This window comes from Staphylococcus sp. HMSC056G08, from assembly GCF_001812305.1.
GTDB lineage: Bacteria > Bacillota > Bacilli > Staphylococcales > Staphylococcaceae > Staphylococcus > Staphylococcus simulans.
In genome coordinates, this window is sequence record NZ_KV808420.1 from 1 (window position 1) to 41097 (window position 41097).

General features: G+C 35.1%; 35 protein-coding genes and 2 pseudogenes. 21 read left to right on the forward strand and 16 right to left on the reverse strand.

The features are described 5' to 3' along the window. The first annotated feature begins 111 nt into the window (after nucleotides 1-111). The 10 genes from HMPREF2846_RS00545 (at nucleotide 112) to HMPREF2846_RS00580 (ending at nucleotide 11617) form a co-directional block, all read left to right on the forward strand. Nucleotides 112-1185 (forward strand): hypothetical protein, encoded by a 1074-nt coding sequence (locus HMPREF2846_RS00545; RefSeq protein WP_002504431.1) that lies wholly within the window; start codon nucleotides 112-114, stop codon nucleotides 1183-1185. Nucleotides 1186-1219: 34 nt separating this feature from the next. Beyond that, a complete protein-coding gene (locus HMPREF2846_RS00550; RefSeq protein ID WP_002504430.1) occupies nucleotides 1220-1969 on the forward strand; it encodes a hypothetical protein in 750 nt (249 codons plus the stop codon). Nucleotides 1970-2010: 41 nt separating this feature from the next. Continuing rightward, a complete protein-coding gene (locus HMPREF2846_RS00555) occupies nucleotides 2011-2988 on the forward strand; it encodes a DUF1002 domain-containing protein (protein WP_002504429.1) in 978 nt (325 codons plus the stop codon). Nucleotides 2989-3573: 585 nt separating this feature from the next. Continuing rightward, entirely contained in the window at nucleotides 3574-3939 is a 366-nt protein-coding gene (locus HMPREF2846_RS13795; protein WP_083309945.1) for a hypothetical protein, read from the forward strand. Then, nucleotides 3940-4302 (forward strand): HNH endonuclease, encoded by a 363-nt coding sequence (locus HMPREF2846_RS13800; protein WP_083309946.1) that lies wholly within the window; start codon nucleotides 3940-3942, stop codon nucleotides 4300-4302. It abuts the gene before it with no gap. A gap of 287 nt (nucleotides 4303-4589) precedes the next feature. Continuing rightward, nucleotides 4590-5378 (forward strand): SHOCT domain-containing protein, encoded by a 789-nt coding sequence (locus tag HMPREF2846_RS00565; protein WP_070625200.1) that lies wholly within the window; start codon nucleotides 4590-4592, stop codon nucleotides 5376-5378. A 124-nt stretch (nucleotides 5379-5502) separates the two neighbouring features. Further along, entirely contained in the window at nucleotides 5503-5679 is a 177-nt protein-coding gene (locus HMPREF2846_RS14310) for a hypothetical protein (protein ID WP_176745454.1), read from the forward strand. Between the two features lie 235 nt (nucleotides 5680-5914). After that, the gene (locus HMPREF2846_RS00570; RefSeq protein WP_083309947.1) at nucleotides 5915-8116 is read left to right on the forward strand and encodes an MMPL family transporter; all 2202 of its coding nucleotides are present in this window, start codon (nucleotides 5915-5917) and stop codon (nucleotides 8114-8116) included. Between the two features lie 264 nt (nucleotides 8117-8380). Further along, on the forward strand, nucleotides 8381-10063 hold the full coding sequence (locus HMPREF2846_RS00575) for a trypsin-like serine peptidase (RefSeq protein ID WP_070625202.1): 1683 nt from the start codon (nucleotides 8381-8383) through the stop codon (nucleotides 10061-10063). A 360-nt stretch (nucleotides 10064-10423) separates the two neighbouring features. After that, nucleotides 10424-11617, forward strand: a complete 1194-nt coding sequence (locus HMPREF2846_RS00580) for an FAD/NAD(P)-binding oxidoreductase (RefSeq protein WP_070625204.1) — start codon at nucleotides 10424-10426, stop codon at nucleotides 11615-11617. A gap of 79 nt (nucleotides 11618-11696) precedes the next feature. Here the strand turns inward: HMPREF2846_RS00580 and HMPREF2846_RS00585 are convergent, their stop codons facing one another. The 4 genes from HMPREF2846_RS00585 to HMPREF2846_RS14320 form a co-directional block, all read right to left on the reverse strand. Continuing rightward, nucleotides 11697-13697 (reverse strand): CocE/NonD family hydrolase, encoded by a 2001-nt coding sequence (locus HMPREF2846_RS00585; protein ID WP_070625206.1) that lies wholly within the window; start codon nucleotides 13695-13697, stop codon nucleotides 11697-11699. Between the two features lie 16 nt (nucleotides 13698-13713). Beyond that, nucleotides 13714-15216, reverse strand: a complete 1503-nt coding sequence (locus HMPREF2846_RS00590) for a BCCT family transporter (RefSeq protein WP_070625207.1) — start codon at nucleotides 15214-15216, stop codon at nucleotides 13714-13716. A 268-nt stretch (nucleotides 15217-15484) separates the two neighbouring features. After that, nucleotides 15485-16042: a hypothetical protein gene (locus tag HMPREF2846_RS14595; protein WP_256273943.1), complete on the reverse strand. Its 558-nt coding sequence runs from the start codon at nucleotides 16040-16042 to the stop codon at nucleotides 15485-15487. Nucleotides 16043-16079: 37 nt separating this feature from the next. Then, entirely contained in the window at nucleotides 16080-16640 is a 561-nt protein-coding gene (locus HMPREF2846_RS14320) for a hypothetical protein (protein WP_070625209.1), read from the reverse strand. A 334-nt stretch (nucleotides 16641-16974) separates the two neighbouring features. Here HMPREF2846_RS14320 and HMPREF2846_RS14600 point away from each other — a divergent pair, with 334 nt between their 5' ends. After that, on the forward strand, nucleotides 16975-17472 hold the full coding sequence (locus tag HMPREF2846_RS14600; protein WP_256273944.1) for a PDDEXK-like family protein: 498 nt from the start codon (nucleotides 16975-16977) through the stop codon (nucleotides 17470-17472). Nucleotides 17473-17598: 126 nt separating this feature from the next. Then, nucleotides 17599-18120 (forward strand): hypothetical protein, encoded by a 522-nt coding sequence (locus HMPREF2846_RS14605; protein ID WP_256273945.1) that lies wholly within the window; start codon nucleotides 17599-17601, stop codon nucleotides 18118-18120. 366 nt (nucleotides 18121-18486) lie between these two features. Here HMPREF2846_RS14605 and HMPREF2846_RS14610 read toward each other — a convergent pair whose 3' ends face one another. From HMPREF2846_RS14610 to HMPREF2846_RS00620, 4 genes and pseudogenes are all read right to left on the reverse strand, one after another. Continuing rightward, nucleotides 18487-19359, reverse strand: a complete 873-nt coding sequence (locus HMPREF2846_RS14610; RefSeq protein ID WP_371099725.1) for a glycine betaine ABC transporter substrate-binding protein — start codon at nucleotides 19357-19359, stop codon at nucleotides 18487-18489. Between the two features lie 9 nt (nucleotides 19360-19368). Further along, nucleotides 19369-20207 (reverse strand): annotated as a pseudogene (locus HMPREF2846_RS14615) (ABC transporter permease); the annotation flags it as partial. After that, a complete protein-coding gene (locus HMPREF2846_RS00615) occupies nucleotides 20200-21441 on the reverse strand; it encodes a quaternary amine ABC transporter ATP-binding protein (RefSeq protein ID WP_070625211.1) in 1242 nt (413 codons plus the stop codon). The pseudogene HMPREF2846_RS14615 and the gene HMPREF2846_RS00615, both read right to left, overlap by 8 nt. Nucleotides 21442-21648: 207 nt before the next feature. Next, nucleotides 21649-22389, reverse strand: a complete 741-nt coding sequence (locus tag HMPREF2846_RS00620; protein ID WP_070625213.1) for an SDR family NAD(P)-dependent oxidoreductase — start codon at nucleotides 22387-22389, stop codon at nucleotides 21649-21651. A gap of 154 nt (nucleotides 22390-22543) precedes the next feature. Here HMPREF2846_RS00620 and HMPREF2846_RS00625 point away from each other — a divergent pair, with 154 nt between their 5' ends. The 4 genes from HMPREF2846_RS00625 to HMPREF2846_RS00640 all read left to right on the forward strand — a co-directional run bounded on the left by HMPREF2846_RS00625 (nucleotide 22544) and on the right by HMPREF2846_RS00640 (nucleotide 25814). Next, a complete protein-coding gene (locus HMPREF2846_RS00625) occupies nucleotides 22544-23212 on the forward strand; it encodes a response regulator transcription factor (RefSeq protein WP_070625215.1) in 669 nt (222 codons plus the stop codon). Beyond that, nucleotides 23209-24357: a sensor histidine kinase gene (locus tag HMPREF2846_RS00630; protein ID WP_070625217.1), complete on the forward strand. Its 1149-nt coding sequence runs from the start codon at nucleotides 23209-23211 to the stop codon at nucleotides 24355-24357. Before HMPREF2846_RS00625 ends, HMPREF2846_RS00630 begins: the two co-directional genes overlap by 4 nt. 80 nt (nucleotides 24358-24437) lie before the next feature. Further along, nucleotides 24438-24854, forward strand: a complete 417-nt coding sequence (locus tag HMPREF2846_RS00635; RefSeq protein WP_061055009.1) for a DUF2231 domain-containing protein — start codon at nucleotides 24438-24440, stop codon at nucleotides 24852-24854. Nucleotides 24855-24866: 12 nt separating this feature from the next. Further along, nucleotides 24867-25814, forward strand: coding sequence for a cation diffusion facilitator family transporter (locus HMPREF2846_RS00640; RefSeq protein WP_070625219.1), 948 nt, complete (start codon nucleotides 24867-24869; stop codon nucleotides 25812-25814). A 64-nt stretch (nucleotides 25815-25878) separates the two neighbouring features. Here HMPREF2846_RS00640 and HMPREF2846_RS00645 read toward each other — a convergent pair whose 3' ends face one another. The 4 genes and pseudogenes from HMPREF2846_RS00645 to HMPREF2846_RS00660 form a co-directional block, all read right to left on the reverse strand. Beyond that, nucleotides 25879-26403 (reverse strand): VOC family protein, encoded by a 525-nt coding sequence (locus tag HMPREF2846_RS00645; RefSeq protein ID WP_070625221.1) that lies wholly within the window; start codon nucleotides 26401-26403, stop codon nucleotides 25879-25881. A gap of 233 nt (nucleotides 26404-26636) precedes the next feature. Beyond that, entirely contained in the window at nucleotides 26637-27260 is a 624-nt protein-coding gene (locus tag HMPREF2846_RS00650) for a LysE family translocator (RefSeq protein WP_002480261.1), read from the reverse strand. Between the two features lie 186 nt (nucleotides 27261-27446). Then, complete coding sequence (locus tag HMPREF2846_RS00655; protein ID WP_002480260.1) at nucleotides 27447-27806, reverse strand: cupin domain-containing protein; 360 nt, start codon at nucleotides 27804-27806, stop codon at nucleotides 27447-27449. 12 nt (nucleotides 27807-27818) lie between these two features. Continuing rightward, nucleotides 27819-28774, reverse strand: a pseudogene (locus HMPREF2846_RS00660) (NAD(P)-dependent oxidoreductase). Nucleotides 28775-29069: 295 nt separating this feature from the next. Here HMPREF2846_RS00660 and HMPREF2846_RS00665 point away from each other — a divergent pair. After that, complete coding sequence (locus tag HMPREF2846_RS00665; RefSeq protein ID WP_070625223.1) at nucleotides 29070-29651, forward strand: histidine phosphatase family protein; 582 nt, start codon at nucleotides 29070-29072, stop codon at nucleotides 29649-29651. 85 nt (nucleotides 29652-29736) lie between these two features. Here the strand turns inward: HMPREF2846_RS00665 and HMPREF2846_RS00670 are convergent, their stop codons facing one another. Continuing rightward, nucleotides 29737-29976, reverse strand: coding sequence for a DUF896 domain-containing protein (locus tag HMPREF2846_RS00670; protein ID WP_002480257.1), 240 nt, complete (start codon nucleotides 29974-29976; stop codon nucleotides 29737-29739). Between the two features lie 4 nt (nucleotides 29977-29980). Next, on the reverse strand, nucleotides 29981-30934 hold the full coding sequence (locus HMPREF2846_RS00675) for an LLM class oxidoreductase (RefSeq protein WP_002480256.1): 954 nt from the start codon (nucleotides 30932-30934) through the stop codon (nucleotides 29981-29983). 344 nt (nucleotides 30935-31278) lie between these two features. Between HMPREF2846_RS00675 and HMPREF2846_RS00680 the strand changes: the two genes are divergently transcribed. After that, nucleotides 31279-31959, forward strand: coding sequence for a type 1 glutamine amidotransferase domain-containing protein (locus HMPREF2846_RS00680; protein ID WP_002480255.1), 681 nt, complete (start codon nucleotides 31279-31281; stop codon nucleotides 31957-31959). Between the two features lie 116 nt (nucleotides 31960-32075). Here the strand turns inward: HMPREF2846_RS00680 and HMPREF2846_RS00685 are convergent, their stop codons facing one another. Then, nucleotides 32076-32813 (reverse strand): NAD-dependent protein deacylase, encoded by a 738-nt coding sequence (locus tag HMPREF2846_RS00685; RefSeq protein ID WP_002480254.1) that lies wholly within the window; start codon nucleotides 32811-32813, stop codon nucleotides 32076-32078. A 224-nt stretch (nucleotides 32814-33037) separates the two neighbouring features. On the opposite strand from HMPREF2846_RS00685, the gene HMPREF2846_RS00690 reads away from it, so the two are divergent. Continuing rightward, nucleotides 33038-34993, forward strand: coding sequence for a hypothetical protein (locus HMPREF2846_RS00690; protein ID WP_070625225.1), 1956 nt, complete (start codon nucleotides 33038-33040; stop codon nucleotides 34991-34993). 79 nt (nucleotides 34994-35072) lie between these two features. Here HMPREF2846_RS00690 and HMPREF2846_RS00695 read toward each other — a convergent pair whose 3' ends face one another. Further along, the gene (locus HMPREF2846_RS00695) at nucleotides 35073-37274 is read right to left on the reverse strand and encodes an amidase domain-containing protein (protein ID WP_070625227.1); all 2202 of its coding nucleotides are present in this window, start codon (nucleotides 37272-37274) and stop codon (nucleotides 35073-35075) included. A 218-nt stretch (nucleotides 37275-37492) separates the two neighbouring features. On the opposite strand from HMPREF2846_RS00695, the gene HMPREF2846_RS00700 reads away from it, so the two are divergent. Beyond that, nucleotides 37493-40330: a YhgE/Pip domain-containing protein gene (locus tag HMPREF2846_RS00700; protein WP_070625229.1), complete on the forward strand. Its 2838-nt coding sequence runs from the start codon at nucleotides 37493-37495 to the stop codon at nucleotides 40328-40330. 192 nt (nucleotides 40331-40522) lie between these two features. Next, on the forward strand, nucleotides 40523-41044 hold the full coding sequence (locus HMPREF2846_RS00705) for a DUF805 domain-containing protein (RefSeq protein ID WP_070625231.1): 522 nt from the start codon (nucleotides 40523-40525) through the stop codon (nucleotides 41042-41044). Nucleotides 41045-41097 lie beyond the last annotated feature (53 nt).

The following is a 41097-nucleotide window of genomic DNA, read 5'->3' on the forward strand; positions in this document are numbered from 1 at the left end:
GGTTAGCTATATTTTTTACTTTGCAACAGAACCTTTTAATTTTATTGTATTTGATAACGCTTTATTTTTTGATAGCATGGAAAGTGAGTTTTATATCAGGGAGATGTATGAATGAAATTTAGAAAATTAGGGATGTTAGGTTTGTCTTCTTTTATTATTTTAAGTGCTTGTGGTCAAAATACAGACAATAATCATAAAAAAGACAGTGATCAAACACAGGAAAGGGATAAAAAATCAGATGAAACTGAAAAGCAATCAAATGATGAAGTAGCAGAAAACAATCAAAATACAAAGCATCAACCTCAAGGTGAGTCTAATGCTGCAGAAACAACAAATGAAGCAAATAATCAAATTAGTCAACCTATAACAATTGATGAAGCAAAATCTATTGCTTTTAACTCCGAAGATATACTCAATTTTACTCAAAATAAAGATGATCTAATTTACAATAAAGATAAAAGTAATGATGATAAAATTTTTATTGAAACGCCTTTTGGTGGGATAAACGAATCCGTTAAGCACCACGCCATTATAGATAGAAATACAGGAAAAATTATCAAAACGGGTGGCGCTATTACACATCCAGATGGTCCTATAAAAGCGGAAAACGGTTATATAGATAAAGATATTTATAATTCAACTGCTGATTTCTACAATACTTACGTATACAAAAAAGGAATGCCTAAGTTTGAAACTGCCAACTCTGATGTACCAGAACAAAAATATAAAGAACTTTCAAAAATCGTAGGTAATTATTGGCAAAAAGAACAAGGATATGACAATGAGTCAAATCAATCAACATCAAATAACAACCAGTCTCAAAATAAAAAAGAAAATAATCAAACAGATAATGATAGTAAACAATCAACGAATGAAAATACAAAAAATGAACAAAACCGAGACAACATTGAAGAAGATAATAATAAATCAAATCAAAAACAAAATAATGAAGAACAGCATGAAAATAGTAACGAGGAAGCTTCGCAAAATGAGGAACGTGAGGATCCAGATCAACAAATAGAACAACCATCTAGCGAAGATAAGCAAAATCCAGATGCAGCACAAGAAAATAATAACCAAAACAATGATGAAAATACTGATGGTAACAACTATGAAAATGAACAATCTCAAGATGTAGAATCAAAAAGTTCAGAAAATGACAAAGAAACTTCAAACGCTTCATAAATATAAAAATATTATTATCAAAAGGAGTCTTTAATTGGTTAGTGTTACACAAAGAATTTCACAAATTAAACAACCCCGTGGTGGGTATTTAAACAGAAAATCATTTGAAGTTAAGCAACTAGAACCAGAAACATTTATAGATACAAAATATGAAAATATAGCACCTCAAACAATTGGTTTAGTCGTAGACTACCTTACTCGTATGGTTATAAATCAAGACAAAGAAAAATCATTTGCCATATCGTTAACTGGCGCAAAATTAGCTGGGGAATTACAAACAGCCGAATCATTGTTAAAAGATATTAATGGTAATGATGATCTATCTATTATTAAAGCATGTCAATTGGTAAATTACGATATGGTATATAGAGCAGGAAGCATGCCTAAAGAATTTAAAATTCCAGATCAAGACACAATTAATAATATAAAATCACTTATAAACAGAAGTCTTTCATTTTTTAATCAAATTGGTGAAGTTAAAATGGATGGTTTCACATTTGAGGGGGGTTATACAAGCATTATTGATAGTGGAGATGGCGACTTTCTAACTGAAGATACTTTGTGGGATTTTAAAGTTTCAAAACAACTACCACAGAAAAACAGTACGCTTCAATTAGTGATATATTATTTAATGGGTAAGACATCTCAAAAGCCTACCTTTGAGAATATACGTTACATTGGTATTTATAATCCAAGATTCAACCAAATTTATAAATATGATATGACACAGGCTGATTCAGAAATGATTGAAACAATCCAAAAACGTGTTATTGGATACGATTAATATAAATATATGAAACATTTTAAGGGATGGTGTATTTGAAAATGAAAAAAGCAATAACTAGTTTAGCAGTAGCTACATTGTTGTTATCAGCTTCAGGTGTTGTTAAAGCAGCTGAAAATAAAGAAGATTGGGATGAACCTGTTTTTATTAAAGGCGCTGACTTAGAAGGGCAAGATTTACAAAAAACTGAGAATGATCTAGGCGTTGATGATAACTATGAAACTTATAATGTTAACGTCAATGATGTGAGTAATTATATCCCAAACAGCAGTAATCTAAGTTATATTTATTCAAGTGCAACAATTGAACATAAAAAATGGGGTAAGGGTGTTGATGTGAAAATTGATACACCAGATAACATTACAAAAGTGACATCTGAACAATATCAAAATGCTGCAATTACGGCAGGAATTAAAAACGCAGAAATACATATAGCTTCTGTCGACCAAGTAACTGGTGAAGGTGCTTTAGCTGGTATTTATAAAGTATATGAAGAAAAAGGTAACGACCTCAACGCTGAAGATATTCAAAATTCTAATCAAGAAATGAATGACTTAGGTAGAATTTCAGAAGAAAATAAAGGTAAAGATGGATATTCAGATGAAGCTTTGAATGCTTCAATAGCAGATATTAAAGAACAACTTGCAGATATTAAACAAAATCAAGATAAACAAATAACACAACAACAAGTTGAAGACACGGTCAATAAAGTACTCGATGAACGTGGCTTGTCAGAAATATTATCAGAAAATCAAATTCAAATAATTAATAATAATATGGTGAATGTGGCAAACTCTAATGCCTTAACTTCTGATCCAAAAGCATTTAAACAAAATGCAAAAGATGTATTAAAAAATATTGAAAAAAACTCAGATGATTTATTGAATAAAGCAAAAGATAAAGCCAAGGATTTGAATACAGAAGAAAATAGAAATCTCCTTCAACGCATATGGGACGGTATTGTGGAAATTATTCAATCTATCATTCAATTTTTCTCTAATCTGTTAAATAAATTATAGAGTTGTTTAAAAAGAGAGGACAAAATCTGCCCTCTCTTTTTTAGCAAAATCACTGATAGGGAGAAGCGTATCATAAGTGATGCGGTTTTATAAAATCAGTCAATAAGAGCAAAATCAATCGCTCCTATTGACTGATTTATTAGTTTTTAATACTTAATCTTTTGAAGCCACTTCCTAAAACAATTTCACCAAGTTATTTAATCGTTTTATAACCGTTATTCACTGTATAGAGCCTTATGCCTTTAATATTTACATTATCAATAGTATCTTCAAAAATAATTTCTACTTCATTTTTCAACTATACTAATTAAATAAATATCATTATACGCTTCTGCTATTTCTTTTTCTCAATCCGCAATGTGATTATTCAGTTGTTTTTCTGTATTAATTATAAATGCAAAATTCTATCAAAAGAAATCTTCTTTTAATTCATATCGTAGTATGTTTTGTGATTCATTCAACATTTAGTATATAATGAAAGAACATTTGTAAATATACTGTTTGCATAATTTTTTTGTGAAAAGTAATAAATTAATATTTTTATGCTTTGGGTAAATTTAAATAAAGTTGATGAGGTGAATGTAAATGGCTCAATATTGGATAATTTCTGCTAATCATAATAAATATAATCATGAAGCAGCATTTCAAAAATGGGGATTTATTGATTGGAAGCAAGGCAACTACTCTTATAAAGTGAATGATATTGTTTATATTTATGCTACTGCTCCGTTTCAAACTATTAGATATAAAACGCAAGTTATAGACATAGATAAAACAATGAACGATATTGTAGATGATTCTCAATTTTGGAAAGATAAAGATAAGTATGAAGAATCGTTAGAAGGAAAGTATTTTAGATTAAAACTAATAGAAAGATTTGCAACTGAAAAAATGCATCTGAAATATTTATTAGAAAATGGTTTGAAAGCTGCTCCTCAAGGTCCACAGTGATTGTCAGAAACACTTAAATCTTATCTTCTGGAATCAGAAATCCATAATGTGCTTTATCCTGAAATTATAAAAGATGATAAATTGTATGAAGGAATAAAAGAACAAGTGGTTGTAAACAAATATGAAAGAAATCCTAAAGCACGGCAGATTTGCGTGAATTATTATGGATATAATTGTAAAGTATGTGATTTAAATTTTGAAAAGGAATATGGCGATATTGGAAAGGATTTTATTCATGTACATCACATTGTCCCTCTATCAGAAATAGGAGAGGAATATAAAATAGACCCAATTAAAGATTTAAGACCAGTTTGTCCAAATTGTCATGCGATGATCCATAGAGGATTAGAAGTAGATTTTTAAATAATGTTATAATTAGTTAAAAAATAATTATAAATAAAAAATTAATGTATATTATATTATTTATGTATTTTGAAAATCATGCGCTGCGCGTTTGTTTCGGTATAGCTTTAGTGTTGTATTAATAAAGCTCTTCATCAAGATGTAAAGTTTTTAACTACTCTACTGATAATGTTCATATTACACTTTAAGTAACTATAATATCATCCATATAAGATGACTAACATCATATAATAGTATTAATAATAAAAAGTATTAATCTATAATGCATATCTCCAGGAGGGATTAACATGATAAAGGTATTTGTAGTATGGATAATTATAATTATAGTATTATATGTTTTAATAAAAGCTTTAGAGTATTGGACTGATAATGTACTAAGTCCAAAAGTACCGCATGATGAAAGGCTATTATACATCGAAAATGGATTTCAATCACAACTCTCTATATTAAGAAAAAACTTTTATATTGGTATTAATAATGAACAAAAAAAACTAAGAATATACTATAATGGTTCACCTTATGCTGATATGTATAAAGATTTTGCTTCATACACTAATACTTTTGATTATGAGCAAATTATCGGTGTTGAAATTATTGAAGATGAAGTATCAATAAGTAAGACAAACAGAAAGAATCAAATAGTGGGAGCTGGAATTGGAGCAGCTGTTGCTGGTGGAACAGGTGCTGTAATCGGAGGTCTATCTGGAAAGACTTCTACTAGTCAAGAGGTTCAAAATATCACTTTGAGAGTAATTATTGATGATTACAATAATCCGATTTACGACCTTCCTTTTTTAAATCAAAAAGACTCAATAAAGAAAACAAATAGTATTTATAAAAATGCTATTAAAATGACATACCAATGGCATAACATTCTGAGCAAAGTAATTAACGAAAAAAATATCGAAATAGTACCAGTAAATAGCCAATACGAAACAAACAATGAACCTTTGAAAGAAACAGTATCTACAAATATTAACTATGTGGCAGAAATAGAGAGAATAGCGAGTTTAAAAAATAAAGGATTAATTACAGAAGATGAATTTAATATATTGAAGAACAAAATAATCCATTAAAACTGAAAATTCGAGTTAGCCAATATTTATGTGTAGTAACAAGTGGTTATTATAATACTTAATATAAAAGTCGATAATCAAAAATGAAGATAAATATTAGAAATAACAATTGGAGACAGTTACAATGCCTACACTTAATTCAGAAACGAATAAAAAGATTGTAAGTAATCTTGCTTTAGAAGGAATGACTCTTACTAAAGAACAACAGCAATTACTCTTGGATACTATCAACAATAAAGAAGTAATTACTAATGAGTTAATTAGGAAAATAGCATATCATGAAGAAGTGGATCATAATTGATTTTTGTTTTTAATATCTCCTTTTAGCTATGAACAACATAGGTTGTTTGTAGCTTTTTTGTTATATGTAAATCTTTAGAAGTAAAAACAACATTTACTTCGAAATGTAGTTTATACATACATAGCTATTTGTTTGAGGATATGAATGCTGTTTAGTGCTTGGTAAACTTATAGCGTAGTTAAAACTACTATGTAGATTAAGCTACACTATATATTCTACTGGGAGGGAAAATGATATGGCAAAATTTTTATATAAAATTGGTACTTTTACAGCAAAACATAAATGGCTCTCTATCGTTTTATGGATTGCGGTTTTAGCCGCATTAGTAATTACAATGGCAGTTAAACCCCCGCAATTTGAAAATGATATTAAGATGACGGGTATGAAGTCTATAGAAACAAACCAAAAGATTGAAAAGGAATTTAAGGTAGATAATGAAAAGGCTGGTATTAGAGTCGTTCTGAAATCCGATGATAAAAAAGGAATTATGAAACCTGAAGTCATGAAAGATGTTCAGAAAACCTTAAATGATATTAAAAAAGAAGATAAACAAGTAGAAAGTGTTACAGATCCTTATAAGTATCAACAAATAAGTGAAGATCAAACAACAGCTTTCGCTGATGTTCAATATAAAGTCAGTGCTGCAGCGATGGATGTGAAAAGCATTGATAAAGTCAAAGATCAAGTGAGTGAACTTAAAGATAAACATCATATTCAAACAGAATTAACAGGAACAGGGATGGCAGCCGCAACTGAAATGGGTGGCGCATCTGAATTAATTGGTATTGCGGTCGCATTCATTGTATTGTTAATTACATTCGGTTCATTTATCGCAGCAGGATTACCGATTGTGACAGCAGTCTTAGGACTTTTAACAAGTGTAGGTATTATTGGATTGCTGACGCACTTCACAGCAATTCCTAATGTGACGTTGACATTGGCAGTGATGATAGGACTCGCAGTAGGTATAGATTATGCACTCTTTATTTTATTCCGCTATCGTCAAATTATTAAAAAAGAACCTGACGTAATTAAAGCGATTGGTCTCGCAATTGGTACAGCTGGCGGTGCAGTTGTCTTTGCAGGTGTTACAGTAATTATCGCAGTTTGTGGTTTAGGTTTAGTAGGTATTGGATTTTTAAGTATTATGGGATATATGTCTGCGATCAGTGTGTTATTTGCGGTGATTAGTGCGTTAACACTTGTTCCAGCATTAATCAGTGTCTTCCATAAACGTATTCAACCTAAAGCTAAGAAAAAAGTGAATCAATCAGCAGATACATTCTGGTCTAAATTAGTGGTAGGTAAACCTATTATTGCAGTGATTTTAGGTCTCGTACTTTTAGGTGCTGCATCTATTCCAGTGACGCATATGCGTTTAGGTATTCCAGATGATGGTGTGAAACCACCGCATGCAACAGAGAAAAAAGCATATGACATTATGAGTGATAAGTTCGGTGAAGGTTTCAACGGACAAATTCCGATGTTAATCAATGTCAAAAATAAAAAAGATCAACCTGAAGAATTACAAAAAGATTTACAGCAAGTGATGAAAGACGTCAATGGAATGAAAAATGTAAGTATTGTAGCTCCTCCAATGATGTCTAAGAGTAATGACTATGCATTAATGACTATTATTCCTAAACATGGTCCGCAATCAGAAAAAACAGATGTATTAGTAAAAGACTTAAGAGACTATCATGATAAAGCGAAAAGTAAATATGGCTTTGATACAGAAATTTCAGGACAAAACGTGATTAATATCGATATGTCTAAGAAATTAAATGATGCGATTCCTGTCTTTGCTAGTATCATTGTGGCACTCGCATTTATCTTACTCATGGTTGTATTCCGTTCATTACTCATTCCGTTAAAAGCAGTTTTAGGATTCATTTTATCACTAACTGCTACACTCGGTTTCACAACCTTTATTATGCAGGATGGCTTCTTAAATCAACTGTTTGGTGTACATGAAACAGCACCTGTGCTTGCTTTCTTGCCTGTTATTGTTATTGGTATCTTGTTCGGTTTAGCGATGGACTATGAAGTGTTCTTAATGTCTCGTGTACATGAAGAATATAGCCGTACAAAAGACAACAAGCATTCAATCAAAGTAGGTATTAAAGAAAGTGGCCCAGTTATCATAGCGGCTGCACTGATTATGTTCAGTGTATTCATGGCATTTGTAACGCAAGAAGATGTCATGATTAAGACAATGGGTATTGCCTTAGCGTTTGGTGTACTGTTTGATGCGTTTGTTGTTAGGTTAATGATTATTCCAGCACTTACAGTACTCTTTGGTAAAGCATCATGGTACTTACCAAAATGGTTGAAACGTATTCTTCCAAAAGTAGATATAGAAGGACATGCCTTAGAATCAATGATGCCACGACAAGACTATGTAGTAGATCAAAAAGGAGATGAGACAAAGCAGTGACGTTATAAATAAAATAATGACTCAATTACTATTTCATAATCATGAATAGAAACCTCATTAATTCGGTTGATGAGATAACTTAACGGTTATCTCTCAATCGAATTTTTTATTAATTATCACCCGATATCGCTGACTTATTTTAACTACCAAAAATAGTCAATTAAATCTTTAAAAATATATTGCTATACCTAGTTAAAAAGGATATGCTTATGAGGAAATAAGGGTGTGCCCATTTCATAGATAGAAATAAGGGGATGAGGTCTTATGAATCAAGGATTCTCAATGGGTAAATATGTATACAGTTTTTTATTAATTCTAATGTTGATAGGTTGCGTATTAGTGCTTCAAAATAATAGCACATATGCATCAGAAACGAACCAAGAGGTCGAGAGACAAGTTGATCAGAAATCAGCTGTTACAACTGATAAAGAAGCGGCTATAGGAAGCGAAGAACAGGTTACAAACCACTCACAGAATGATCCACAACTTTCTACACAAAATAGCGTTGAAGCTACACATTCTCCAGTAATGTCAAAGCAACAGACAGAGTTAAAACAACCTCAAGTTGTATCAACTGAAGCGGTACAAACACCTTCGGTTGTACCTAATAAACCACTTCAAAAAACATCTAATGTGATCACAAAACAGAATACTAAAGTATCGCCACCAGTTAAAAGTATTAAAAACGCATCTCCAATTAAAACGCAACCAGTTAAACCAATAAAAGCAGTACCTTCAAACGTTAAACAAACAAAGGCTAAAACAACTTTTACGAGTCCGAAAGGGATCAAACCACAACACTTATCAAGCTCAGTTAAAAAATCTAAACCTGCTGTTAAAAAAGTTGCTAAAAAAGCACCTGTAACTAAAAAATCAAAAGTAGTGTCAAAATCTAAAATAGTAAAAGCAAAGCCAAAAGCAAACACTAAATCAAAACCAAAAGCTAAAACAGTAAGTAAGAAAAAGGCACCAGTTGTTTCTAAAAAGAAAGCATCAGCAGTGCCAAAGAAAAAAGTTCAATTGTTATCTACAACAGTAAAGAAAGCACCTGTTAAAAAGAAAACAGTAGTAGTCACAACGAAACCTAAAGCAGCTCCAAAGCCAGTACCTAAGGTTGCGCCTAAGCCGAAAGCTCCAGTAAGCAATTACTATAATCAAGCACCAAAACTTTGGCCAAAAGGGATACCTGGTAGTGAGAATGTTCGAGACTTCGGGCAGACTACCTATGCCTCAGGTATTAATGATGCATTAAAAATTATGAAAGCCTCTGGTAATAAAGGGGTAACGATTAATCATACAACAGCTAAAGCAGCTAATATTGCGACGATATTTAACTACAATCCAACGACTAAAAAGCTGACTTATGGCACAGGTACCGCAATTGGAAAACATACAATTCTAACTGCGAATCATGTGGTCAACGATTCACAAGCACGTAAACCGATGACACCTTCAAAAGCACAAAACTTGAGAATAGATTTATTACGAGAAGGTTCGAAAGTAGCGCGTACTGTTACCGTTACAGGCGTTAAGATGCTTCAATATGGAGATGTCGCGTTATTGTATACAAAAGAAGATTTATCTAAATATATGACCGTACGTAAAATCGCACCAGAAGCCTCAATTACGAAAATCAAAGCGAATACACCTATCCATATGTATCATTATGGTTTACCAGCTGGAAAATTTAAAAATGATCCAATGGGTACGATGTATCATTCAACTGGTAAATACTCTATGATGGCACGTAATGTGAATCCTATTGGTTATTATCAGATGATGGCTGAACCTGGCTCTTCAGGTGGGGCAGTATTAAACAGTAAAAATGAAGTATTAGGTGTACATGCTTTTAGAATTGCTTCTGGAGAATATCAAAAGTATAACCTGAATACGATGGCAGAATTAAGAGGTAAACTACGTCAGGAAGTTATCAAGAACATTAAATAAAGAGTTTTGTCATAAACGACTATTCACTTATTAGACAATATTAGCGATTGTTTTAATAATGAATAGTCGTTTTTTTATTTTTAATGATGCCAGTTATGTAGTTTTTACTATAAACAAAGAATTTATGAAAAATACGGGGTCTATTAAGTGTTTCGTGTAACTGTGAGGGTAAAATATATAATAGGATTATTTTTAAGGGGATTAAATGGAATCTATTATTTATACATCATTGATATACAAATAAATACCCTTAGGGGCATTTGACTTATATCGATGTATCTTTTAATATACCCCTAGAGGTATTTTTGAGAAGCTAATCTAGAACAGTCATCAATCATAAAATAAAGGAACGTGGTAAAGATGGCTCAACATTATAAAGTGGTCATTATAGGTGGCGGTACAGCTGGTATCACAGTGGCAGCGCGCCTTTTAAGACAGAGAAAAGATTTAAAAGGACAAATCGCAATTGTTGATCCTGCGTCAGATCATTATTATCAACCTTTATGGACATTAGTAGGCGCAGGGGCATCAAAATTAAAATCCACACGTAAAAGTATGAAACAAGTACTGCCTAAGGGTGTTGATTGGATTAAACAAGCTGTTCAGCAATTTAATCCGAAAGAGAATCGCATCCAACTAGATAATGAGAAACAAGTCAGTTATGACTATTTAGTGGTATGTCCAGGCTTACAAGGGAATTGGTCTGATGTGAAAGGACTTAAAGAAAATATCGGTAAAAATGGTGTGTGCTCTAACTATGCACCACAATATGCGAAAGAAACATGGAATCAATTGTCTAATTTTAAAGGCGGAAACGCGATATTCACCCATCCGAATACAGCAGTTAAATGTGGTGGGGCACCAATGAAAATTATGTTTTTAGCTGAGGATTACTTCAGAAAACATAACATGCGTAATCAAGCGAATGTTATCTTTGAGACCGCAAAACCTGCGATGTTCGAAGTGGATAAATATAAAAAGCCTTTAGAACGTATTGTTAAAGAAAGAGATATTAATGTAGATTATCAACACCACTTAATCGCAATTGATGGTGAACAAAGAAAAGCAACTTTTGAAAACTTACAAACAGGTGAGACTAAAACATTAGATTATGAGATGTTACATGTCACACCGCCCATGGGACCTTTAGATGTCGTTAAAAACAGTGCGCTAGCAGATGATGAAGGCTGGGTAGATATCGACCCTACGACAATGCAGCACAAGACGTACAACAATGTCTTCTCGTTAGGTGACGCTTCTAACTCACCAACATCTAAAACAGGTGCCGCAATTAGAAAACAAGCACCAGTTGTTGTGAATAACTTACTACAAGTGATGAATCAAGAAATGCTGACACATCATTATGATGGTTATACTTCATGCCCAATCGTGACAAGTTATAATACGATGATGTTAGCTGAGTTTGATTATAATAAAAAACCAAGAGAAACGATGCCATTTAACCAAGCCAAAGAACGTAGAAGTATGTATATCTTGAAGAAAGATATACTACCAAGAATGTACTGGTATGGTATGTTAAAAGGCTTGATGTAAGTAGTTAAAAAGTTCATATTGAACTGTTTATATTAAACCAGAAAAAGAGGGTGGGACGTCTTGTCTCACCCTCTTAATTTTATACAAAGTTTCGTTTATATTTTTTGTGCCATTCTTTTTCAAAGCAGTGTTCATCGTTGTTATAAGCAATGACTTTATTGTAGAGATAGAAGTATGTTTCATCACACCACATCTCACTGATTGTTTCAACTCTTGTATCGATATCATCATCTTTAACAATGACATCCCATGTACATTTAACATAAGCAGATAATGGATCATCTTCTACAATCACAAAGTCATTATAGTTTTCTGTACCATACGTAATGTTTAAATGTGGTAGGTTTCTTAAGCCCTCATCTGAGTAATCGGCTAACACCCACTTGTCTTCTGTTAATGCTTTAATAATATTTCTTGTTCTGCTGCCTTCTCTGATAACTTCTTTTTCTAGTGGTTCGGCTGTTTCTGAATGTGGATAATTTAAAGTAACTGCTTTGAAGTCATTCACATAAGGCACTTCGATTTTTGAGTTTGTTAAATCAACATCTAAGTTCACAATTTCTGCAGAAGGCCAAACTTGAGGCCAATAGGTTGGTGACATTGAAACTTCTAGTTGATGTCCTTTCGGTAAGTGATAACCGATTACATCTAATGGGAACTCAACATCTATATATTCGTGAATTGGTAAGGATTCTGGGAATTCATGACTCTTATGATGATTGATGTTGAACTGTCCTCTTGTGATTAAAGTCTTCTTACCATTAGAGTGTACGTCTGAAAGTCTGACATGGATATTGGCTTGTGGTTTATCTGATTTCACACGTAATTTTGCGATAGGCATGCCAATGATATTGATATCGTTATCGAGATGATTAAGTAGTACTGTTGTAGCCAAATCATTATCAATTGTTTGATCATCCGGTAGATCGCCTTCTTGACCAAATGGACAAAAGACGCCTGAATAAAGGCCGTGATGTTGGCGGTTTAATAATCTGACTGGGCCTTCTAAATCATGTAAGATATCCTGATAATTGACTTGTTCTTGTAGTAAATCTAACCATTTACCATCACGGTATGAATAAGAGGTTTGAGGTTCTACTGAATCTTGAAGATATACTAAGAATTCATCTTGATGTGTTGTATCTTTAGTTGAGCCCATCCATTTATCTAACCATTCTAATACTTCTTGAAGATAACCTATTTGAGGGCCAGGTATCGCAAGATCAGGGAACTCGTGTGCCCAAGGACCGACAATGGCCTTTTTAGGTACATTTAAGTTATTCATTAAACGAAAGACAGCGTTTGGATATGCATCTGCCCAACCGCTCATTGTAAGAACTGGAATTTGAATATCAGAGTAATTCTCATTGACTGAACCATGTTTCCAGTAACTGTCTCTTGTTTGATGTTCTACCCATTTTTCTACAAATGGCGGTGTATTTTCTAATCTATCTAGCCACATATCATACCATCTATCACCGACAAATTTAGGGAATGGAGGACGAGCATTATACGCAAACATCGTAGACGCCCACCACAACATGTCTGAAGCCATCATTGTGCCGCCGCGATAATGGACATCATCTGCGTACCTATCATCTGTCGAACATAAAGTGATGATAGTCTTTAAGGCTTCCGGTTGTCTTGCGGCAATCTGCAAACCATTGAAGCCACCCCATGATTTACCAATCATCGCGACAGAACCATTAGACCAAGGTTGTTTCGCAATCCATTCAATGACTTCTACACCATCATCTTGTTCGATTTTTGGATACTCATCCTCAATGATACCTTCTGAATCTCCAGTACCTCTAATATCTACTGTGATCGCAGTATAACCATGTCCTGCGAAGTATTTATGCCTAATTTCATCTCTTAAAGCAGTGAAATCATCTTTTCTGTAGGGTAAATATTCTAATACTGTTCCTTTATTGACACTCTCCATCACAGGCGCCCAAATTTTAGCTGAAAGCTTTGTGCCATCTGACATGGTAATCCATGTATGATGTGTGATTTCGACCTCATAAGGCATATCTTTCAAAATGTTAATCTTATTATAATCTACATCAAAAACACCCATTGATTATGCATCCTCCTTATTTTAGCGGAAAGTCTTGTTTCAACCACTTGAATAATGAAATGATTAATAAAATATAAATTAAAACAATAGGTACTGAGACCACCACAGCAGAAGTTTGAACTACGTCTAATCCACCGATAAGCAGTAAAGAAATTGAAAGGAGTGCCATTAAAACGCCCCAAACAATCGTATGCCACATAGGCGGTTCTATCCCGTCTCCGACTTTCTTTGAAGCGGTAGAGGCAAGGATATACGCTGCAGAATCTAAAGAAGTTGCTAGGAATATAAAACCTAATATGACGAAAAATGGAATGACAAGCCAACTGACTGGTAATGTTTTTAATATTTCTATTACGGTTGAAGCATCTCCATTTTCAGCCATAGACTTTACAACGTCAAATTTGTCTGTAATTTGCAAGTTCATTGTATAGCCGCCAAACACCGCAAAGTATAACCAGCTACCCAATGTTCCCCAACCAAGAATATTGAGTACTAAACTCTTCAAAGTACGACCTTTAGAAATTTTAGCGATAAATAATCCCATAAATGGTGCAGTAGCCGCAAACCAAGCAAAATAAAAGACTGTCCATGATTGTGGGAATCCACTTTTTTGGATTGGATCGGTATAAAAACTCATTCTTAAAAAGTTATTAGACATTATTCCTAAACTATCAGTAAAGTAAGTCAAAATAAATGAAGTTGGACCTACAATAATGACAAATAAGGCTAAACCTAGTGCGAGATAGACGTTGATATTACTTAAGTTCTTAATCCCTTTATAGAGACCCAATGAAGCACTCGTAATATAAATGGCAGACCAAATTACAATAATAATAATGCTGAGTAAAGTAGATTGTTCAATTCCAAAAATTTCTCCAATGCCTGAGGAAATCATAGGTACACCTAAACCTAAAGATGTTCCAAGACCGCCTACTAAGCTCCATATCACTAAAATATCAATGATTTTACCGATGACACCATCAGAATATTTTCCTAACGTTCCTTTAACTGCTTGGCTGATTTTCAAAGAAGGGTTCTGCTTGATAAAGAAAGAGTAGGCAACTACGATTGTCGGCAATGCATAGATACACCAAGCTGAAATTCCCCAGTGAAACATACCATAAGCTAAAGACCATTCTGTTGCTTCTGGTGATTTAGGCTTTATACCAAATGGAGGTCCTTGATAATAGTACATCGGTTCTATCATAGACCAGAACATAATACTAGTTCCCATACCAGCACAGAACAACATTGCCCCATAACTAAAGTTGTTAAATTCTGGTTTTGAATCTCCTAATGTTATTTTTCCATATCTCCCAAATGCTATATAAAGCAATATAATAAATAAGCCAAAAACTAAAAACTCGAATACCCAATCCATGCGGTTGTTTATTCCAGTTAGTATTTGGTTTAAAACATCCTCTGCAGAATCTTTAGTGAAAATCAAAGTTAGTGTGATAATCAATAAGACAATGAGTGATGGCCAAAATATAAAGTGATCTAATTTAGCTTTTTTCATATTTGTTTCCCCCTTTATTTACGTACACATTCTTAGCATATAGTTATAAAAATTCAATATCAACTTTTATTAGATAACCTAATAATCTGATTATGCATATTGATTTTATATTTGAATAATTTAAATTAAGTAATGTGATTTATCTTACATTTTGCTAAAAATTATCATTTAAGTTTTAGAGGGCAAATTATTGAGCTTTATCAAGTGTGAATCACTAAATTAATACAAAATAAAAAAAGATTGAGCAATCACACTCAATCCTCGTTTATTAAGGTAAAATCACATGTATTTCATCGAACTTATCATTCATCATGCCATCCCAAAATTCTACTGTACCATTTTGATTAACTATGAAAGTATAAGAGCCATGTCCTGATTTATTATTCGCAGGAATTTTCCACATTCCGCCATCTTGCATAATTAGTTCTGGTTGTTGAAACTTAATTTTTGAAGCGTCTCCGCCTTCACTTTGATTAATGGCAGCGATTAGATAATCGAAGACATTATCTCTGTTCACTTGTAAATCAGAGAATTCTTCTTTATTAGCAGTACCACTACCTGAACCGCCACTAATTTTAACAGTTTCACTTCCGTCAGTAGCTTGTACTTCTTGTTGATTACTTGTCGATTCATCTGACTGACCTATGTTTTCAGTGTTATTAGACTCAGCTTCTGACTCATCATTTTCTTCACCTTGTTTTAATTGTGCTTCTAATTTCTTTTTCTCTAATTCGACTTCTTGATATTTGTTGTATCCAAAGAAACCCACAGCACCTATGATTCCAAGTACTAATACGACGGATAAAATTACTAAAAGCTTATTCATATGTTAGTTCCCCTTATTATATGTGTATTACGTTAGATTATTGACTTTCCGCTTCCATCGCATTTGTTCTTCTATCTCTTTGTTCAACTTCATCATTCGTAAGCGTACTTGGATCACGTTCCATTAATTGTGAATTGTCACCAGAAATGTCTGCGCCTGGCTCAGGAATTTCTCCTCTGGCAGCTTTTTCATACATTTCTTTTTGTTTTGCATACTCAGCATCTGGATCATAAGAGCTACTTGGTGATTCTGATGTATTTTTAGAAGATGCTTGGTTATTATTGCTTTGATTTTGTGCAGGTTGAGTTTCTTTTACAGGTGCTTGAGGTGCTTGGGAAGCGGTAGTATCGTTTTGTGTTTGGTCATATGCTTCTTGTGTATTACTTTCTTCACTATTCACTGCTTCAGTGTTATTTTCGTTGTCTTCTTGTTCTTTTTTCTTTTGTTTCTCTTTTGTTTTTTTCTCTTTTTCTTCAGCTACTTTAGTTTCTTCTTTTTTTAGTTCCAAATCTTTATAACTGCCATACGCAAAGACAATCGCAATGCCTAATGCAGCTACAAGTGCTACAATTCCTAAACTAACAACAATCTTTTTCAATACACTATCTCCCATCTTTAACGTTGTTATTAATAGAATAATCTATTTAACAAACCTTTCATAGAACTTTTTTAATAAATAGAGAACCTTTTAGTTTTATGTAATAAAGTTAGAGTTGCTAAATTGAAATAACTAATAAAGTAGATATTTCTCTTTATTAAGATGGATGAAAATAAGTGGATAAATCCGCTTAAATAACTTAGGAAAAGCGATACTTAAATTGAAAGTATTGATGATATAATAAATAAATAAATTAGAAGTTGTGCTTATAAATGGCATAGCTGACTAAAAGAAGCTTTAAATATAGATAAAGAAAACATCAAGGAGCAGCTGAATGAATAATGATGAACAAGCATTAATGGAATTTCTGAAAGACATTGATTCTTTGAAAGAAATTGAAAAGTATTCCAACCAGTTTAATTTGTTTGAAATACTTGGTGTTGTGAACACCGAAATACGTCACAGTAATATGTTGGATTGGTTATTGAATCCAAATGAGATTCATGGGCTTGATGATGCCTTTATTAAAAGTTTAATTCGAACTTATATTGAATGTTCAGAGTCTAAAAAAGATCAACAAACAATCTTTAATTTATTATTAAATGACTTTGACGATGCGAAAGTGTTACGAGAGTGGAATAACATTGATTTATTAGTCGTGTCAGAACAAAATCAAACGCTTATTGTGATTGAAAACAAGATATGGAGTAAAGAATCTAAGCATCAATTGAAGAAGTATCAAGATAAGGTGGAACAATCCTATAGTGGTTATGAGAAATTATTTATATTCTTAACACCACACGGTGAAGAAGCTAGTAGTGTTGAGGTATGATCCAATATCTCTTATAACCAAATCATTGAATGTATCGATGAAACTATGGTGAATAAAAAAGCAATGATGAATCCACAAGCAGTAGATTTTATTGAACAGTATATTGATTTTTTAAGGAGGCATATCGTGGGAGACGAAGCATTAGAAAAAATTTGTGGTGAGATTTATGCCAAACATAAGAGAGCATTGGATTTAATCTATGAATATAAACCAGATACATTAAGTGAAATCTCTAAAATGTTGCAGGCATATATACCTGAACATGAAACCCTAATCTTAGATCAAAGTAGCAAAGGTTATATCAGATTTACAACTAAAAATTTAGAACGTATTATGCCTAAAAATAATACTGAAATCCCTTGGACTGATAGTGGTAGAATCCTTCTGTTTGAGATTAAGAATAATAGCCATTTCACAGGGGTTACTTTGTTGATTGGTCCAGGAGAAAATGAAGTAAGGACAGATATGCTTAATATTGCGCTTCAACATAGTAAGGTCTTTAAAGTCTTCAGAAAAAAATTAACACGTAAACATCATACAATTTACTCTAAGAATTTTTATACACATTCTAATGAAGGCGTAATGAGTCATGAAGAAGTGTTGGAAAAGTTAAACAAACATTCGATAAGTTTCTTAAGAACGATTTAAATAAATTAGAAGAGAAGTTAATAGAAGGCTATATGAATAGTGAGAAAGCCACAGTCGATAAAGTTTAAGAGGGGATAATTATTAGGGGAACCAGGAAAGGAGTTCTCTTCATAGGTATAACCGTCTTCTGTCCAACGTTAATTAGTTCTACAATAACTAAGAAATGTTTTGGTTCAAAATCTTGGCCTGTAAAGATAGTGTTGAACTTTGTGATATTCTTAGTTACTTATCTTGTAGCATTTGGTATTTATTATTTTTTGAGATATTGATATTTTGAAAGAATAAACTCTGCAGTACACTGGTTAAGTCAGTGATGCTGCAGAGTTTTATTATGTGTATAGCTTTAAAGTTTATGACTATACAATCTTATTTCTCTTTCCATTTGTCTACTTTATCTCGATTGTTTTCAATCCATTCGCTTGTTGCTTTTTCTGGATCTTTACCATCTTCAATTTCTAACATAATAGATTCCATATCTTTTACATCCCATTTGAAATTGTCTAGGATTTTATAGGCTTCTGGCATATCTTTTTTTAATCCTTTACGTGTCATCGTATGGATGCTTTCAGCTCTACCCATAGTTCCTTTTGGATCATCTAGATATTTTAAGTCGTAACGTTGGAAAATCCAGTATGGACTCCAACCTGTAATCACGATTTCATCTTTATTTTGAACAGCTCGTTTTAATTGTGCGTTCATTGCACCTGTAGAAGAGATGACTTGTTCCCAACCTTTTAAATTAGGGTATGATTTGATTGTTTTGTCTGTAGCCTTAACAATCCCGGCACCTGGTTCGATACCTGTTATTTTTTTCTTAGCTTGATTGTCTAAATCTTCTATAGAGTCTACATCCATGTATGAAGGAACAACAAGTCCAAGCTTAGCTTTACCGTCAATATGTGGCCCTAAGTCATCTAAATCGTCTTTGAATTCTTTATATTGTGCTTCATGTGTGACAGGAAGCCATGGTCCAGTCATAGCATCCGCTTCTCCTTTAGCTACAGCTTCCCAAACCACAGGGATATCTAAAGATGTTGTATTAACTGTGTAACCTTCTTCTTCTAGCACTTGTTTCATCACGTTTGTTGAAACAATTTGATCATCTTGTTGCGCATAAGCTAACGTGATTGTACCTTTGTTTGAAGATTTAGTTGGTGAGAAGAAAACAGAAAGCAAAATAACAATTAAAGCAATAAGTGCAATAATGCCTGTGATAATCCATTTTTTCTTGTTACTCATTCTAGTGTTTTTAGGACGGTTTAAAGCTTGAGTGAAGCGGTCGATAATAATAGCAAGGACTACAATTCCAATACCGAACACAAAACCGTTACCGACTTCTGAACGTTGTACAGCAGCTAAAACACCTTGCCCAAGTCCAGGTGTCCCAATCATAGAAGCAATAACTACCATAGAAAGTGTTAACATAATCGTTTGGTTAATACCTGCGAATATGTTTTCTTTTGCCATAGGTAAATCAAGTTTAAATAATCTTTGCCATGCAGTAGACCGAATGAATTAGATGTTTCTACTAACTCTGTAGAGATAGAACGAATCCCTAAGTTCGTCATTCTGACTGTTGGTGGCAATGCGAAGATAACAGATGCGAAAACCCCTGGTACCATACCGATACCAAAGAATGCGACAGCAGGGATGAGGTATACAAACCCAGGCATTGTCTGCATAAGGTCTAATATAGGTTTGATAATTTTTTCTACTGTATCACTTTTAGACATCAGGATACCTAAAGGTACTCCGATAATAACAGCGACTAAACTGGAAATAATGACCAAAGTGATTGTGTTCATTAAATCGGTCCACATATCTTGGTTATAAATAAACAGTAAGCCGACTAAAGTGAATGCGGCAAAGCCCCACTTACGTTTGAATACAAAGAAAGCTGCGATGACTAAGATAGCCATCATAACAAAAGGAGGAATAGCTGTTAGAATCATAGTCATGAAGTTCATCACTGCTTCTCCAGCAATCCTTAACACTGTAAATAAACCTGACAGATGATCAGTCAGCCAATCTACGATAGCGTCAATCCATTCTGCAAAAGGTAATTGTTTCATTGAAAAGTTAAGCATCTGCATTCACCTCTTCTTTCTCAGAATCAGAAGAAGTATCTGTTCCCACAGTGATATTTTTGGTGCTCATTGCCCCGATAACACTACCTCTGACTACGACACCAATCACACGTTCATTCTCTTTACTTACTACTGCAAGCGGTGCAGGGGAGTTATAAATAATATTGAAAATATCGCTAACGAACATGTCTTTATTAATTTTTTGAACGTTATCATTCGTCACATCTTTTAAAGATAGACCTTTCTCTCTGGCTTCTAACGCACTTTCAGCAGAGATACTACCCTTTAGTTTACGGTTACGATCAATGGCTAGCAGCATGCTGACTTCTTCTTGACGCATACGTTGTAAGGCTACGTTAGGGCCTTCTGTTTCGACATTAATCGTAAGTGGTGGTTCCATAATATTTTCTGCAGTCAGTACTTTAGAACGGTCAACATCTTCCGTAAATTCTTTGACGAAGTCATTGGCTGGATTCGTTAAAATTTCTTCACCAGTACCAATTTGCATAATTTTTCCATCACGCATTAAAGCAATACGGTCACCAATACGTAAAGCTTCATTCAAATCATGGGTGATAAAGATAATAATTTTCTTTACTTTTCGCTGTAGTTCGAGTAAATCATTTTGCATATCTCGACGGATAAGAGGGTCAAGTGCTGAGAAAGCTTCATCCATCAATAATATTTCAGAATCATTTGCGAGTGCACGTGCTAGACCTACACGTTGCTGCATTCCGCCAGAAAGCTGATTAGGATATTGATCTTTAAATGAAAGTAATCCAGTATCTTCTAGAGCTTTTTCTGCTTGTTTACGGCGTTTTTCTTTTTCTACACCCCGTATTTCTAATCCATATTCTGCATTTTCTAATACAGTACGTTTAGGAAATAAGCCGAAGTTTTGGAAAAACATATTGACTTTAGTCCGACGCACCTCGCGTAATTCATTTTTAGACATTTTTGATACATCATCTTCATTTATGTACACGCTTCCTGAAGTAGGTTCAATCAAACGATTAATCAAGCGGACTAATGTAGACTTACCACTACCGGAGAGTCCCATAATCACAAATATTTCTCCGTCCTCTACATCAAAGCTTGCATCGTAAACACCAACAGTGGCACCTGTTTTTTCTAAAATTTCTTGCTTGGAATCTCCGTTTTTAACCATTTTAAGTGCCTTTTGGCTATTTCTGCCAAAGACTTTGGTCAAGTTCCTTACACGAACTCTGCTCAAAGTTAATCTCCTCCATTTTAAAAATCATTTTCTTATTTAATGTTACCATATTAATTAGATGAAACAACTTTCTTAGTGGTACAAATAAATAAAAATAAACAATAATATACTTGAATATTTTTTTCTTATATAGTAAGAAAGCACTGTATAAGGCTGATTAAATCAGTTATACAGTGCTTTTAAAGCTTATTTTCTTAATTCATTATTTTATCTTCCTACAGTCCAACCGCCATCTACATTAAGTTCAGCGCCTTGGACATAAGCTGCTTCATCAGAGGCAAGGAAGACTGCAGCTGATGCGAGGTCTTCTGGTTTACCTGCACGTTGAGCTGGAATATCTTTTGTACGTTGTTCATCAACACCCTCTGTCATAGGTGTTTCAATAAATCCTGGTGATAAAAGGTTGGCGCGGATACCTTTAGAGCCAAAGTCATAGGCTAGTTGTTTAGTGAAGCCGGCAATCGCATGTTTTGTTGTGACATACGTACTGCCGCCGACACCTGCCATAGATGAACCTTGTGAACCTACGTTGATGATGACACCGCTATTATTATCTAAGAATGTCGGTAAGACAGCGTGTGTGAATAGGTAAGCACCTTTTACGTTGACGCCCATTAATAAATCAAATGTGTCTTCGTCTGTTTCTAAAGCATCTTTATAACCATCATGAACACCAGCACCATTGTATAAGATATCAATTGTGCCGAATTGATCTTTGATTGTTTTAACCGCTTCTTCCACCGAATCTTTAGACGTCACATCTACGCCTAACGCTAGACCTGTGCCGCCATTGTCCTCAATCGCTTTGAGCACTTTTTCACCTTTCTCTTTATGACGATTCACAATCACAACTTTAGCACCTTCAGCAGCGAATCGTTTTGCGACCGCTTCTCCAATACCTGAAGACCCCCCAGTAATAATTGCGACTTTATTATCTAATTTACCCAAAGTAAATCACCTTTCCTTTATTGTTACACTTAATCTATACCCGTTATTACGCAATACAAATTTGCTTATCCACATAGATTGATTTTTTAACATTTGATAATTTTAGTATTTAAGCATAAAATTTAACTAAATTAATGAATAAAGGTCGGATAATATGAAAGTGTTATTGATAGAAGATAACCAGATGATGGGTGAATTGACACAGAAAATGTTGAAGCTGAAACACTATCAAGTCGATTGGTTAAAGACAGGAGAAGATGTCTTAGAATATTTAGCACAAACTACTTATGATATGTTGCTGGTGGATTGGATGTTACCGAATCACAGCGGTATTGAAATTATAGAAGCTATTCGTAACCAACGTATTGATGTGCCGATTATTATGTTGACCGCAAAATCACAAACAGCTGATAAAGTAACAGGTTTAACAGTAGGGGCAGATGATTATATTACGAAACCCTTTGAATTCGAAGAGTTAGAAGCACGCATGTTAGCTGTGATGAAGCGGTCTGCGGCAATGCCCTCTAACACCAAACAACTTGGCAACGTAATTTATGACTATCACAAACGTCAGTTTACTGTAGAAGGTCATATCATCGATTTCTCACAAAAAGAATATCAATTGTTGGAACTATTGTTTTTAAATCCAGTAGTCAGCAAAGCACTCATTATTGAGAAGGTATGGAGTATTGACCAAGTCGTCACAAATAATAATGTCGATGCCTTAATGCGTCTCTTACGTAAGAAACTTAAAAAGATTCATGCGACCATAGAAGTCAAAAGCATGCGAGGCGTCGGCTATAAATTGGAAGTGAAATCATGAAAGTCTATCATTTTTGGAAGACATTTATACAATATGTCAGTTACCTATTAGTGCTGTTAATTATCTTATTTGTATCGATTATTTTAGTGTTCAGTTTCAATGTAAATCGTGAAATCAATGAGACAGCCCAAGCACAAACAGACAGCGTTAAACATGCGTTGACTCATCAAGATTCAGTTAACCAAGGACATCACTATTTCATTGTGAAGAATCAGAAAGTGACAGAGAATCACACACCTTTTAAAACACAGATGTTAAAACAACGCTTTGTTGGCCAAGTGAAACAGCCGCATGTAGACGAGAGTAAAACCGGTATCTTTGATGTGAGAACAGTGAAGTTATCTGAACAGCGTACGTTATACAGCTTAACGGATGTTAAAGATTTTCATGAAACGAAACAGTTATTAGTGCGAGAGCTCTCTATCGGATTTATCTTCGCATTTGTTTTGATGATAGCTATGGCGTATTATTTTGCACGCCGTCCCGTCAAAGTGTATGAACAACTGATGCAAGAACAACAAACATTCATTCAAAATGCTTCACATGAAATGAAAACACCGGTAGGTTCGTTATTATTAGGCACACAGTATTTAGACATGTTAGAACAAAATCATTTATCGCAAGAAGGTAAAGAAACTTTAGCGCAAATGAAGTCTGAGACGAAGTATCTTCAGCAGCTTGTGAATACAATGATGCTAGAGACACTTCAAACAGATGATTTAAAACCGATCAATCTCTCTCAAAGCTTTGATGAAACAATCCGTACCGTTGAAATGGTACATCAAACAACGATACATAAACTCTATAAACCAGACTTAATGTTTGCGATACATCCATTGCATGCAAGACAGCTGTTAAACATTTTGTTAGAAAATGCGTATCATCATAATGATGAACACGTTCAAGTGCGTGTCAGTGCGTTTCAAACAATGAATGGGGTTCAAATTGAAGTGTCGGATGATGGGAAGGGGATTGAAGAAGCGGAACAAGACCAAATCTTTCAACGCTTTTACCGTGTTAATCAAGAGACAAGAGGTTCTGGTATCGGTCTATCGTTATTACGTCAAATTGTTTCTCAATATGATGGCACAATTGAAGTGAAATCGAAATTAGGTAAAGGCACAAACTTTATTATAAAACTTTAACAATTTCAGTTTCATTTCAGTTTTCTCCTCTATAGTTAAGACAACAAGAAAAACAAAGTATTCAGAGGAGTTGAAAAGAGATGCCATTACATCCATTATTCGTCCATTTCCCAATTGCCTTATTATCCCTAGCAACAATCTTAGCCGTTGTTCACGTTTTTACTAAAAAATTCGATTTATCCATTACCCTTGCGGTCCTATTAAGCTCAGGTATTATTTTCGGTGCTATCAGTTATTTACTCGGAGATAGCGGAGAAGCTTATGCGATGCAGCACTATGGCGCAAAGCATGTGGAAAGCTTAGTACATCTGCATGAAACATTCGCAATGTCCGCTTTGATTGCTTATGGATTAGCGACAGTGATACAACTATTTGGTATGTGGTTTACTAAATATCAAAAACTAAGTGTGATTTCTACAGTAGTACTGACAGTGATTGGTTTTGTCCTACTAATCATCGCAGGTCACTTAGGCGCAAGCATCACATATGGGAAGTAAGGGAGGATAAACATGAGGCAAACATATTTCCACCATGTGGAACATAGTAAAATACAATCACAATCTAAAACGACACTATGGGCAACGTTGATTATCACGTTATTCTTCACAATCGTAGAGTTTGTCGGCGGTATCATGTCTAATTCATTGGCATTATTGTCTGATTCGTTTCATATGTTAAGTGACGTACTGGCGTTAGGTTTATCTATGCTTGCGATTTACTTCGCAAGTCGTAAACCTACGGCACGTTTCACATATGGTTATTTACGTTTTGAAATTCTAGCAGCGTTCTTAAATGGATTAGCTTTAGCGGTTATTTCTGTCGGTATTTTCTACGAAGCGATTATGCGTATTGTCTATCCGCAACAAGTTGAAAGTGGCTTGATGTTAGTCATTGCGAGTATTGGTTTAATCGTTAATATTGTACTCACAATCATTTTGATGCGCTCATTAAAAAATGAACAAAATATCAATGTTCAAAGTGCACTGTGGCACTTTATCGGGGACTTATTAAATTCAGTCGGGGTCATTTTAGCTGTCTTACTCATTCACTTCACAGGCATTCAATTATTCGATCCGATTTTAAGTATGATTATCTCTATCGTTATCTTTAGAGGTGGTTATAAAATTATGAAAAATGCTTGGATGGTGTTGATGGAAGCTGTGCCTGAAGAATTAGAAACAGATAAAGTAATAGAGACTATTAAATCAGTACCAGGAGTGTTAGATGTACATGAATTCCATTTATGGGCTGTTACGACTGACCAGTATTCATTGAGTGCACACATTGTATTAGATAGCCAAAGCAGTACAGATGCCTATCAAAGTATTAATGAAATAGAAGCCTTATTAAAAGAACGGTACGGTTTATCTCATACGACACTTCAAATTGAACACCTAGCAATCAACCACCTTGATGAACCTTATTTCAATCAAGTGAAAACAGAAGCACACCATTAAGTAAAGCCTATTCCGACAGACTGGAATAGGCTTTGTTTCTGCTTTCGATTTTATCAAATGAATATTAATTCTCTTTAGGGATAAAGACTTCAGCTTCACTATCTTCAGGATAATAGTAACCGTTTGGGATGGTTTGAAGCTCGATTAAGCTGCCCCATGGTGCTTTAATGTAAATAGTTTCGTTTCCGACAGAATCTTCATAGCGTGTATTCTCATGCGGTTCAGAAACGGGTTCGCCACCTGCTTCCACCATACGCTCGAGTGCTTCTTCAAAATCGTCGACATAAAAAGAAAGATGCGTAAATCCGATATCTTGAAGTGCCGCAGGTGCTTGTTGATGCGCATGGACAAACTCAAACATTTCAATATTCGGGCCATTACCGAAAACCATCATACGCTTTTTAATGATTTTAGCGCCTGATTCAAGATCTAAGAAACGCTCTACATCATTAACGCCACGAGGTTGATCCATTTCTGTTTGACTATCGTAAGCCACCTTACCGTCTAAAGCTTCTTTGAAAAACCGTGTTGCCGCTTCAATATCCGGCACAGTTAACCCGATATGATTAATCCCTCTTGTAATCGCCATTTTAATCACTTCTTTCTTAATCTATCTCTCTATTTGTAGTATTACCTGACTTGTGTCTATTATGCTTAAAGTATTCAATAAATATATAAATGACAGTAAAAGTATGTTTGTAAAATTATTAGTTGACGTTCATCATCCATATTAACATAAACATAAATATTTATAGTGATTAACGATTTATAAAGCTTTTCAAACCATAAAACGCAGGTCATTTTAAATAACCTGCGTGTAAATTAACGTTCAAATTTTAAAATACTGATTGCCAGTCCGATTAAGATGACACCGACGATATAGTCAAATACCATTTTGAAAGTAGGTTGATTGAAGAGTTTCTTGATATGTGTGAATAAGAAACTGCATATGAAAAACCAAATAAAGACCAGTGCGATAAAGAGTGCTGATAGGGCGATGATTTTTAATGACCCTTCGCTTTTAGTCACAAACTGCGGCAAGATAGATATGTAAAAGAGAATCGCTTTAGGGTTTAAAATCGTGCTCATAAAGCCTTGTCTAAACGATTTAAACAAACTGATGTGTCTGATAGGGTAAGTTGATGATGTAGTAATATGGCTTGCCTTACGTGCGTTTAAGATAGTTTTCAAACCTAAGTAAGCAATATAAACAGCACCAAGAAACTTAATCGTGATGAACGCATAATATGAGCTCGTTAAGATAAAGATTAAACCAAGTGCAGCAATCGCAGAGTAGACGACATGTGCAGAAGAAATACCTAATGCAGCCATTACGCCATTTCTAGTACTGCCTTTCATTGTATTCGTAGCCACGATGAAGAAATCAGGGCCAGGAATAACGATAATCAGCAATGAAATTAAAATGAAACTGATCAATGAATCCATAATCGAGCACTCCCTTTAAAATTGTAATGCCTCTATCTTAGCATGTCTTATCACGCTATGAGACCGGAAATTTAAAATCGTGTCAGAACATAAAAAAGATGAATGACATTATGGGTAGTAATATCATTCATCTCAAGTTGGGTTAGGTTATGGTTTATTTTAAGATAGTAGTTTTGGTTGGTTTACTTAGTGTTCGTATGGAATAAAGTCTAATGGCATCGGTGTTGCGAAACCAAGCATGATAAAGTCTTCGTCTCCTGTATTCGTCATACCATGTGCTTCGCCAGGTAATGATACAATGATGTCGCCCGCTTTGATAGTTCTTTCCTGACCGCCGTTTGTATAGAATGTGCCTTCGCCTTGTGTCACAATCCATACATCATCTGCGTTTTGGTGGGTATGGCATTGTAGAGATTGACCTGGTTTCATGCACCAAACGGCACCAGCTGAATGTTCAGATTGATAAAAGACTGTCTTTTGTGCTGCTTCCTCAGAGAAGCGTGGTAGATCTTTCATGTTAAAAAAGCGTTGGTGTGTGTCGACCATTGATTATCACTCCTATTTATTTACAATATAATCCGGTGTGTCACCTGTGAGCGCTTTGACAACGTTACCTGCGGCAATTTCAGCCATCATATCACGTGCTTCAAATGTCGCATTTCCGATATGTGGTGTAATGACCACGTTATCCATAGATTTTAGTTCTTCAGTAATTTCTGGTTCGAATTCGAAGACGTCTAATGCAGCACCTTCGATTAAACCATCTTGTAAAGCTTTAACTAATTCAGCTTCGTATACGATTGGACCTCTAGATGCGTTAATTAAGTACGCTGTTGGTTTCATTTTTTTAATTTCGTTATAATCAATCATGTGACGCATGCTTTCGTTATAAGAACAGTTGATTGCGACGAAGTCAGCTTCTTTCAACAGTTCATCTTGTGATACATAGCGTGCACCAAGTTCTTGTTCTTTCTCTTCATGTCGAGATGGACCAGAATAAAGAATATCCATATCGAAACCTTTTGCGCGGCGAGCAACTGCTGAACCGATTTCACCTAGTCCGATGATACCGATAGTTTTACCTGAGACTTCACGTCCGCGGAAGAAGAGTGGAGACCAGCCGTTGAAGCCTTTTGTGCGGCATAACTGATCGCCTTCAGGGATGCGGCGTGCTACCGCTAATAAAATACCCATTGTCAGGTCAGCTGTTGCGTTAGTTGAAGCAATCGGGGTATTAGTAACATCGATACCACGTGCTCTAGCTGCTTGAATATCAATGTTGTTGAACCCCGCACCATAGTTTGCGATAATTTTTAAGTTCGTGCAGCTTCAATAACTTTTTCACTTACATTTGTAGATAATAAACTGATTAAGCCTTCGGCATCTTTAATACGTTCAATCAATTCATCTTCAGTGATTAATTTGTCCCCAGTGTACATATCTACTTCAAAATGTTCTTTAAGTTGATTTAATCCCGTCTCTGGAATCGCACCTGCTACTAATACTTTTGTCATATTCAATCGCTCCTTTTAATTACTTTGTGAAAATATTCACAATCTTTATCTATAGCTTATCATGGAATCAGAATATTAGAAGTGCATAAAGTGCTAAACTCACACCTCTATTTTGTACAAAATGAACAAAAGTGCTACATAATCAGATAAAACCACTAAAAGATGTATCAAAATCGTAAAAAAGTATATCACTCACTATGTCATAGATTCGATATGATGAAAGGGAACACCAATCATTTTTAGTACAAACAAAGACATACTGATCATGAAATGACTAAAATGAGGAGCAGACAACATGAAAAAGACATTATATTTAATCAGACACGGACAAACGTTATTTAATAAGAAACATCAGATTCAAGGTGCTTCAGATTCACCGTTAACAGAACTAGGGAAAAAACAAGCTGCACAAGCGAAGCTGTATTTCGATCAATTAAACCTGACAGATTATGAATTATTCTCTTCTACACAAGAACGTGCCTCTGACACGTTAGAAATTTTATTTCCAAATGAAACCTATACAAGATTAAAAGGGATTAAAGAATGGAATTATGGATTGTTTGAAGGAGAGCCGGAATTATTGAATCCGCCACATCAAAATGGCGTAGTTGATTTTGGTTCATTCTTTGCGGCTTATGGCGGAGAAACGATGGAAGAAGTTCAAACACGTACTGTGAAGACATTACATCGCGTATTAAAAGAGACGACGCATCGTAGTGTAGTAGCAGCGAGTCATGGTGATATCTTATTCTTATTTGCGCATTATTGTTTGCCGATAGAAGCGGTAAAACAAATAAAGATAACGAATTGTTGTATTTTAAAATTTGAATATGAGGATGAAACTTTTACATTTGTAGAAGCGATTCATCCTGCTTAATCCAAAGAAAAAAGGGTTGGACGACTCCATCAGAAGTGTCCAACCCTTACTATTTTAGGTTTGCTATTCATCTATTTTAAAATTTTTATTCAGGTTTTAAGTCTAAAGTACCCATTTCTTCGCGTAATTCATAAATTTTATCTGGTGTTACGTCTTCGCCAAGTGGATCTACAACTTTCAATGTTGAGAATGTGCTCACAACTTGGCCACGAATCATTTTAAGGTATTCTTGTCTTAATTCATGTTGTTCTTGTTTTTCTGAAGTGCTCAATACCATTTCTTTTTCTTTATTAGCAAGTTCATTAATTCTATCTAAAATTTTCATATTATTATTGTTCCTCCTTGATTTCGTTTGGTGGGAAATGTGGAATCACATAATCTCCCAATTCTTTCATAATATCTTGGTACGTTCTTTCATGTGTGACTAATTTCAACATGATATGGTTTGTACCGATACGTTCATATGCTTTTAATACATTGATTAAAGTATTTCTGCCTAATCTATAGCCACCCTTAATGGGTTTGATTTTTTCATTTGGATCTTTTGATAAATCTAATGCGAGTGGATGCATGAATGGTTTGAATACATCATTATCATGCCAAGCTTGTAGTAAAGCTTTCTGCATTTGGAATTCTTGTGGATAAAACATCCAACCATCCATATTTTCTTTAATCCAGTCTAAATCTTGTTTCGCATTTCCCGTCGCAAAAATCGGGATATGGTGATGTTTTGGTAAAACTTGCAGACCAGAATCCTCATATAGCTCAAAGATTGAGTTTGAAATGTTTGGAGAATGGTCTTGCCACAGTGCATTCAAAGAAGAAACAGCATCTCTGAAATGATTATGCAAATTCTTCTCCTCGACTTTGAAAGCTGGAAACTCGAAAGAACGGTCTCCAGTTGCCAGTCCCATTAAAAATCTCTCGTTTGACACCAAGTCAAGAGTAGCGGCTGCTTTAGCAACGTGAATTGGATGACGTAATGTCGCAACAATACTAGCTGTTCCGAGAGCAATTTTATTCGTTTTAGCACTGAGGTAAGTTAAAAATACAAACGGATCGTAGTTTGTCGTTACTGGACCTAAGTGTGGACTATATAATGGGTTGTCTCGCACAAATAGGCTTGTAAATCCAAGTTCTTCAGCATACTGCGCTAATTCTGCTTGTTGATCAAACGACAATGCGATTTTTTCAGAGTTATCAAAAGGAATGCTTAAACCTAAGGTTAAATGACCCTTTTGAAACGTCCGCTTGAAACCATTGTGTTGTTCGATTGTTGTCACGTCTATCCCTCCTAACTTGATTAATCTGACAAACTTTAGTTCTTCTAACCAAGTTGTCTACAATTATTCTACAACGTATACACAACTAACACAAACCTTATGCTCACGCGGTTTATCGATTTAGTCAAAAAAGGTCAAAAACGTTGATTTGACGCGGTTTTAAAATAAAAAACAAAAATAAAGCGTACAACTTTTAAGGGGTTTTTTAACAATTATGACGATGTGAACGAAATTAAATTTCTGAATATCAACATTGTTAAAACTGATCAGCAGTGAACATTTTAATTGTGAGCTATGATTAATCAATTCCAAATCAGTGAATAAATAGAGAGAGGTGAAGCGTAATGAAAAAAATTCTAATAGCAGTCACAAACACATCAAAATATCCAGATTTACCACGTCCAACAGGTGCTTGGCTTGGAGAAGTTGTACACTTTGCGGACGAGTTCTATAAAGCAGGTTATGAAATTGATTATGTAAGTCCTAAAGGTGGGTTTGTGCCAATTGATCCCGCAAGTTTACAAGAAGACTTCATGTCTGATGTAGATTGGAAGTATTATACAGACCATCAATTCATGACACAGTTAAATGAATCATTGAAACCAGAAGAAGTAAATCCAGATGATTATGAAGTGATTTATTACGCAGGCGGCCATGGTGTTGTATGGGACTTTGAAAAAGATAAAGGTCTCATTGAATTAGCTGAGAAAATCTATTCTAACGATGGCTATGTCACAGCTGTATGTCATGGTCCAGCAGGTTTATTAAATATTAAAGATAATGGCCAAAACTTAATTAAAGGTAAGAAAGTCGCAGGCTTCTCTAACAGTGAAGAATCACAAATGGGTGTTACAGATAACTTACCTTATTTATTAGAAGATGCCTTAATTGATAAAGGCGCAAGCTATGAGAAAGGTGACGACTGGTCAAACTTTGTAGTCTCAGACGGTCGATTAATCACAGGTCAAAACCCTCAATCAGCCCAACAAGTTGCGTTAGATACGCTGAAAGCTTTAGGAAAATAAAAATGAATGAAGACTGTCCGTTATTAAGGACGTCTAAATTAAGATAAACAAAACCCTCTGAGTATGAAGTTTATGCTCAGAGGGTTGCTTAATACTATGAGATTAACCACTTTGGATTAATCTATTTTATTGAGTTCGTTGATGACATGTTTCATATCATCATGAATGACTAAATCTGCGTCACTGTCATAAGGTGTCACATCTTTATTAATGATGACAAGATTTTCACCTTCAAAGTTTGAGATTAAACCAGAGGCAGGTTGTACAACGAGTGATGAACCTAAGACAACGAGTGTATCGGCTTGTTTGATTTTGCTGATGGCGCTCATAATTGTCATTTGGTCTAACATTTCGCCGTATAAGACGATATCTGGTCTGATTGGACTGCCATCTTGTTCACTGTTACGTAAATGATGGTCGATGACGTAAGGTTTTGAATACTCATCGTTAGGGTTGTTGATGCTGTAGAAGCGGTTTAAAGTACCGTGTAGCTCATCTACATTTTCACTGCCTGCATCTGAATGCAAACCATCAATATTTTGTGTGATAACACCGAGTGAACGATTTTCTTTTTCTAACTGTGCAATCCATTCATGCACATTATTCGGTTTTTTATCCGCAAATAATAAATACTCATGACAGAAGTCCATAAAGCCTACAGGGTTATCTTGTAAGTAGTCATGGCTTAATAAATATTCCGGAGATAAACCTTTTTCTGCGACAGCTTCATATAAACCGCCGACAGAACGGAAATCTGGAATACCACTCGCAACAGAAATACCTGCACCTGTGAAAAAGACGATTTTATTCGAACTGTCAATAATCTCTTTTAATTGCTCAATTTTAGCATTCACACTGATCACTCCATTAATTATTCAATACATCTCGTGTATTGATCTACTCATATTAATTCTAAGATTAAGGGGATGTTTAAGCAAGTTTCCATAGTGTGAAAACATAAGCAACTATTAATGTAAGTATATATTAAGAAATCGTATAAAAAGTGAGTTTCCTCTTTGAATGATAGGTGTAAACTAATATAATGATAACTGTATAGTGATGAGGAAAGGTGAAGTGAATGAAAAAAGAGAGATACTCTGATTTAAATCATAAAAATAAATTAAGCCATTCATTTAAGTTTTCAAGTGCTGTTGTATTGTTAAGTACGACATTATTAAGTTATAACTTAACGTCTGCACCTACTGTGGTTGCGGAAGATCAGACAGATGTCAAAGCTACACAAAATTCTAATACTACAACACTCAAGTCGCGTATAGAAGCAGCGAAAAAAGAAATCGATCGTATTAAAACAATGAATGACAGTGACAAAACTAAATTCAAAACAGATATCAATAAAGCTGAGCGTGTATCACAAATAGACGCAATCTTAAAAGATGTGAAAGAGAAAGAAGCACAACTTAAAGAAGAGAAAGCAACTTCTGATTTAGAGGAAGACAATAAAACACAATTCAATACATCTACTCAAAACGATGAACAATCAGCTTCACTATTAAAAGAAGACGCAAATCGTTCTGAGACACAACCTGAACCTAATACTACTCAAGGAACGGAAGATACTGCTGTGTCAGATCGATTAGAAAAAGTGCGTGAAGATTTAAATCAAGCTTCACAACAAGCACAATCAAGTGATTCAAACCCTTCATCACAAGTGGCAGATGCGCAATTAAATCAGGAAAAAGCCAATCAAAGTATTGATGCATTTATCTCAGATTTAGAAGCACTTTCTCATAAAGTTGATAACGGGAAACTAAATGATGGTGAAACGGACCGTTCTGACAATGAGGAAACTAAAGCGAACGAAGAGAATACACAAGCTTCACAAGCATTGAGTACGCTTAGACAAGATATTGACCGTGTGACGACTGCACGAGAAACAACGAAACAAGATTTAGACCAATATGTCCAAAATAAAGAAGCGAATCTGCAAACATTAGAAAACAGATTAGCTGAACGCAGCGAAATTTCACAAGATAAAGCACAACAGTTAAAAAATGAAATTGAGAAAACAAAAAGCAGTCTGAAACAACAAGATGAGATTATCTCAGACCATTTAAAATCAGCGTCTGATAAAAAACAAGCTGTTAAAGATATTATCGGCAGCACTGTAGATGAACAACGTGCACAACAACTTATTGACCGCATTGATACAAAAGGTAAAACAGATGCGCAAATTGCGAGCCAAGTGTTGAGTCAATTAGACGGACTCGGTTCATTCACAAGTGACAGCTTGCTTCAATCTATGTTTGATAAAGCGGATGATAAAGAAGCATTAATTCAAACACTGTTATCGACGAAATTTGATAAGAACGAAGCGGCAGATATGGCACGTCAAATTATGGCGAAACGTCCAGATAGTGCTGAACTCGTTCAACTATTAAAACAACGCTACGGTTCAGATGTTTCAGCGGATGAAATTATCGGCAACGTGATTGACCAAGCACATAATAAACGCCAAGCGATTGAAACGATTTTAGCCACAAAATTCAATGATGCGAAAGCACGTGCATTGGCGAATGTGATTGCGAAAAAAGACGATGCGAAAGATGAATTGTTAAGTGTCCTCAAATCGGGACTTGATCAACCGCTTAACGATTTGCTTCAAGCGGACCGTGATATCACGCGATTAAAATCAGATATCCGTCATATCTTTGATCCGTTAAAAGACACGCCAAGCTTGCTAGGTCAGTCTAACGGTAGTCTACTAGATAAAGGCTTACTAGGTGGTAAATCTGGTTTATTCGGTGGACCGAGTCTATTAGATAAGTTAGCGAATGGCGGCAGCGTATTAGATGGTATTCCTGATATTCCGAATCCATCACAAGGCCGCGCGTTGTCATTAGGCAGTTCATCTGATGATTTCTTAAGTGGGCTATTTGATGACGATGGTAACTTTGATTTACCAGCCACAGGTGAAATAGTGAAGAAATCTGCTTTACCATTAGGTGTTGCGTTAATTATCATCGGCGTCGGTCTTACATGGTTTGTGAAACGTCGTAAAGCGAAACAATCTTAATCAATCATAATCGAGTTAAAACAAATACGCTCCATTCAAAACCAGTTTTTGGTCCTTTGAATGGAGCGTTACTTTTGTATTATTTATCTTGTCCTTCAATATAACTTAATTCTGAAGCATCCTCTGCGTCGATTGTTCTATACGAAATCACACCTAAACCTTGAACGTTAGATTCAGAAATCACAATCGAACCATCACCGTTTACTTTTTCTACGAAAGCAACATGACCATAGATACTGTCTGCACCTTGTTGGCCAGCCTCAAAGACTACTGCAGTATGTGCTTTAGGTGTAGAAGAGACGTGGTAACCTTTACGTTCTGCACGGTTATTCCAATTACGTGCGTCACCTAAATCACCGCTGATCGTTTTGTTGAATTGCGGCATACGATTATAGACATACCATGTACATTGACCGTGTGGATAAGGCATATTGTCTGTAGTTTCCGCAAACGGTTTGAAGTCGCCTTCATGATCTTTATCGCTTGGTTGATAGTCTGCAAGGTCTGGCATTGTTTGCTTATCAAAGCGCGTTAAATCATAATGCTTAATCAAACTATTTAATTTATCTGCGTAGCGTGTATCTGTCGCATACGTACGTGATAAATGTCTTGTCGCATCACGATACGTGGCTGCTTCACTTTTCCAAGTCGGTTGATAAATTGTTGGATTGCCGTCGATGCCGTTTTTGATTAAGTCTGCATAATCTTCAAGCGATTCTTTTTCACTTGGGTAACTGCGGAAGGCGGCTGAAATTTGATACATACTGCTTCCACTGTCTTCTAATGTATTGAAGTTTGCGGAATGCCCTTTATAAGACCCTTTAATTCCGAACAAGTTATAATGCGGTGCACGCGCTAATGTACTGTTGCCTGAATCAGATTCTAAAATTGCTTGCGCAATCATCACAGAGGCATAGATATCTTCATCTTGGCCAACGTCATGGGCATCTTTCGCAATCGTTTTAATAAAGTCTCGTGTGTCTTTATTTTCAGCTACTGCGATGTCACCAGATTCACTACTATCTCTTGAGAGATTTGGTAATAATTCAAATGTCGCAGTTGTTCTGATATCTGAACGGTTTAGACCATCTTCAAAAGATTGTGCTGGTTTTTTCTTATTTTCCAATTGTGCTTTTGAAGGTAATTGTGGGTTAGAAGCATTGCTTGTGTCGTTCTGATTCGATTCTTGTTTGGATGTATCTTCAGATGATTGATTAGATTTGTTGTCATTTTGCTTTTGTGCGTCATAATCTGCTTTATTTTGTTTCGCATCTTCACTGTATTGATCCAAAATAGATTCTAAGACACGGTCATCTGCTTTAGAAGATGTGTCATCTGTATCTTCTTTAGATTCTGATTGTGTTGAACCAGTTGTGTTTTGGTTATCAGCTGTATCTTCATTGTTTGAATTTGTTTCTGTTTCTTTAGGTTGTGTCGTTTGATTAGCGTCATCAGCTTGTTTTAGTTGTGCTGAGTCTTTGTTTTCTGTTGGTTGTTCAGTTTCTTCTTGATTATTGTTTGTGACATTGTTGCTGGCTTCATCTAGTTTATTAAAGATATCTTGGTCATCTTGAGAAGCTTCAGGTGTTGTATTTGAAGATGTGTCAGATGACTGTTCTTGGTTAGAAGGTGTATCTTCTTTAGGTGTTGTTTCGTTTGATGTAGTTGTACTGTCTTCTGATTGTTTGTCTGTTTCAATTGGTGTTTCTTCAGACGGTGTTTTTGTTTGTGGCTGACCTTGATAATAGGTTTCATTTTTATTGTCTAAAGCTTGTTCATTGCTAGCGTTAGAGTCGCTTGTCTCTTGATTGGTATCCGTAGTTTCAGAACGGTTTGAATAACTTGGGAAGAGACGGTTGAATAGGCTTTCGAAGCGGCTAGATGAATCTCGCTTCGGTGTAGATTTGAAGAAGTCTAATGTATGTGCGTCATAATCTGATTCAACCTCATTTCGTGTTGTGTTATCTGAAGGTGTTGAAGATGTATCTTTTGATTGTGTATTTGTTTCAGACTCTGACTCAACGTCATCTTTCTCATCTGATTTTAGAGATGTGTCTGAATCAGATGATTGCGTTTTGGATGCTTTATGTGGTTTAGATGTTTCTTTTTGATTTTCTTGTGTGTCCTGTTTAGTGTTTGAGGCACGGTCTGAAGATGATGCATCAGACTGTGAAGGTGCCGTGACTTTATCTGTTGTTTCTGCTTGTACATCACTTAAAGGGAAGGATGGAACTAACAATGAAGTAGAAAGCATACAGACCAATAATTTTTGTTTCTTCATGGAAATACCTCTCTTAAAATATATTAGTTTACTGTGTACAAACGGATGTTTGACTTGGTACACTAAAAGCAGTATTATGACTAGTTGTTGATAGTTGTTAGCTTTTAAAGAGTAACCCTACTAATGAGGCCATTATATCAATTTATTCAAGAGAAACAAACAGTAATTTGAAATTAATGTGAAACCAAAATAGATATAAAAATTTTAGAGGTGTACAAATGAAGAACGCGATACAGCTGTTCCTGATGGATTTAAAGAAAATTATCAAGCACCCGTCCGTTTTAGTGATTTTAGGCGGAATAGCGATATTGCCGTCCTTTTACGCATGGTTCAACTTAGATGCGACTTGGGATCCTTACGGTAATACCAAAAATATTAAAATCGCAGTTGTCAATGAAGATAATGGCGATAAAGTCCGAGGCAAACAAATCAATGTCGGGGACACTATTGTCGATAACTTGAAAAAAGATGACCACTTTGACTGGGAGTTTGTCAGTCGGAAAAAAGCAGACCATGATTTGAAAATGGGTAAATATTACGCCGCAATGTACATACCAGACAAGTTTACACATGAAATTACTGGCACACTGAGAAAAGACCCGCAACAAGCGAACGTTGAATACAAAGTGAACCAGAAATTAAACGCGATTGCGCCGAAAATGACAGATGCAGGAACGAGTGCAATTGTTCAAAAAGCGAATGAACAGTTTAATGAAACAGTGACAAAAGCATTGTTAGATGAAGCCAATCGTTTAGGTGTGAAACTTGAGGAAGAAATACCAACGATTAATAAAATTCAAAAAGCAGTGAAGACTGCGAATGATTCAGTACCGAAAATTAATGAATTTGCGAAAAAGATTCTGTATCTTGACCAAAACCAAGATCAATTAGATGAATACGCAGATAAATTCCGAGGTTTAAATCAATATAAAGGAGATATCTTAGACGCGCAGGATAAATTAAACGCAGTGAATTCAGCCATTCCAGCATTGAATGAACGTGCAAAGTTAATCTTAGCGTTAAATGAATATTTACCGAATATAGAGCGTGCCTTAGATGTTGCTTCAAATGATGTACCGCAAGCTTTCCCACGTATTAATCGTGGTGTAGACATTGCTAGTAATGGTGTTACAGCTGGCAAACAAGGTTTAAATGAAGCACAAGGTTACTTATCAGCGGTAAAACAACGTGTAGGCAGTTACCAACAAGTGATTGATAATGCACAAGAAGTCGATCAAAATGTGCAAAATGAATTAAACGAAAGAGCACAAACTGCACCGCAAAGTACAACAAATAATGGACGTTTCTCTGGAATACGTACTTCACAAATGAGTACTAATGGTGAGGATTCGAATAACACGGATACGATTAATCCAAATGATGTGAATGCGATGGAGTCTTCATTATCAAAAGCACTCTTATCACTTTCTCAACAAACAGAACAACAATCAGAAGCGAGCCAACAAGATTTAGCAGCGCTAGAAGAAGTAACTTATGGTATTTTAGCGTCTGACAAACCTCAAGAATTTGAAAGTACGTTAGATAACTTGATTGAACGTCTGCAAGTGACAAGCAAGACCAACCAACAACTGATTGATATCTTGTCTGAACTAGAAAATCGTGAACATGTTGACTTATCTAAAGAAATTCAAACACTAGAAGCAGCAAATAACAGAGTCAATCATGTGATTAAGCTCCAAAATCAATTGAGAGATGCCTTGAAACAAGGTAGTTCTGGTAAAGCTGAAGCAGTAAAATTATTAAAAGAAATTCCGAATGTTAATGATGCATTAAGTGATTTAAGAAACTATATTAAATCAGACTTGAATCAACGCTTAATCAATGTGTCACAAGACATTATGTCTGTCTTGAATACAGGAGAGGCAAAACTTTCTACCGTTCAATCTAAGCTGAATACGATTCAACAAGTGATTGATGAAGGCCAATCTATTTTAGATGTCGCAGGTGATCGTATTGAGACAATCCAAAGTGTCTTACCGCAATTAGAACAACGTTACTTAAATGCGGTAGCGACTGCACAACGTTATTATCCGCAGTTTAAACAAGGTGTGGAACGTGCTGCATCATTCGTGAGAAATGACTTGCCTGGTCTAGAACAACAACTTGCGGACACTACCGCAACTGTTAATGCGAATCTGCCGACACTGTTTGATCGTTATGACCGTATTGTGCAATTGTTAAATGAAAATCAACCACAAGCGAAAGAAGATTTGCATAAGTTAGCTGAATTTATCAGAAACGACTTGCCGGATCTTGAGAAAGATTTAGCGAAAGCTAATAAGCTCTTTGATGAAGTGGAAGATGATGACGCAGTAGATAAGTTAGTGGATTTACTGAAAAATGACTTGAAGAAACAAGCAGATGTCATTGCGAATCCGATTAAGATTCATGAAAAAGATATCTTCCCAGTCAAAGACTACGGTTCAGCAAGTACACCATTCTACACAGCATTGTCTATTTGGGTTGGTGCGTTATTGATGGTGAGCTTATTGACGACAGATAATAAGCATGTTGCGGACTTGCCGGGTATTACTACTAGAGAAACTTATTTAGGAAAACTTGGTCTGTTTTATATTATCGGTATTCTTCAATCGTTAATTGTCTCTATTGGAGATATTGTGATTTTGAAAGCTCAAGTTGAACATGTCGCATGGTTTATCGGGTTATCTGTGATTATTTCACTCGTCTTTGTGACGATTGTTTATACACTAGTATCATTACTTGGAAACCCTGGTAAAGCCTTAGCGATTATCTTGTTAGTCCTACAAATCGCAGGTGGGGGCGGTACGTTCCCAATTGAGGTCACACCGCATTTCTTCCAAGCGATTCATCCATACTTGCCGTTTGCGTATGCGATTGATGTGATGAGAGAAGCGGTCGGTGGCTTTGTGCCTGAAATTTTAACCAAAAAACTAGTGATTCTTCTGATCTTCGGCATCGCATTCTTTATTATCGGTATTATCTTTAAACCAATCACAGATCCGATTATGAGAAAAGTGTCAGAAAAAGCAGAAGAAAGTGATGTCTTAGAATAAGATAAAACAACATACACACGGTAAATAGGAGACTTGAAGTCAGCTTTGATTTCAGGTCTCTTTTTATACTTTTGTTTATCTTAAAGAACGCAACACTTTATATGCATTAACAAATTATTTACTTAAAATTAATTTGAGATATTCAATTGGTTGTGGGTATAATGACCCTAACAAATAAAGGGGAGGCATACGATGGAGAATCAATCGAATCAAATTATTGAAAGCTATAAACAATTTTGGATTCGCTTTTTAGATGTGAATGGACGTTCCGATCGAGCGGATTATTGGCATCCATTTTGGATTAACTTTTTAATTTCAACTGTGTTAGGGGCACTTTCAGGAGGCTTATTAAGTAGTATCTTTGGTATTGCGATTATCATCCCATCTTTCACTGTGATGGTTAGACGTTTACACGATACAAACCGTACAATGTTATTTGCGATTATTTCATATATCAGCGGTTTTATCGCTTCAGTTGGAACACTTGTTTTCTTCTTTGGTGTTGTCTTGGCAGCGAATGCGAGCGAAGGTTGGATACTAGGTGCCACAGCATTCGCAGGTGTCTTCGGTATTGTGGTTGCTGGTTTAGTTACACTTTATATTATCTACTTATTGGTACTGCCAGGGGACAAAGCACCGAATAATTACGGTGATGGCGGCAGTAGTAAAGCTGTTTCAAATAATCCATTAGCACAAGATGCAGAAGTTGAATAACAAACGATTAATTTGAATATATTGGCTCTATACTATTTAGGACTGGTGATAAT

Excerpts from the sequence above, each read along its gene's own strand:
- HMPREF2846_RS00690 (WP_070625225.1), top strand. The coding sequence starts at position 33,038 with ATGAAAAAAGAGAGATACTCTGATTTAAATCATAAAAATAAATTAAGC.
- HMPREF2846_RS00695 (WP_070625227.1), bottom strand. The coding sequence starts at position 37,274 with ATGAAGAAACAAAAATTATTGGTCTGTATGCTTTCTACTTCATTGTTA.
- HMPREF2846_RS00705 (WP_070625231.1), top strand. The coding sequence starts at position 40,523 with ATGGAGAATCAATCGAATCAAATTATTGAAAGCTATAAACAATTTTGG.
- HMPREF2846_RS00680 (WP_002480255.1), top strand. The coding sequence starts at position 31,279 with ATGAAAAAAATTCTAATAGCAGTCACAAACACATCAAAATATCCAGAT.
- HMPREF2846_RS00545 (WP_002504431.1), top strand. The coding sequence starts at position 112 with ATGAAATTTAGAAAATTAGGGATGTTAGGTTTGTCTTCTTTTATTATT.
- HMPREF2846_RS00635 (WP_061055009.1), top strand. The coding sequence starts at position 24,438 with ATGCCATTACATCCATTATTCGTCCATTTCCCAATTGCCTTATTATCC.
- HMPREF2846_RS00645 (WP_070625221.1), bottom strand. The coding sequence starts at position 26,403 with ATGGCGATTACAAGAGGGATTAATCATATCGGGTTAACTGTGCCGGAT.
- HMPREF2846_RS00625 (WP_070625215.1), top strand. The coding sequence starts at position 22,544 with ATGAAAGTGTTATTGATAGAAGATAACCAGATGATGGGTGAATTGACA.
- HMPREF2846_RS14595 (WP_256273943.1), bottom strand. The coding sequence starts at position 16,042 with ATGAATAAGCTTTTAGTAATTTTATCCGTCGTATTAGTACTTGGAATC.
- HMPREF2846_RS00585 (WP_070625206.1), bottom strand. The coding sequence starts at position 13,697 with ATGGGTGTTTTTGATGTAGATTATAATAAGATTAACATTTTGAAAGAT.
- HMPREF2846_RS00630 (WP_070625217.1), top strand. The coding sequence starts at position 23,209 with ATGAAAGTCTATCATTTTTGGAAGACATTTATACAATATGTCAGTTAC.
- HMPREF2846_RS00570 (WP_083309947.1), top strand. The coding sequence starts at position 5,915 with ATGGCAAAATTTTTATATAAAATTGGTACTTTTACAGCAAAACATAAA.
- HMPREF2846_RS00580 (WP_070625204.1), top strand. The coding sequence starts at position 10,424 with ATGGCTCAACATTATAAAGTGGTCATTATAGGTGGCGGTACAGCTGGT.
- HMPREF2846_RS14600 (WP_256273944.1), top strand. The coding sequence starts at position 16,975 with ATGAATAATGATGAACAAGCATTAATGGAATTTCTGAAAGACATTGAT.
- HMPREF2846_RS00640 (WP_070625219.1), top strand. The coding sequence starts at position 24,867 with ATGAGGCAAACATATTTCCACCATGTGGAACATAGTAAAATACAATCA.
- HMPREF2846_RS00665 (WP_070625223.1), top strand. The coding sequence starts at position 29,070 with ATGAAAAAGACATTATATTTAATCAGACACGGACAAACGTTATTTAAT.
- HMPREF2846_RS00670 (WP_002480257.1), bottom strand. The coding sequence starts at position 29,976 with ATGAAAATTTTAGATAGAATTAATGAACTTGCTAATAAAGAAAAAGAA.
- HMPREF2846_RS00575 (WP_070625202.1), top strand. The coding sequence starts at position 8,381 with ATGAATCAAGGATTCTCAATGGGTAAATATGTATACAGTTTTTTATTA.
- HMPREF2846_RS13795 (WP_083309945.1), top strand. The coding sequence starts at position 3,574 with ATGGCTCAATATTGGATAATTTCTGCTAATCATAATAAATATAATCAT.
- HMPREF2846_RS00655 (WP_002480260.1), bottom strand. The coding sequence starts at position 27,806 with ATGGTCGACACACACCAACGCTTTTTTAACATGAAAGATCTACCACGC.
- HMPREF2846_RS14310 (WP_176745454.1), top strand. The coding sequence starts at position 5,503 with ATGCCTACACTTAATTCAGAAACGAATAAAAAGATTGTAAGTAATCTT.
- HMPREF2846_RS14610 (WP_371099725.1), bottom strand. The coding sequence starts at position 19,359 with ATGAGTAACAAGAAAAAATGGATTATCACAGGCATTATTGCACTTATT.
- HMPREF2846_RS00650 (WP_002480261.1), bottom strand. The coding sequence starts at position 27,260 with ATGGATTCATTGATCAGTTTCATTTTAATTTCATTGCTGATTATCGTT.
- HMPREF2846_RS00555 (WP_002504429.1), top strand. The coding sequence starts at position 2,011 with ATGAAAAAAGCAATAACTAGTTTAGCAGTAGCTACATTGTTGTTATCA.
- HMPREF2846_RS00590 (WP_070625207.1), bottom strand. The coding sequence starts at position 15,216 with ATGAAAAAAGCTAAATTAGATCACTTTATATTTTGGCCATCACTCATT.
- HMPREF2846_RS00700 (WP_070625229.1), top strand. The coding sequence starts at position 37,493 with ATGAAGAACGCGATACAGCTGTTCCTGATGGATTTAAAGAAAATTATC.
- HMPREF2846_RS00565 (WP_070625200.1), top strand. The coding sequence starts at position 4,590 with ATGATAAAGGTATTTGTAGTATGGATAATTATAATTATAGTATTATAT.